The sequence below is a fragment of the Streptomyces sp. NPDC053542 genome (genome assembly GCF_044544685.1).
Taxonomy (GTDB): Bacteria; Actinomycetota; Actinomycetes; order Streptomycetales; family Streptomycetaceae; genus Streptomyces.
Map to the genome: position 1 here is coordinate 113,972 of NZ_JBITXL010000007.1, position 55,505 is coordinate 169,476.

Sequence of the window (55,505 nt, forward strand, 5' to 3'; positions counted from 1 at the left end):
CCGGTACATCCGCAGCAGCGCCGTGGTGGTGTCGGCGCGCAGCGCGTGCAGCCCGAGCCAGGCGTCCGCCATCGAGGGGTCGATCCGCACCGCGGCCCGGAACTCCTCCTCGGCCTGCGCGTACGCGCCCATGGTGTACGCGTCGACCGCGCGCAGCCAGGCGAGTTCGGCCGGGGCCGCCGTGCCCTGCGCGCCACAATCCATCCTGTCCCCCACAAATGATCCCCCGCGCCGTGCCCGCATCGTACCTGCGGTCGCGAGGCGGCCGAAGAGGGGCGCAGGGGGGAAGCGGGGACTCGGCGGCGCGAAGGGGCCGGTGACCGAGGGTGAGGGGGATGCGGCGCGAAGCGCGGAAAATTGCGAGTTGAGGGCAGAACGAAGCCCCCGATCACGGGGGAACAACCGGGGGCTTCGCGACTGCGGGCGGTCCGTCAGAACCGCACATTGAGAACGTAAGTCCTGTACGGCCCCCAGGTCAAGCCGAGTTGAGGCACTCGGCGGGAGCCCGTCGGCCGTCCTCGGTGCACCGGCCGCCGTCCGTCACCGAGCGTGAAGGAATGGGGGAGTCAACGCGCGTCCACCGGTCCCTTGTGCCACGTGTACCCCACCTGTCCCTGTGTCACCAGAAAGTCCGCGTACGGCCGGGACGGATCCGCCGCGAAGTGCGCGCGCTCCGCCGGAATCCAGCCATCCCAGAAGGTCGCGAGACCCGGCCCGTCCCGCCGCCGCCCGCGTGCCCAGGCGGTTTCGCCGGGCAGTTCCATCCACAGCAGGCACGCCAGATACGGGCGGAGTGCGGCGCGGCCCGCTCCGACGCCTTCCAGAAGCACGACCGGAGCGGGCGCCAGCGTGCGCTCCCGCGTGAAGCTCCGGCGCACCCAGTCGTACACGCCGTACCGCGCGCTCCTCCCCTCGGAGAGCGGCCCGATCACCTGTTCCCGCAGCCGGTCGGTCCACGCGAAGAGCTCGTCGTGCGTCGCGAGGTCGTCGAGGTGGAGTACGGGGGCGGCGGGCCCGGTGTCATCGAAGGGGCCGCCGCCCGTCGCGGGCTCGCCGGCCGTCGGGGTCGTCCCGCCGCCCAGCGCCGCCGCCAGCCGCCCCGCGAACGTGCTCTTGCCCGACCCCGCGTGCCCGTCCACCGCGATCAGCCGCACCGGTCCGCACGACGGCGGCAGCCCGCGCAGACGCGCGGCGAGCGCGGCCAGGTCCTGATCCATGGCGCCTTCCATCACGCCAGCGTACGACAGTGGTCCACACCAATAATTCGGCGTGCGACGCGCGTCGAACCGCTGGCCGAATGGCGTCCCGTGCGGAGATAGTTGAGCCACGACTGCCGTGACGCTCATCCCGCACCCGACTGGGGGACATGAAGCCCATGACCAGATACGCGCCCCGCCGCACCGTGCTGGCTGCCGCCCTCGCCGTCGCCGCCGGCGCCGCGACCCCCCTGCCCGCGTACGCCGCGAGCCGCTCCGGGACCCCTGACCCGGACGACTCCACGGCCGGCCACCCCGCCGCCGCCTCGCTCGTGGACTACCGCGGCTGGACCTCCACCGCCGACTGGCTCGCGGGCTCGGGGCACGGCACCCGCATCGAGCCCAGCACGCGCCCCGGAGTGCAGATCGCGGTCCCGATCGGCACCATCGACTACCGCGACCCGCACCTCAACAAGACCTCCACCTGGGAGTACGCGACCTGGACCTCGCCCGTCCACCAGCTGAAGGTCCCCGCGACGGAGCTCATCGCGTCCTGGAACGCGCACACCCCGGCCGGCACCTGGATCGCCATCGAGCTGCGCGGCATGTACTCCGACAAATCCCGCACGCCCTGGTACGTCATGGGCCGCTGGGCCGCGGGCGACAACGACATCCGCCGTACGTCCGTCGACGACCAGACCGACAACAAGAGCACGGTCTACACCGACACGCTCTCCGTCGACAGCCCGGCGTCCGGCCTGCGCATCGTCTCGTACGAGCTCCGCCTCACCCTGTACCGCAAGCCCGGTACGGACCTCACCCCCACGGTGTGGCGGGTGGGCGCCATGGGCTCCGACATCCCCGACCGCTTCACGGTCCCGGCCTCCAAGCCGGGCATCGCCAGGGGCCGGGAGCTCGCGGTGCCGCGCTACTCCCAGGAGATCCACAAGGGCCAGTACCCCGAGTACGACAACGGGGGAGAGGCGTGGTGCAGCCCCACCTCCTCCCAGATGATCATCGAGTCCTGGGGCCGCAAGCCCACCCCCGAGGACCTGGCCTGGGTCAACCCCGCCTACTCCGACCCCCAGGTCTGCCACGCGGCCCGCTACACGTTCGACTACCAGTACGAAGGCTGCGGCAACTGGCCCTTCAACGCCGCCTATGCCGCGACGTACCACGACCTCCAGGGCGTCGTGACGCGCCTGAACTCCCTCACCGACGTCGAGAAGCTCATCCACGTCGGCATCCCCGTCATCACCTCCCAGTCCTTCATCGCCTCGGAACTGGACGGCGCGGGCTACGGCACCTCGGGCCACCTGATGACGGTCATCGGCTTCACCCAGTCCGGCGACATCATCGCCAACGAGCCCAACTCCCCCACCAACGTCGCCGTCCGCCACGTCTACAACCGCCGCCAGTGGGAAGTGATCTGGCTCCGCACCAAGCGCAAGGACGCCAGCGGCGCCGTGAAGTCGGGGACCGGCGGCGTGTGTTACCTCTACTTCCCCGCCAAGCCCACCCCGACCCAGCGCCGCGTGCTGAGTGAGCTGGGGATCTGTCCGTAGGCGGGCCGGCAGTCAGTCATTGGATCCAGCCTCCGCAGGGCAGCGGCCGGCGTCGGGCGGGTGACCGCCGGGCGCCGGCCGTTATCGTTTTCGTGGCCTGGGAGGGCAGCGACTCGTTGGTGATGGCGGCCGCCGCCTCGGCATCGTGCGCGGCCACGGCCTCGACCAGCCGCTCCCGGTAGCGCCACAGCGACTCGTCGCCGCCGGGTGTGTCGAGGCCGGCCCGGGCGCTCACCACGCCTCGGCGTCCTCCGCGGATCGGGGTGCGGACTCCGCTCGGCCGCGGAGTCTCATGGCCAGGAGGGGCAGGAGGAGAACGGAGAGCATCGCGGCGCCGACCATCGCGGCGGCCCGGTCCGTTCCCAGTACCTTCTGGTCCACTCCGATGGTGGTGATCGCGACGACGAGCGGCAGGCACGTCGAGGCGAACAGCGACAGGGCGGTCCGGTCCCGGCGGCCGAGGTCGCGGGGCGCGAGGGCGTGGACCGGTCCACCGCGGACGAGCAGGAAGAGCAGCAGGAAGACCGGCACCAGGAGCAGGGCGCCCAGGTCGCTCAGCAGCGCGTGCAGGTCGAACTCGATGCCGGTGACCACGTAGAACAGCGGTACCAGGAAGCCGAATCCCATGGCCTCCACTTTGCCGAGCACCTCCGCGCTGCTCCCCGGGGCGGCGCCGTGCAGCACGAGACGGGTGAGGACACCGGCGGCGAAGGCGCCGAGCAGGACGTCGAGGCCGAACACCGCGGCGAGCCCCAGCATGCAGGCGAGCAGCAGCATGACGAACCGGACGGCGAACTGACCGCTGCTGTGCAGGGTCCGCTCGACCAGCCGGGAGAACCAGGGCGGCCGCGGACGCAGCGCCCAGAAGACGGCGGCGGCCGTGATCGCCCCGAACGCCGCGAGCAGGGCCGCGGACTCGCCCGGCCGGCGCCCGCTGAGCAGCAGCGCCACGGCGACCACCGGACCGAACTCACCCACCGCGCCGAACGCCGACATCACGGTGCCGAAGCGGCCCCGCAGCTCCCCGCGGTCGCGCAGGATCGGCAGGACCGTGCCGAGGGCCGTACTGGTCAGCGCGGTGCCGATGACGAAGCTCTGGAAGACCTCCCCGCCGCTGATCAGGAGGGCGAGCCCGATGCCGGCGGCGAGGGAGACCAGCCAGGCCCCCATGGCGCGGCGCAGGGTGTCGCCGCGGACCGCGGCGAAATCGATCTCGTACCCGGCGAGGAAGATCAGCATCGCCAGTCCGAGATCGGAGAGGGTGTCGATGACCTGGTCGGAGTGGGCCCAGCCGAGGACGTCCGGGCCGATGAGGATGCCGAGGGCGATCTCGAAGATGACCAGGGGAACGCGGACCCGGCGGGCCGCGCCGTGGGCGAGGAGCGGGGCCAGCACGGCGGCGGCCATGATGAGGACGAGGGTTTCCGGATGCTTCATGAGCCGCTGCCGCGTCGCCGCGCTACGGGGTGACGATGGCGAAATCGGGGTCCGGGGCGGCGAGATGGCCGAGCAGCTCGGTCACCTTGCCCAGGTCGCCGGTCACCTCGACGTCCGTCCGCGCGGTCAGTTCGGCGGGGCCGGTGACGCCCAGGAGTACGGCGCGCAGGGTGGCCTCGTCGAGGGTGATGCCGACGTCCGGCTCGGCCGCGGCGGGACCGCGGCCGGTGACATGGGTGAGGACACCGTTGCGCAGCCGGAGCGTGAGGGGCGGGCCGTCCGTGAGGTTCCAGCGCACGGTGATGTCCGCGTCCCAGCTGCGCGGCCCGTCCACGCGGATGGCGAGGGCGTCGCAGAGCTGAGGGAGGGTGAGGGCGCCGAGGAGGTCGGGGGACGAGGACGTAGTGGGTGTGCCGATCGGGCCCTCGCGCAGCTCCAGCGCGCCGGTGAGGTAGAAGTTGCGCCAGGTGCCGTTCTCGCTGCCGTATCCGAGCTGCTCCAGGGCGTCGGCCTGCAGGGCGCGGGCCGCCGCGTTGTCGGGCTCCGCGAACACCACGTGGTTGACGACCTGGGCCACCCAGCGGAAGTCGCCCGCCTCGTACGACCGGCGGGCCCGGCGCAGCACCTCCTCGGCGCCGCCCATGAACTCCACGTACCGGCGGGCCGCCTCGACCGGTGGGTGCTCCCACAGATGCGCCGGGTTGCCGTCGAACCAGCCCAGGTACCGCTGGTAGACGGCCTTGGTGTTGTGGCTGACGGAGCCGTAGTAGCCGTGGGTGTGCCAGGCCCGCTCCAGCGCCGGCGGCAGCTCGATCCGCTCGGCGATCTCCAGCGGTGTCAGCCCCTGGTTGAGCATGCGCAGCGTCTGGTCGTGGAGGTAGGCGTACAGGTCGCGCTGGACCGACAGGAACGTCAGCGCGCGTTCGCGGCCCCAGACGGGCCAGTGGTGGGAGGCGAAGGCGACGTCGGAGGAGTCGGCGAAGAGCTCGATGGCCTCGGTGAGGTACTGGGCCCAGACGCGCGGGTCACGGACCTGCGCGCCGCGCAGGGTGAGCAGATTGTGCAGGTTGTGGGTGGCGTTCTCCGCCATGCACAGCGCCGCGTGGTCCGGGAAGTGGATGTTGAGCTCTGCCGGGGCCTCGGTGCCGGGGGTGAGCTGGAAGACCATCCGGATGCCGTCGACGGTCTCCGTCTGCCCGGTGCGGGTGATGTCCAGGGTCGGCGGAATCAGGCCGACCGAGCCGGTCGAGGTGGTCTGGCCGAGCCCCGCGCCGATCTGTCCGCGTGCCCCCTTCGGCAGCGCGGCGCCGTACATGTAGGCCGCGCGGCGGGCCATGGCGGTACCGGCGTAGACGTTCTCGCTGACGGCGTGGGCGAGGAACCCCTGGGGCGCGATCACCGGGAGCCCCGCCGCGACCTCCTCGTCGCTCACGACGCCGTGCACACCGCCGAAGTGGTCGATGTGGCTGTGGGTGTACAGGACGCCCGTGACGGGCCGGTCTCCCCGGTGGCTCCGGTACAGGGCGAGGGCCGCGGCCGCGGTCTCGGCCGAGATCAGCGGGTCGATGACGAAGACGCCCCGCTCGCCCTCCACCAGCGTCATGTTCGACAGGTCGAAGCCGCGTACTTGGTAGATGCCCTCGACCACCTCGAACAGCCCGTGGTCCGAGACCAGCCGGCTCTGCCGCCACAGGCTCGGGTGGGCCGTGTCCGGGCAGTCCTGGCCGAGGAACCCGTACGCACCCAGATCCCACACCGAGCGGCCGTCCGCGCCACTGATCACGCTCTCCCGCGCCGTGCCCATGAAGCCGCGGCGCGCGTCTTCCAGGTCCTGGGTGTCGTCGAAGGGGAAGCGCTGCCGGACCGCCTGGTTTGCCCGTGCGATGACCGGCTCCGCGGGCTTGGGCTCCGTGTTCCGCACCATCCGGTCGTTCCGCGACGTCTGGTCGTTCCGCAGCATCTCGTCTCCCTCGAAGGCGGCCCGTACCACTCTCACCCGGGTGTTGCTTCCGGACTACCGGGTGTACACCGTCCGAGGGAAGTACGGCACCGGCCGGACATCCCACTGATCACCTCGCCGGTCATCGCACCGGTCATCTCACACCAGCGGTCCTCACCGGCTGGCCACGGAGACCTGTGCCGGTCCATGCTCGGGCCGTGACAATGCCGCAACGCACGCGTCTCCCGTACGGCGGCGGAGGGTGGGGTCGCGTCCGGGGTGTCCGCCGGCACGGGGTGGCACTGCTCCTGGTCGCCGCCGGAGCGCTGCTGGGGTGGGTGCTGCCGCGCTGGGAGGGGCACCTGCCGGTCGGGGGGCTTCGCTTCGACGCCTCCACGGCACAGGCGACACTCGCGGCGATCGCCGGCAGCATGATCACGCTTGCCGGCTTCGTCGTCACGGCCATCACCCTCGTCGTCCAGACCGTTCAGGCGATGTCGCCCCGGCTCGTCGCCGCCCTCGGCCACTTCAGCCGTTACCTCGTCCTGTTCGGTCTGCTGGTGGGCACCGCCCTGTACGCGCTGGTGGCACTGAGCCACGTCCGCGGGCCCGACGTGCCCCGGCTCAGCGTGACGGTCGCCGTCGGTCTCGTCCTCGTCGACGCCGTCGCCGTCCTCCACCTGCTGGCCTCGCTCCGCCACGCGGTCACCGGCGGCGGGCTGGCCCGCGCCATCGGAGCCCGGCTGCGCACCGTCATCGACCAGATGTATCCCGCTGCCGCACCACCGGCCGCGCCCGAGGACACCGGACGGTCGCACCGCGGCGAAACGGTCCCCCTCGTGTACCGGGGCCGGCCCGCGACCCTCTTCTCGGTCGACGAATCCGCCCTGACCCGCCTCGCCGCCCGGCACGACGTCCGCGTCCACTTCCTGTATTCCGTCGGCGACTTCATCAGGTCGGACACGACGGTCGCCCGGCTGCGGGTCCAGGGCCCGGTCACCGATCGGCACCGCAGGCTGGCCCGACGTGCCGCCAGGCATGTCCGCTACGGCCCCAGCCGCGGCGTGGAACAGGACGCGGCCTACGGCGTCCGCCTGCTGGCCGACATCTCCGTCAGAGCGCTGTCGCCCGCCGTCAACGACCCCACCACGGCGGCGCAGGCACTCGACCAGATCGAGGACGTGCTCCTGCGGCTGGCGGACCGCCCGCTCGGCCCCGCCTGGCTGCTCGACGGGACCGGCCGGCCGCGGGTCTCCTGCCCGGGCCCGCAGTGGCCGGACCTGGTCTCCCTGGCGCTCGACGAAACGCTCCTCTACGGCTCCGGCAACCCGCTCGTCGTCCGGCGTCTGCACGGTCTGCTCCACCGGCTGCACGTCGCCACGGCCGAGGACCGGAAGGCGACCGTCACCGAACGGCGGCAGGCGCTGGAGCGCCTGGCCGCCGCAGCACTGCCCGACCCACTGCTGAACCGCGTGGCGACCCGGCCGGAGCGGCACGGCCCCGGATGACCATCCCCCGTGGGTGGACCGGGCCAGTTCCCGGGCGGCCTCCCTCGATTCCGCCGCGGGGGCGGAGCCGGGGAGCGGACGGCCCGCGGATTCTGCCGCGAACCAGCAGGGGCCCTCGGATTCCTCCGGACCACCGCCGCCGAGCTGCTCCCGGCCGGGCACCCGTAGCTGCTTCGGCTACCTGCTTCAGCCCTGGGGCTTTCGCAGGCCGAGGCGCTTCTGTACCTCGTTGTTCTCCGACGCCGCCCAGGAACACACCTTGTTGAAGCCGCCGACGCTGTGCTCCCGGGCCGCGTTCAGCAGCCAGAACGCCTGGCGGAGCTGGGCGTCCCGCTCGTGGGGGAGCGGCCGCGAGATCGGATTCGGGTCGTGCAGATACTTCGCGGCCAGCGTGATGGCCCGCCCGCGCTCGAACTTCGTCACGATGGATTCGTTGCCGTGCGCTTCCTGCAGCACGCGGCAGGCGTCGAAGCAGTCGTAGGCCCGCCGGGCATGGCCCGCCGCCTCGCGCGCGGTGGCGGAGCCCGCTTCCGGCTCGCTGCCGTGCGTCTCCTGATGACCGGCGATCAGGTCGTCGGCGCGGTGGAGATAGAGCTTCCCGAGCCCGCTCAGCAGCTTCACGCTGGTGAACTCCGTCAGCAGCAGCTCACCGAGCAGCTCGGAGGCGAACTGCCCCAGGTCCTCACCGCCGACGAGCGCCGCGGCCGCACCGGAAGCGGCCGCACCCGACGCCGCCGCACCGGACGCCGACCGGCCCTCCTGCCCGCTGTTCTGGTGGGGCACCGCCGCACCCTGCCGGTCACCGGCCGGGCCGGTGCGCTCGATGAGCTCGCCGTGGCCGCCGAACAGCTCGCTGAGCCGGTGCTGTTCCGACGATCCCGCGCCGTCCTTGACGGTGATGCGGACCCGGGCGCCGAGCCGGTCGGAGTCGCGGTACCGGCCGTACCGGCGGCGGTCCAGGAAGCGTCCGACCGTACCCGCGTAGTCGCCGCCGACGACGGCCTCGAAGGCTTCGTCGACGGGCTCCCAGCGCACCGGCCGGCCCAGCCGGATCGCGACCCGCTCCCGCAGCACCATGGCCAGCCCGCCGCGGACGTTGGGGCTGAACACGGCGTCGAGGTGGTCCTGCGCGGCGAGCAGCCGGTCCTGCCCGTCGCGCCGGTGGGCGACGGGCGCGTACTCCAGGTCGGCGAGGAGCGCCTCGGCGGCGGACAGGTGCGCGCCCCGCCGGATCTCGCCGTTCGGCGCGGTCCGGGCGAGGTACTCGTACAGTTCGACCGCCCGGTCGTAGTTCCACACGTAACGGTGCAGGGCGGCCTCGGCGGCGATCAGCCGGGCGTCGCCGGGCCAGCGGGCCGCGGCGTCGCGGTAGATCGCGAACAGCGGCTCGTTGTCGACCTGCGGGGTCTTGGTCACGGGGCGCGGACCGAGGCCGTCCTTCCAGTCCTGCTTGGCCTGCTTGAAGTCCAGGACGCCCGTCCAGCGGCGGTACTCGCGCTCCAGCCGGGACTCCAGCGCGCACAGTTCGATCGAGGGGCCGTACCGGTGGTGGTGCGCCTTCAGCTTCTGCCGGCGCTCGCGGTGGAGGGCGTCGATGGGCACCCGCTGCCGACGGGCCTTGAGCTGGAGGAAGTCCTCGCCGGGCACCCGCTTCTGGGCGGCGCCCCGCAGACTGCCCTCCTCCGCCCAGTCGGAGTCGAGGCAGGTGAGGTCGAGCACGGCATGGGCGTGCGAGTGGCTGTCCTGCTGGGCCAGCCAGCCGCGTACCTCCTTCACACAGGCCCGCCGGCGCTTCGCCGCGGCGTCGCCGGCCGCGCCGGTGCGCGGAGTCATCCGCCGGATGTCGAGCACCTGCCGGAGCCAGACCGAGTACGAGAACGTGCTCGGGGCGAGCTCCACCGCGGCGTGGGCGCACTCCGCCGCCCGCTCCAGCCGGGAGCGCGCCACGCCGATCCGGTCGTTCTCCCGGAGCGTGTAGGAGTGGAAGCCGTACGCCTGGGCCAGGGCGCTGAGGACCTTCGCGGCCTCCTTGCCGTCCGCGGGCGGCGTGCCGTCGGACTCCGCGCGCCGCGCCTCCGGCAGCCGTTCCAGCAGGTCCACGGCCTCCTTGGCGCCGTTCTGCCGCAGCGCGGCATCGACGCAGCGGACGTAGAGCTTCCGCAGGAAGCGCGCCGCGGGGACGCAGACGCCCGGCGGCCACGACGACCGGTCGCCCCAGCACTCCTCCAGGGCGTCCATGACCAGCGACCGGGCCTCGGCCAGCTCCTCGTCGGTCCGGCTCTGCTGGATGACCAGCAGCGTCGCGTCGAACAGCCGCGAGGTCCACAGCGACAGCGGCTCGCCCTCCGCGTGCGCGAGCCGCAGACCGGCGGCGACGCTGCGCGCGCCGTCCAGCAGCACCCGGCGGCTCTCCCCGGTGTCGCTCAGGAGGCGGCCGCGCACCCGGGCGATACGGCTGCTGAGCTGGAGCCGCGCGGAGACGCTGCGGGGCGCGTCGTCCTGCGGGAGCAGGTCCGTCACCAGGCCGCCGACCTGGTCGACGAGCGCCTCCGCCTCCTCCAGCCGGTCCGCGTCGATCAGCGCGTCGGCCGTGTTGAGCAGCCAGGACACCGCCAGGGTGATGCGCCCGGCCTGTCCGGGGCCGCGCCGGTGCGCCCCGAGCAGCAGTACGTCGACCGCGGCCAGCCGGACGTCGAGGAGCCGTGCCCGCAGGCGGAGCCGGTTGCCGGTGAACGCCAGCGACGCGTCCGCCGAGCGCAGCAGGGTGTGCGGTACCTGCTCGGCGTCGCAGCCGGCGAGGGCCGCGGAGACCTCCTCGGCGGCGGTGATGAACCGTACGCGCGTCCGCTCGGCCGGGCCCTCGGCACGGGCGGCGAGGGTCAGCGACGCCACGGCGTGGTACAGGCGGTAGAGCGCCGCCAGCGACGTGACGCCCTCCTCGGCTTCCGTCGGCCGCTCCGCCGGAAGCGGCTCGGGCCCGGTCACGACCGGCTCGTCCGCTTCGGCCGGGGGCGCCAGCGGCTCGTCCGACGTCGGGCGGTAGCTGGCGTCGCCGGAGGGCGCCAGGACGAGCGGGCGGATGGCCTCGTGCAGCGCCGGCAGCCGCCGGTCGCCCTCGTCCTCGATCCAGCCGAGCGCCGAGCGCAGCCGGATCCGGTACACCGCGTCCGCCTCGTCGTCCTTCGGCGCACCGGCCGTGAACAGCGGGAGCGCGGCCGCGGCCAGGCGCCGGTCCAGCTCGGGGAGGTCCAGCTCCTCGGGGACGACGGTCTGGAGGAGCGCGGGTTTGACGAGCGGCCGGCCGGGCGGGTTCTCCTCGGCGCGGCTCAGCACCGCGGACAGCACATTGCGCAGCGCCTGTTCGCTGGCCTGCCCCAGCAGGAGCGCTCCCGTGTCGGTCCGGGAGAGGACGCGCGCGTCCACCAGCCGGTCCAGGGTGTCGCGCGGAAAGCCGACGGCCGGGTCCTCCAGTACCTGCGCGGAGAGCGGCAGTTGGTCGGCGAGGGCCCAGACCGCGAGGACCGCGAACGGCTCCGGACCGGCGGGCGCGCCGGGCTCCGCGGCGAGGCAGCAGCCGAGCTCCCGCAGGGTCCTGATCATGCTGGGGGTGGTGCCCTCGACCAGGGCCGCGGCCACGGCCGCCGGATCGGGCGCGCCCGTACCGCGGTCCGCGCGGCGGAGGTACCCCTTCGCGCTCTGGTTCAGCACGCCGGGGAGGCGCAGCCGGCGGTCCTGGACGCAGCGCAGGACGTCCGTGCCGTCGACCGTCACGCGCTCGTGGGCCATGAGGGCGGTGAGCAGGTCGGCCGCCTCCTCCTGCCCCAGCTCCGCCAGCAGGACGGGGATCTGGTGGTCGAGCTGTTCCTCGCTGTGCACCGGTTCGTCGAGCTCCACGCGGGAGATGACGATGTTGGCCGTGTCCCGGAAGTACGGATGCGCGAGCAGTTCGTCGAGCTCGGCGCTGATGCGGTGGGAGTCGTACCCGAGGCGCCCGCAGTCGACGACGAGCAGCAGGGTGCGTCCCCGCGCGTGCTCACGGAGCCGCTCGATGACCAGGTCACGGCGGGAGTCGCCGTCGGCCTCGGCGTGCTGGGCGACGTCCTGGAGGCCGACCTCCAGCGCGGAGGCCAGCGCCTCCATGACCGGGGACTCGGCGCTGGCGTTGATGATCGTCAGCTCCAGCAGCAGCCAGGGCTGCTCCGCCGGCTCGGCCTCCTTCACCCCGGGGGTGGCCAGCAGCTGCCGGACGAACGCGGACTTGCCGGCGTAGCGCGGCCCGTAGACCGGGAGGACCGTGCGCTGCCGGAAACGGCCGAGCGCCGCCGCCAGCTCCGCGTCGCGCCCGGTGAAGAGGGAATCGAGGACCGGCCAGGCGGAGAAGCCGTACGGGAGTGCCTGTGGGCCGCCGGCCGGCCGGGGGGAGGAGACCGGGGGAAAGGCGTACGGAGTGGGGGCCGGTCTGACGTGTTTCCGGTTGCACAGCCAGGGGCGGTTCGCCCAGGCAGCCGGGGCGTGCTGCGGAAGGAGCGCGGTGCCGTCCACGCCCGGCGTACGGCTGATGATGTCGCTCACGGCCTCGAAGACCCACTGCACGGAGAGGCTGGGCCGGGTCTCCTGGACGCCCTCGAACGATTCGAGCAGCGCCCCGGTGAAGAAGGTGGTCTCGCGGTCGGAGTCGGCGCGGGCGAACTCCTCCTCCGCGCACGCGGTGATGACGTGCCAGCCGTTCTCGTCGGCGATCGTCGACGCCTCCGCCGGCATGGCCTTGATGGCACCGCCGGAGAAACAGCAGTCGAGGATGAGCAGCTTGCGTCTGGCGTGCAGCTCTTCCTGCTCGGCCACCGCCCGGAAGATGTCGGCGACCGACACCATGGAGTCCTGCGGGGAGAGCGGGTTTCCGGCGTCGTGCGGCGCGAGGTAGAGCATGCCGGACCTGTCGTCCTGCTGCGCGTGCCCCACGAAGTAGAGGACGAACAGGCCGTCCGGGTCGGACGTCCGGTAGATCTTGCCGATCGTCGACAGCATCCGGCGGCGCGTCAGATTCAGGTGCTGGTACAGCGTTTCGACGCCCCACAGCTCAGGGTCCTCGAACGCCTCCGCGAGCTTGTCCAGGTTGGCCGCGGCGGCGGGCACGGGCGCCAGCTGGGTGCCCGGATACTCGGTACCGCCGATCAGCAGGACGGTGGAGCGGGACGGATCGACCCGCTCCACGTCCGGGTTCGGCGGGACGCTCACTGCAGTTCCTTGAGAGCCGCAGCTACGTCCTTCGCCTTCCCCTCAAAGACGATCTCGGTACGGCGCGTACCGTCGGGGAGGTCGGTCCGGGTGGCGTGGACCTTGAGGTCCGCGCGCTTCGGCTGCCCGAGGCGCTGCGACACGTACTCGTACATGGCCTGGAGGAAGACGGGGAGCAGCACGTTCTCCCCCAGGAACTGGAGTACCTCGACGGCGCCGAGCGCGCCCTGCTCCGGCTCGCTGACGGTGCGCACCGTCCGGACGCCCCGCGCCCGCAGCTTGTTCTTCACCGCGCGCTCGAGACTTCCGAGCTCGTCCGCCCGGCCGCCCTCGATGGTCACCACGATGTCCATATGTCCCCCCGAAAACCCGTGCCCGACGGACACCAGCCGTCAAGGGAACCTACTTTAACGCCGGTTCAGCGAAAAGAGATCGGCTGCTCAGTGCTCCTCGATTTTCGCCAGCCGGAAGGGGCCGGCCGCGCCGGGGCCGTACATCACCGGCAGGTCGTGGCCCTGCGGCACGACGACGAGCGGTTCGTCGCGGTACTCCTTCAGGAACCGTTCCAGCGGCTCCCAGATGAGGCTCTGGTAACCGGACTCGCTCCGCTGGTGTTCGAAGGACAGGGTCAGTGCAGAGTCCATGACGGTGACGCTCACGCAGTTCACCTCCAGCCATGCACCCCCGATCCAGGCTTCAAGCCGCACGTAGGACATGGCGCACAGCCTGCCTGGTCGGCCCGGCGCTCGCAATCAGCCACGGCCGGTTCCCGACGCGTGTGCGAAGGGTGATGGCCTCCTGGTGCGTGCATCCATCCCTGCGGCTCGTGCGTCTCTTGAGTGAGCGGCACTCTCATGTGACCGCACGGCAGGTATGGAGTACTCGATTTGAAAAACGGCATCAACGGCATGCGTCGCGTGTCCGCGGTCCTCGTGACCGCGGGAGCCGTCCTGAGCGCCGGAGCGTTCGCCGCTCCGGCGCAGGCCGCCACGCTCAAGACGCCCACGATCACCGCCAAGGGCGGTTTCGTGATGAACAACGGCACGGGCAAGAGCCTGTTCACCAAGGCAGCGGACTCCCGGCTCGCCACCGGGTCCACTACGAAGATCATGACCGCCCGGGTGGTGCTCGCGCAGCCGAACCTCAACCTGGATTCCAAGGTCACGATCCAGAAGGCGTACAGCGACTACATCGTCGACAACAACTGGGCCTCCTCGGCCCGGCTGATCGTCGGTGACAAGGTCACGGTCCGTCAGCTGCTGTACGGGATGATGCTGCCGTCGGGCTGCGACGCCGCGTACGCGCTGGCCGACAAGTTCGGCTCCGGCTCCACGCGGGCCGCGCGCGTGAAGTCCTTCATCGGCAAGATGAACTCGACGGCGCAGAGCCTCGGGCTGAAGAACACCCACTTCGACTCGTTCGACGGCATCGGCAAGGGCGCGAACTACTCCACGCCGCGCGATCTGACCAAGATCGCCAGCAGTGCGATGAAGTACTCGACGTTCCGCACCGTCGTGAAGACCAAGTCCACCAAGCAGAAGGTCACGACCAAGAGCGGTGGCTACCGCTACATGAACTGGTCGAACACCAACAACCTGCTCGGCAGTTACTCGGGCACCATCGGCGTCAAGACCGGCTCCGGCCCGGAGGCCAAGTACTGCCTGGTCTTCGCCGCCACCCGCAGCGGCAAGACGGTCATCGGCACCGTCCTCGCCTCTTCCTCGGTGGCCAACCGCACCGCGGACGCGAAGAAGCTGATGGATTACGGGTTCAAGAAGTAGCACGCACGGCAAGTGCGGTACGGGCGCAGTCAGCGTGCGGCCCGGTCGGGCCGGCGTCGGGGAGTCCCCGGCGCCGGCCCGGCGCTTGTGCGGGGGCCGCTGTACGAGGCCGTCGCTGTACGGGACCTCGCGTCAGGCCGCGGCCGCGCCGGTGCGGACCGGGACGTGGCCGAGGGCGCGGGAGCGCAGCCGGGCGTAGCCGGGGCGGATGACCTCGTTGATGAGCGCCGCGCGCTCGTCGAAGGGCAGGAAGGCCGCCTTGGCCGCGTTGACCGTGAACTCCTCCAGCTCGGCCGGGCCGTAGCCGAACGCGGTGGCCAGGTGCTGGAATTCCTGCGTCATCGTGGTGCCGCTGACCAGCCGGTTGTCCGTGTTGAGGCAGACGCGGAAGCCGAGCCGGCGGAGCAGGTCGATGGGGTGCCCCGGGTAGCTCGTCGCGGCGCCGGTCTGCAGGTTGGAGGTCGGGCAGACCTCCAGGGCGATGCGCATGTCGCGAACGTAGGAGGCGAGACGGCCGAGGCGGACCGAGCCGTCGGCGGCGATCTCGATGTCGTCGGTGATGCGGACGCCGTGGCCGATGCGGTGGGCGCCGCAGCGCAGGACGGCCTCCCGGATGGACTCCATGCCGACGGCTTCACCGGCGTGCACGGTCACCCGCATGCCCTCGCTGCGGAGGTGGTCGAACGCCGCGGCGTGACGGCTCGCCGGGTTGCCGATCTCGCCGCCCGCGATGTCGAAGCCGGCCACGCCGCGGTCGCGGTGGGCGACGGCCAGCTCGGCGATCTCCAGCGCGCGGTCGGCGTGCCGCATGGCGCAGAGCAGCGTGCCGACGCGGATGCGGTGGCCGGCGGCCGCGGCCCGGCGCTCGCCCTCACGGAAGCCCGCGGTGACCGCGTCGACGACCTCGTCCAGGGTGAGCCCGGCATTGAGGTGCTGCTCGGGGGCGAAGCGGACCTCGGCGTAGACCACGCCGTCGGCGGCCAGGTCCTCGGCGCACTCCGCGGCGATGCGGAAGAGCGCGGGCGCGGTCTGCATCACGGCGCAGGTGTGCGCGAACGTCTCCAGGTAGCGCTCCAGCGAGCCGGAGTCCGCGGCGTCCCGGAACCACTCGCCCAGTGCGGCGGGGTCGGTGGTGGGCAGCGCGTCGTAACCGGCCTCCGCGGCCAGCTCCACGACGGTCTGCGGGCGCAGGCCGCCGTCGAGGTGGTCGTGCAGCAGGATCTTCGGCGCCCGGCGGACCAGGTCCTCGTCGAGGGGGTGCGTGGGGACGTGCGGAAGCGCGTCGGTGTGCTGGGTGTACTTGTCAGACAACGTCATGGGGTCGGAGTATGACATGGCTTCCGGAGTGGGGGCGACCGCGTCTCATGGACGGCCGCCCCCAGGGCGCCTCGGCGCCTCAGCGGGCCTGCCACACCGGGAGGGCCGGTGCGCCCGGCGGCAGCATGTGCTTGGCCGCGAGCAGCGGGGTGCGGTCCAGCCGTACGACCTGGATCACCAGGACGGCGGGGGAGTCGGCGGGGCGGCCGAGCTGCTCGCCGCGCTGGCGGCCGAGCGTGGTGGCCACGATCGTGCTGCTGCCCGTCAGCGGCAGCGCGCGCCCGGCCTCCAGCAGCAGCCGCAGCATGGAGGAGTTCCGCGCGGCGGGCCCGTCGAACGCCTCCGCCGCCTCCGGCAGCAGCTCGGCCAGGGTCTCGTCCCGGGCCGCCCACTCCTGGGTGAGGCAGGCCGGCAGGCCGCCGACCTCGATCAGGCTCTCCCAGAAGCGCACCCGGCTGGTGCCCGGCAGCAGCAGGTGCTGGGTGGAGAAGTCGGTCGGCTCCTCGTAGGCGCGGGCCAGGGCCGTGGTCACCGCGTGCCCGCCGTCGCTGAGCAGCTGTTCCACCGGTTTGAGGTACTCGAAGCCGCGCGGCGGGAGGTGCGGGCTGACCGTGCGGCCCACCCCGCGCCGTACGGTGATCGCGCCGTCCTCCTGCAGCAGGATCAGCGCCTCGCGCAGGGCCGGGCGGCTCACTCCGAGCTCGGCGGCGAGCCGCGGTTCGGTCGGCAGCGTGGAGCCCGGGGGGTAGGTGCCGTCCCGTATGGCCTCGATCATCCGCTCGTAGAGCGCGACGACCGGCCGCCGTCGTGGCGGCGTGGGTTGTCTGCCGGCCATGTTCATCTCCCTGGGGCCGTGGTCCGACATTGTCACCGTCATGGGTGGCGGTCCGCGCGCCCGCGTGGCCGCGCGGACCCCAGTTTCGCACCGCGGGATGACGCCCTTACGCAGGCGAAGCAATCGTCCTGCGCGGCGCGAAGCAATCGACCTTGATCTCTTGACACCCCTGGAACCGCGCGATAGACCAGAGCGCACGACGCGTTCCTGTCTGACAAGTGACTGACAAGTGACGCAGAACGAGCGTCGACCACGCCGGTCCCTCCCGTGACGGGCGCCCACCCCGCAGCGCGCCGTGATCCGGCCGCGCCCGTGTCCCGGCGCCCGCACGCCATCCCCGCCCCCAGCCCCAGGAGCCGTCATGTCTCTCAGCTTCCGCGAGCGCACGCGCCCATCGTCGCGCGCCACCCCGCGCTTCCTGCTGCCCTCACTGGTGCTGGCCGTACTCGGCTACCAGATCAACGCGACGATGCTCAGCCCGGCGCTGCCCGACATCGCCCGCCGGCTGGACACCACCAGCAGCCTGGTCGGCCTGTCCCAGACGCTGTTCTTCCTGCTCGCGGCCGTCGGCCAGGTCACCATGGCGCGGCTCAGCGACTACCGCGGCCGCAAGCCGGTGATGCTGCTGTGCGGCGCGCTGCTCATCCTCGGCAACCTCGCGTGCGCCCTGGCGCCCGACATCTCCGTCTACCTCGCCGGGCGGATCCTCCAGGGCGTCTCGGCCGCGATGTTCTCGCTCGCCTTCCTGACCCTCAACGACCTGCTCCCGCCCGCCGCCTTCGGCCGCGCCGCCGGCATCATCAGCGCCGTCAACGGCGGCTTCGCGGGGGTGGACGCCATCCTCGGCGGCCGGCTCGCCGACACGGTCGGCTTCCGCGCCATCTTCGTCGGCGGCCTGGTGCTGTCGGTGGTGGGCACCCTGGCGGTGGCCCGGTACGTACCGGCCGTGCCGCCGAAGGCCGCGGGCAGCATGGACTGGCTGGGCGCGGGGCTCCTCGCCCTCGGCCTGTCCGGCGTCCTCATCGGCCTGGCGCAGGGCGCCGGCTGGGGCTGGACCTCGCCGGCCACGCTCGGCTGCGTAGTGGGCGGACTGGCCGCGCTGGTGGCGTTCGTCCTCGTCCAGCGGTCCCGCTCGGCGGGCAGTGACCCGGCGGGCGGCGGCTCGACCACCGGTACCGGCGCGGACTCCCGTACGGGCGCCACCGGCAGCACCGCGCGCCCCCGCACCACCCCCGTCATCGACATCCGGCTGCTCGCCTCGCGCCGCGCCTGGCCGCTGCTGCTGACCGTGACCCTCACCCTCGCCGGTGCCTTCGGCGCGCTCGCGCTGACGATCCCGCTCTTCACCCAGGACCCGCACGCCGGTTACGGCCTCTCCGCCACCCGCTCCGCGCTGCTGTACGCGACGCCCGCCTCGGCGATCGGTGTGATCGGCGCCCCGCTCGCGGGGTACTTCGGGCCGCGCGTCGGCTGGCGCCGCACCGCCCTGGTCGGCTCGGCCGGCTCGCTGCTCGCCTTCGCCGTCGCCGTGGCGTTCCGGAGCGAGCCCTGGGCGCTCTTCGCCGCGCTCGCCGTGCTGGGCCTGACGTACAACGGCATCAGCATCACCGCGCTCAACGGACTCGCCGTCGTCTCCGCGCCCAAGGACCAGCAGGGCGGCCTGACCGGTCTGACCGGTGCCTGCTTCGGCGTCGGCGCCTCCCTCGGCACCGCCCTGGCCTCCGGGCTGATCACCTCGGCCGGCACCGACGGCGCCACCGGGGCCGCCGCCTACACCGGTGCCTTCGTCGCCGCGCTCGCCCTGCTGGCCCTCGCCATGGCGACCGCCCTGGCCATCAGGCCGGTACCGGCGGGGGAGGGGAACGGCAGCACGGAGCCCGCACCCGCCGTGCACCTCTGAAGTCCCCGGACGCGGTCCCGCCGGGCGGTCTGCGAATGTGTGCCCATGGCACTCCACGCAGTCATCGGTGTCGACATCGGCACCTCCAGCAGCAAGGGCGTCCTGGTCGCCCTGGACGGCACACTGCTGCGCTCGGCGGTCCGTGAACACACCGTCGGCCGGCCGGCACCCGGACACGTAGAGATGGCCGCCGACGTCTGGTGGACGGAGTTCGTCTCGCTTGTCCGCGAACTGACCGCGGACGGCGCGGCGGACGTGCGCGCCGTCGGCGTCAGCGGCATGGGCCCGTGCGTCCTGCTCACCGACGCCGACGACGTACCGCTGCGCCCCGCGATCCTCTACGGCGTCGACACCCGCGCCACCGAGCAGATCACCCGGCTCGAACAGCGCCTCGGCGCCGAGGAGATCCGGGCCCGCTGCGGCTCCGGCCTCAGCAGCCAGGCGGCCGGCGCGAAGATCGCCTGGGTCGCGGACGAGGAACCGGAGCTCTTCGCCCGCGCCCGCCGCCTCTACATGCCCAGCTCCTGGCTGGTCCGCAGGCTCACCGGTGCCTACGTCCTGGACCACCACTCCGCGAGCCAGACCACGCCGCTGTACGACACGGTCGCCCGCTCCTGGTACGCCCCGTGGGCCGGGCTGATCTGCCCGGACCTCGAACTGCCGTCGCTGCGCTGGTCCGGCGAGGCCGCCGGCACCGTCACCGCCCAGGCCGCCCGGCTGACCGGACTGCCCGCCGGCATCCCCGTCGTCACCGGCACGGTCGACGCCTGGGCCGAGGCCCTCAGCGTCGGCGCGCACACCGTAGGCGACCTGATGCTCATGTACGGCACGACGATGTTCCTCGTCCACACCGTGCCCGACCTGCTGACCGCGCCCGCGCTGTGGAGCACGGTCGGCGCCCTGCCCGGCACCCGCAACCTCGCCGGCGGCATGGCCACTTCGGGCGCCGTCACCGCCTGGCTGCGCGAGCTGACCGGCGCACCCGACTACGCGGACCTGCTGCGGGAGGCCGAGACGTCCGGTACCGGCGCCAACGGCCTGCTGATGCTGCCGTACTTCGCGGGCGAGCGGACCCCCGTCATGGACCCGCAGGCCCGCGGCGTCATCGCCGGCCTCACCCTCTCCCACACCCGCGGCGACCTCTACCGTGCCGCGCTGGAGGCCACCGCGTACGGCGTCCGGCACAACATCGAGGCCATCGAGGCCGTCGGCGGTGACATCCGGCGGGTCGTCGCGGTCGGCGGCGGCACCCAGGGCCGGCTGTGGACGCAGATCGTCTCCGACGTCACCGGCCGGCCGCAGGAGGTGCGCGCCACCTCCATCGGCGCCAGTTACGGCGGCGCGCTGCTCGCCGCCCAGCTCCTCGGCGACGCCTCCGTCGACGACTGGAACCCGGTACGGGAAACCGTCGTACCGCAGGCCGGGGCCGCGGCCCGGTACGAGGAGCTGTACCGCCTGTACCGCGACCTCTACCCGGCCTCGGCGGACATCGTGCACGCCCTCGCGGCGCACCAGACCCGCTGACCGGCCGCGCTCAGCGGACGCACCGGAAGCCCTCGGCCCGGTCGGGGGCGCCGCCCGTGTACCGCGGCCACGCCGGGTAGGCGCACAGCGGACGCGTCCGGCCGTGGCCCGCCGGGCCGTTGTCGGTGACCACCGGGTGCGCGGGCGCGGTGCCCTGCTCCACCCAGGCGTCGAGGGCGCCGAGCGAGTCCCAGCCCGCGGCGAACGCGGCGTCGACGTTGGCGTGGTTCGCGCCCGGTACGAGGTAGAAGCGCGCGAACGCGTCGTACGCGCGCTTCCCCATGACCTCCCGCACCCGCTCCGCGTACTCCACCGTCGACCGGTGGCTGACCAGCTCGTCCGCCGTACCGTGCAGAAGCAGCAGCCGGCCCCCGGCGGCGGCGAACGGCCGCAGGTCCGGGTCGTTGACGTCCTGAAGGGCGGAGAGCTCGCTGATGCGGTCCCGCCAGGGGCCCGGCCGGCGCGGGTCGACCGCCAGCGCGGCGTGCTCCGGGTCCCGCGTCACGAAGTGCTTCACCCACTGGTCCCAGAAGCGCACGCCGTACCCGCTGTTCACCGGCATCGGGTCGGCCGGTGCCGCCGTCCCCATGCCCAGCCGCGGGGTCGTCATGTCGGCACCGGAGAGGAAGGGGAAGCCCGGGTAGCCCGTCTCGCCGCTCGCGATGCGGTACGGCCAGGTGAACCGCGCGGAGAGGGCGCGGACGGCACGGATCTGGCGGTCGGAGAGGCAGGTGTCACCGCGGTCGGCGCCGCCGCGGCAGCGCAGGACGCGCGGGTCGAACCGGCAGCCCGCCTCGTGCGAGATCACGCCGTCCCGGAGCCCGTCGCCGCCGTCGCAGGCCGCCAGCACCCGGTCGTACAGCAGGCGTTGCTCCGCCTGGTTCAGGAACGCGCCCGGACGCGCGAGCACTTGGGCCTCGTACCCGAAGAACAGGTCCAGGCTCGCCGCGTTCCACGCCGGATAGGCGGAGATCACGCCGTCGAAGTCGCGCGGCCAGCGCTGCGCGACGGCCAGCGCCTCCCGGCCGCCGGTCGACCCGCCCGCGAAGTAGCTCCGCGCGGGCGGCCCTTCGCCGTACCGCTCGCCGATGACGTACAGCGCCGCGTCGCGCGTCTTCTTCAGCGCGTCGCCCGCGAAGTTGCGCAGCGCCTCGTCGTTGCGGGCGAAGGAGCCGTCGAGCGAGGGATCGGGCGCCGGGGAGCGGTGCCCCGAGTCGCTCGCGAAGGTGGCGTACCCGCGCGCCAGCGGCCTCGCTCCCGCGTCCGCCGGGCCGAACGGCACATTGCCCGCGACGTCGGGCACGGCACCGTCGTAGCCCCCGCCGCCGAACATCACCGCTTTGCGGTTCCAGTCGTCCGGCAGGGCGATCCGTACGGAGATGTCCGGCGCGGCCGGGTCCACCGGGTGCACGGCGAGCTCGACGCGGCAGTACGCGCCGAGGGCACCGGTACCGGGTACCTGCTGAGCCGCCGTCACCTCGCCGCCGCCGGTCGGCAGCCCGATCGCGGCGGCGGGCACCGCCGTGCCCCGGAGAGCGGCGCAGTCCACCGGAGGCGCGGCGCCGTGTGCCGCGGGCGCCGGGGCGGCCGCGCCGAGCAGCAGCAGCGCCCCGGCCACCGCCCCGAAAGCCGTCCACGAAGCCGCCCGCCGGGCCCGCCACGAAGCCGTCCGGGACAAGGGGTGTTCCATGTGCACCTCCGGGTTCCGACACCGACCGCCGCACCGGATCCTGCGCGCGTGGGGCGGCAGCGGCAATGTGAAGGAGCACCATCCGGGCATGAGGAGGCATGTGCCGGGTAGCCAGGGGGTGACGAACGGTACGACCGCGACTGTGCTCCCCCAGCGGGAGGGAAGGAGTCCGCCATGCTGATGGCCCACTCCGCGATGCTGCGCAATCTCATCGACCAGTACGAGGCGCTGGCGGTGCTGAATGCGGAACACGGCAGCGACGAGGTGCGCCAGCGGATGGACGACCTCGCGTACCTGCTGTGCATCAGCACCGGCACGGCCGACGTGGACAGCGCGCTGGTCGCCGCGCGGCACCGGCTGCCCGGCGCCCGTATGGAGGACGACTCCCTGCTCACCGCGTGACCCCGGCGGGGCGGCGCCCCGCGGGCGCGGTACGGCCGTGGTAGATGTTGCGTGCCCCGCGCCGTGGACAGGAGAGGCGTATGACCGAGCAGAATCCGGACCCGGACCCGCGGCGGACCCCGGGCCTGGAGCCCGGCGGCGGTGTGCCGCCGGGCGAGACGCCGCCCGCCGAGGGCAGCACGCCCTGGGCCGGCCCGCAGGAGACGTACAACCCCCCGAAGGGCTGGTCCAAGGGCCCGCTGATCGCCATCGGCATCGTGGTGCTGCTCTGCGTGGTCTTCTTCCTGGCCTTCGCGTTCCTGGTGTGAGCCCGCGCGCGACCGCTCAGGGAGGTCAGGGGTAGGCGACCACCGTCGACGGCACCGTGTCGGTGCCCGACGTGCCGGCCCCCGTGTCATTGATGACGTGCTCGAACTGGCCGTGGCCGCTCAGCGAGACGACGAGCAGGTCGTGGAACTTGACGCCGGGCGTGCGCGGGGCCGCGAAGGCGTGGTCCTGCCGGATGGTGGGGTCCACGTTGTAGTAGCAGTAGCTGCCCAGGCCCCAGCCCTCGTGCGTGGTGACCGAGCCGACGACCTTGTAGGCGGCGTAGCCCTTGGTGCTGCCGTCCTGCACGGCCGCCTGGTTCGGCGCGTCGTACGCCTTCTCGTTCTGGAAGAAGATCGTGCGGCCGCGCTCGCCCCGCCACTCCACGTCGTACTTGTTGAAGTGTTCGACGAAGAGGCCGGTGGCGAGGACGTCGGCGCCGTTGACGCGGACGCCGTAGTCGGCGCGGTTGGTCTCCCAGCCGACGCCGTCGCCGTGGTCGGCGCGCCAGACCCAGGTGTGGTCCACGATCGTGTGGTTGCTGTTGATCACCATGCTGGTGGTGGCCTTGCCGGGGCCCGCGCCGCCGATCCGGAGGAAGACGTCCTGGACGGTCGTCGGGTTGGCGGCGTGGTCGGCCGAGGCGCCCTCGGGGCCGATCTCCAGCAGGGTGGCGGAGTTGACCGGGCCGGCGTCGATGAGGAAGCCGGCCAGCCGTACGCCGTCGACGTCGGCGACCTTCAGGGCCGTCACGCCGCCGTCCGGGACGAGGGTCGCGTACCCCAGGCCGAGGACGACCGTGTTCGCCCGCTTGACCTCGACCGCTCTGTCCAGGTGGTGGATGCCGGGCGTGAGCAGCAGGTGGAGGCCCTGGTCCAGTGCCTGGTTCATGGTCGCCGCGCTGGTCCCGGGCTTGACCACGTAGAACTGGCTCAGCGGCAGGGACGTGCCGCGCGGCGTGCCGCTGCCCCAGGTGGTGCCGCGCGCGTTCGTGCGCTTCTCGGGGAGGAAGACCCGGTACGCGTCGCCGTCCAGGTAGAGGAAGGGCTTCTCGCGGGAGACCGGGGTGGTGTCCAGGGTGGTGTACGGCGGGTTCGGGAAGCTCTGCGCGGGGGCGCCCTCGACGCCGGAGAAGACCATGTTCCAGACCGCGTTGGTCCAGCCGCCCACCGAGCTGTCGCGGGTGTACCACTGCTGCTGCGAGTACGGTCCCACGGTGCCGTCGATGCGGCTGTCCGCGATGTAGCCGCCGCTGGCCCAGCCGTAGCCGTCGGGCGCGAGGTTCAGTCCGCCGCGGATGTGCATCCGGCGGAACGGCGCGGCCTGCGCGACCGCCCACCGGTTGGTGCCGCTGACCGGGGTGAGGGCGAGGTTCTCCGCCGAGCGCCAGAAGTTCTGCGTCGCGTTGCCGTCGAACCAGCCCGCGTCCACGGTCACATCGCCGTTGATGGAGGTGTCGTCGGGGGAGAGGCCGAGGCCGGCGATGGAGGTGTAGAAGCCGAGCTGTGCGTTCAGGCCGTGGTACGTGCCCGGCTTGAAGAGCAGGGCGTACCGGCCGGTGCCGAACTGCGCGCGCTCCTGCTTCCGGAAGATCTCGTCCAGCTTGCCCTGGATGTCGGGCGTGGACGGATCGAAGACGAGGACGTTCGGGCCGAGGTCGCCGCCGCCGGCGAGCGGGCGGGCAGCGGGCGCGGCCGGGGCGGCGGAGGCGGTGGTGGTGAGGGCCGGGAGGCCGGCCGCGGGGAGCGCGGCGGCCATGGCGGCCAGGACGGAGCGGCGTGCGGGCATGGCGACTCTCCTGCTTCAGGAACTGAACGGTGGGGTTTCCTGGGAGCGCTCTCTTGCCCGACGAATGTTCAGTACATGAGGACACACCGTCAAGAGGTCCGGACCAACTCTGTGGTGATTGCCCGCTGTTGAAGGCGCGGCACGCGAAGGAGCCGGCCGCTGCGCGCGACCGGCTCCTCGCGTGTTCCGTGCCCGGGGTTACTCCTTGCCCACCTCCCTGTTCACGGCGGCGGGCGAGTCGTAGTCGGACTCGGGCAGCTTCTTCAGGGCGCCCATGATGTCCTTGCTCGCGCCGTGCTGCTCGGCCTGGCGCATGATCTCGTCCTTGGAGGCCGGATAGCTGACGCCGCCGAGGCACTTCTGCATTTCGATGGGGTTCACGTTGTTCTCCATGTGCCCGAGGTACCCCGGCGGCCCGGCCGCACCGCGCGCGGCGGCCCCGTACCGCCCCGATGGAGCACAGATCCGTCCGCCGATCAGCTCCGCGGGGGAAGCCGGTGCAGCCGCACGTCGCTCAGCCGGCCGTCCGCCGCGGTCAGCGTCATGTACGTGCAGTACGGCTGGCGGCGGCGGTCCGTCGGGGAGCCGGGGTTGAGCAGCCGCAGGCCGCCCGGCGCGACGGTGTCCCAGGGGATGTGGCTGTGGCCGAAGACCAGCACGTCGAGGTCGGGGTAGCGGTCGGCGCACCGGCGCTCGCGGCCCTCCGCGGCGCCCGTCTCGTGCACGACACCGAAGCGCAGCCCGCCCAGCTCGGCGCGCGCCACTTCCGGCAGCCGGGCCCGCAGCTCCGGCCCGTCGTTGTTGCCGAACACGCCGATCACCCGGCGGGCCCGCGCCTCCAGCAGGTCCAGCGTGGCCGTGTCCACCCAGTCGCCCGCGTGCAGCACGGCGTCGGCGCGCTCGATCTCCGCGAGGAGCTGGTCCGGCAGGACCTTGGCGCGCTTGGGCAGATGGGTGTCGGAGGTCAGCAGCAGGTGCATGGGGCGGCCTCCCTGTGCGGCGGGCTCGTCACGGTACACCCGGTCCGCTCCGCGGCACGGTCGCATAGGCTCACCGGGCGATGAAGAACACTCAGGTGCCGCCGGCTGCCAAGGCGGACAGGTCGACCGTGCGGCGGCACAACCTCAGCCTGGTGCTGCGGGTGGTGCACGACGAGGGCGAGGTCACCCGCGCCGCGGTGGCCGCGCGGGTGGGGCTCACCCGTGCGGCGGTGTCCTCGCTGGTGGAACAGCTGCTGGCGGGCGGGTTCCTGGTCGAGTCGGGCAAGACGTTCAGCGGCCAGGCGGGCCGCCCCGGCACCGTGCTGAAGGTGGCGGGCACCGGCCCGGCGGGGCTCGGCGTCGAGATCAACATCGACTACGTCTCGGTGTGCGTCGTGGACCTCGCGGGCACCGACCGGGTACGGCTGACCACCCACCTCGACAACCGGGGCGCGTCCCCCGAGGAGGTACTGGACCGGGCGGCCCGGATCGCCGCGCGCACGCTGGAGTCGGCCGCCGAGCAGGAGCTGCGCCCGGCCGGGGTGCGGCTCGCGGTGCCCGGCCTGCTCTCCGGCGGCACCGTGCGGCAGGCCCCGAACCTCGGCTGGCACGGCGTGGCGGTGGAGGAGATGTTCGGCCGGGCGCTGGCCCGGCTGCGGCCCGCCGACCGCCCGCTGCCGGTCGGCTCGGACAACGAGGCGAACAGCGCGGCCCTCGCCGAGCTGTGGTTCGGCGGCCTGGACCGGGTGCGCAGCTTCCTGTACCTGACGGGCGAGACCGGCGTCGGCGGCGCGCTCGTCCTGGACGGCGAACTGCTGCGCGGCGCGCACGGCTTCGCGGGCGAGATCGGGCATGTGGTGGTGGACCCCGAAGGGCCCGAGTGCCGCTGCGGGGCGCGCGGCTGCCTGGAGCAGTACGCGGGCCAGGCGGCCCTGCTGCGCAACGCCGGGCTGGAGCCGGGGCAGGGCGGGGCGCCGGCCGTGACGGAGCTGGAGCGGCGGGCCCGGCAGGGCGAGCCGCGCGCGCTGGCGGCCATCGAGCAGGCCGGGCGGCAGCTGGGGCTGGTGCTCTCCGGCGCGGTGAACCTCTTCGACCCGGACGCCGTGGTGCTCGGCGGCAGCTACCGGCTGCTCATGCCGTGGCTGGCGCCCGCCGCCCACGCGGAGCTGGCCCGGCGGGTGGTGTCGGGCCTGTGGAGCGCGGACGGCGGGCGGCTGCGCGCCTCGTCCTCCTCGGGCGACGCCGCGCGGGGCGCCGCCGCCCAGGTCGTACGGGAGGTACTGGCCGACCCTCTGGCGTACACGGAGGCCCAGCCGGGCTGACGAGTGCCTCGTCAGCGCACCGCGAGCAGGTGCTCCATCGCGAGCTGGTCGAGGCGTTCGAAGGCCATCGAGCGGCCGGCGGCCGCGGCCACGTCGAACTCCTCGTACGCGGTGCGGTCGGCCCGCAGCGCGGCGAGGCCGTCGGCGGCGGTGGGCCGCGCGAGCTCGTCCAGGCGGGAGTCGCGCAGCGCCTGCTGGACCTCGGGGTCGGCGCGGAAGGCGGCGGCCCGCTCGCGCAGGATCAGGTAGTTGCGCATGCAGTTCTTCGCGGACTCCCACACGCCGTCGTAGCCGTCGGTGCGCACGGGCTTGAAGTCGAAGTGGCGGGGGCCCGCGTACCCGGCCGTCTCCAGCAGGTCCACCAGCCAGAACGCCTGGCGCAGGTCCCCCGCGCCGAAGCGCAGGTCCTGGTCGTACTTGATGCCGCTCTGGCCGTTCAGGTCGAGGTGGAAGAGCTTGCCCGCCCAGAGGGCCTGCGCGATGCCGTGCGGGAAGTTCAGCCCGGCCATCTGCTCGTGGCCGACCTCCGGGTTCACGCCGAACAGCTCGGGCTTCTCCAGCCGCTCGATGAAGGCCAGCGCGTGGCCGACGGTGGGCAGCAGGATGTCGCCGCGCGGCTCGTTGGGCTTCGGCTCGATGGCGAAGCGCAGCCCGTAGCCCTGCTCGGTGACGTACTCGGCGAGCAGGTCGAAGGCTTCCTTCATACGGTCCAGCGCGTGCCGGACGTCCTTGGCGCCGCCGGACTCCGCGCCCTCCCGGCCGCCCCACGCCACGTACGTCTCGGCGCCCAGCTCGGCCGCGAGGTCGATGTTGCGCATGGTCTTGCGCAGTGCGTAGCGGCGTACGTCGCGGTCGTTGGCGGTGAAGCCGCCGTCCTTGAAGACCGGCTGCGTGAAGAGGTTGGTGGTCGCCATCGGGACCTTCATGCCGGTGGCGTCCAGCGCGGCGCGGAACCGCTTGATGATCGCGTCGCGCTCGGCGTCCGCGGTCCCGAAGGGGATCAGGTCGTCGTCGTGGAAGGTGACGCCGTACGCGCCGAGCTCCGCCAGCCGCTCGACCGACTCCACCGGGTCCAGCGCGGGCCGGGTGGCCACGCCGAACGGGTCGACGCCGGTCCAGCCGACGGTCCACAGGCCGAAGGTGAACCGGTCCTCGGGGGTGGGGGTGTAGCTCATGGGGGCACCTCTCTTGCGTCGCCTATTAGGCTGCCGACCTATTAGTAAGGGCAGAAAACAAATTAGTATGCGGCACAGTCGCGGGGAAGCCCCCACGGCGGACCGACCGGAAAACGCGTGAGGGAGGAAACGTGCGCGGACAGCAGCGCGTGGTCATCGGGGTGGACAGCTCGACCCAGGCCACCAAGGCCGTCGTCGTCGACGTCGGGACCGGCCGCATACGGGGGCAGGGGCGCGCCCCGCACACCGTGACCGGCAGCGACGGGGCCCGGGAGAGCGACCCGGAGGCGTGGTGGAGCGCGCTCGGCGAGGCCGTCGCCGCCGGGCTGAAGGAGTCCGGCGCCGAGCCGTCCGCCGTGGCTGGTGTCGCCGTCGCGGGCCAGCAGCACGGCCTCGTCGTCCTGGACGCGGCCGGGCGGCCGCTGCGGCCCGCGCTGCTGTGGAACGACACCCGCTCGGCGCCGCAGGCGGCGGCCCTCACCGAGGCGCTCGGCGGCCCGGCGGCCTGGCTCGCCCGTACCGGATCGGAGCCGGTCGCCTCCATGACCGCCACCAAGTGGCAGTGGCTGCGAGAGCACGAACCGGCCACCGCCGAGGCCGCTGCCGCCGTCCGGCTGCCGCACGACTTCCTCACCGAACGCCTCGCCGGTACGGCCGTGACCGACCCCGGCGACGCCTCGGGCACCCTCTGGTACGCCACCACGACCGGCGCCTACGACCCCGAACTCCTCGACCTCGTCGGCATGGACGCGCGGCTGCTGCCCGAGGTCGCGCCGACCGGTGCCACCCGCGTCGGAGTGCTGACCCCGGCGGCCGCCGACGCGCTCGGGCTGCCCGCCGGCATTGCCGTCGCCGCGGGCACCGGTGACAACATGGCCGCCGCCGTGGGCCTCGGCCTCGGCGGCGCGGGCCTGCTCGACCACCCCGTCGTCAGCCTCGGCACCTCCGGCACGGTCTTCGCCGCCAGCCGCACCCGGCCCGCAGCCCCCGGTATCGCCGGGTTCGCGGCAGCCGACGGCACGTATCTCCCGCTCGGCTGCACCCTGAACTGCACGCTCGCCGTCGACAAGGTCGCCGCCCTGCTGGGGCTGGACCGCGAGGACGCCGAGCCGGGCGGCGCGGCCGTCCTGCTGCCGTACCTCGACGGCGAACGCACCCCCGACCTGCCGCACGCCTCCGGGCTGCTCACCGGCGTCCGCCACGACACCACCCCGCGGCAGCTGCTCGGCGCGGCCTACGAAGGCGCCGCCTTCACCGTGCTGCGCGCCCTGGACGAACTGCTGCGCGCCTGCGGCCTGGACCCCGCGGCACCCGAGGTACGGAGCCGTCCGCTGCGGCTGACCGGCGGCGGGGCACAGGGCCGGGTCTGGCGGGACACCGTACGGCGGCTCTCCGGCCGCCCGCTGATCGTGCCGCACCACACCGAACTGGTCGCGCTGGGCGCCGCCGCGCTGGCCGCGGGCGCGGCGACCGGCACCGATCCCGTGGAGATCGCGGCCGGCTGGGGCACGGGCGAGGGGGAGCCGCTGCCGGCCCTGCCGCGCGACCGGGCGGCGTGGGAACGCATCGAAGGCGTACTGGACCGGGCGACGCCGTCGCTGCTGAGCTGAGCCGGGGGCGGTGCGGGACCGGCGAGGGCCGTCAGGCCACCGCGTCCCCGAACTCCCGTACCGCCTCGTCCACGATGGTCTGCAACTGGGCGTGGTGCGCGCCGCGCCAGTACACCCGGCCGCAGGAAGTGCACTGCGCGAACACGTCGTACGTGCGCCGCGTGCCGTGCTCCAGCCGCTCGCGCACCGACTCCTTGTCCGCGTCCTTCAGCTCGCCGTTGCAGGCCGTGCAGCGCGTCCACGGGGCCAGCCGGGGCGCGAACCTGCTCAGTACGTCCCGGAGTTGCTCGTCCGGCCGGTCGCTGTAGACGAAGCCGCCGGCCCAGAGCTCCCGGCGGCGCAGCAGCCCGCGGTCCCGGGAGAGCAGCACGCGGCGCTGCGCGGCGGAGCGGGCGGCGAGCTCCGGGTCGCCGATGTCCTCGCTCTCGTACGCCGCGTCCACGCCCAGCAGCCGCAGCCGCCGCGCGAGCGTGCCGAGATGGACGTCGAGCAGGAAGCGCAGCGGCGCGCCGGGCACCGACTGCGGCCGGCGGACCGGCAGTACCTCGACGTTCTCCCGCTCGCGCGGCACGTGCGAGACCGGCTGCTCACGGCCGTCGACGAGCAGCGCGCCGACCTCCGTGAGCGGCACGCCGAGCGATTCGACGATGTGGCCGAGCGTGGACGACCCGTCGGTGACAAAGGCGGTGGCGCCCCCTCGCCGGGCGGGCGCGGCGAGAACGTGCAGCTCAGGGGCGAAGCTGAGGGTGATCTCCGGACCGTTCACCCCCACAGCATGCCATCACCGCGACGCGTCGGACCGGGGATTTTCCGCCGTGCCGACGACGCGTGCGTACTGGGCCGCCAGGCCCTCCAGCAGCGCCTGCAGGCCGGTCTCGAAGGCACCCTCGTCGACCGACCGCTGGTGCTGGGCCAGCAGATGGGCCTGATCGAGGTGGGGGTACGTACCGGCGTAGAGCTCCGCGTCGGTGGGGAAGCCGGCGGCGAACGAGCCGAGGGCCGAGCCGGTGATGAAGTACCGCATCGAGGCGCCGATGTGCGTGGCGTGCGCGCGCGGCCAGCCCGCCGCGACCAGGCCGCCGAAGACGGCGTCGGCCAGCCGCAGGGAGTTCGGGCGGTGGGCGGAGGGGCGCATGAGGGCCGGGACGAGGTTCGGGTGGCCGGCGAGGGCCGCGCGGTAGGAGCGGGCCCAGTCGCGCAGCGCCTCTTGCCAGTCCAGGCGGCCGAACATCGACAGGTCGACCTGGCCGACGACCTGGTCCACGAGCGCGTCGACCAGCTCGTCCATGGTCCGGAAGTGGTTGTAGAGCGAGGGGCCCGTGACGCCGAGGACGGCCGCGAGCCGCCGCGTGGACAGGGCCTGGAGCCCCTCGTCGTCGACGATGCGCAGGGCCGCTTCCATGATGCGGTCGCGGCTGAGCAGTGGTTGGCGCGGGCGGGCCACGGCACGTCTCCTCGGCAGGTCGGCGAGGTGTGGACCCTACACGGTGGGTGTCCGGACGGTCGCGGAGCACCCCTTTTCAGCTGCGTTACGGCGGAGTAGGGTGCGAAAAACTTGCACCGCTAGTTTACGGGTAGCGGGCGCGTCGTACACAGCGTCGTACACGGCGAACAGGAGCATCCGCACATGACCACCCTGTCCCTGGCCACCATCCTCGCCGAGGCCGCCCGGCGCCGCCCCGACCACCTCGCGCTCGTCGAGGGCGAGCGGCGGATCACCTTCGCGGAGCTGTGGCGGCAGGCCAGGACGCAGGCGGCGGCGCTCGGCGCGCTCGGCGTACGGCCCGGTGACAAGGTCGCCCTGATGGCGCCGAACACCGCCGAATTCCCCCGCGCGTACTACGCGATCCTCGCCGCGGGCGCCGTCGTGGTCCCCGTCCACCTGCTGCTCTCCGCGGGCGAGGTGGCGCACGTCCTCCGGGACAGCGGCGCGAAGCTGCTGCTCTGCCACGCCGGCCGGGCCGCGACCGGCGGCGAGGCCGCGGCCGCCACGGGCGCGCGGATGGTCACGATCGGGCCCGAGGTCCGGGTGCCGGGCGCGGACGGCCGCCTGGAGGACCTCGCCGAGACCGTCGAGCCGCTGCCGGCCTACGTCACCCGCGAGGCCGAGGACCCGGCCGTGGTCTTCTACACCAGCGGCACGACGGGCGTCCCGAAGGGCGCCGTGCTCACCCACCTCAGCCTGGTCATGAACGCGACCACCAACGCCTTTGACTCGCACGAGGTGCGCCCTGACGACATCACCCTGGGCGCGCTGCCGCTGTACCACACCTTCGGGCAGACGGCGAGCATGAACTCCATGTGGCGGCGCGGCGCGACGCTCGTCCTGCAGCCGCGCTTCGACGCCGCCGCGGCCCTGGAGCTGATGGTGCGCGAGGGCGTCACCACCTTCCAGGGCGTCCCGACGATGTACGTACGGCTGCTGGAGGCCGCGGGCACGGCGGCCGAACTGCCCAGACTGCGGCGGTGCGTCTCGGGCGGCGCCTCGCTCCCGGTACCGGTGCTGGAGAAGTTCACCGAGGTCTTCGACGCACCGGTCTACGAGGGCTACGGGCTCTCCGAGACCTCGCCGACCGCGGCCGTCAACCAGCGGGTCTTCGGCACCCGTGCGGGCACGGTGGGCCACGCGGTCTGGGGCGTCGACGTGGAGATCGCCGCGCCCGAGCCCGCCGACCGCATCGACCTGCTGCCCGCCGGCGAGCTCGGCGAGGTCGTGGTGCGCGGCCACAACGTCTTCGCGGGCTACCTCGGCCGCCCGGAGGAGACCGCGGCGGCGCTTGTCGACGGCTGGTTCCGCACCGGGGACCTCGGCACCAAGGACGCCGACGGGTTCCTCCGTATCGTCGACCGCAAGAAGGACCTGATCATCCGGGGCGGCTTCAACGTCTACCCGCGCGAGGTCGAAGAGGTGCTGCTGCGCCACCCCGGCATCGCCGAGGCCGCGGTCATCGGCCTGCCGCACCCCACGCACGGCGAGGAGGTCTGCGCCGTGATCATCCGCGACGAGCACGCGGACCCGGCCCCCACCGCCGAGGAGATCATCGGCTGGTCGAAGGAGCGGCTGGCCAAGTACAAGTACCCGCGCCGCGTCGAGTTCGTCGACGCCTACCCGCTCGGGCCCAGCCACAAGGTCCTCAAGCGCGAGCTGCGTAAGCAGTTCACGGATGCGCCCTAGCCCCAGAGGTTCTCAGTCCGGCGCCGGCTGCCGCAGGGCCCTGGTGCGCAGGGCCAGCAGGGCCTCGAAGCGGAAGGCCGGGTCCGCGAGGCGGTCGCCGAAGAGGGTGTCCAGGCGGCGCAGCCGCTTGCGGGCCGTCTGCGGGTGGATGCCCAGCGCCCCGGCCACCTCGGGAGCCGTGCGGCCCCAGGACATCAGCAGCGCGTCCAGCGTCTCCGCCAGCCGAGCGGCGGTGCCGGCCGGCAGACCGGCGAGCGCGCCGAGCAGCCGGTCGCCCAGCAGCCGCCCGACGGGCGCCGACCCGAGGAGATGCACGTCGGCGAGCGGGATCAGCTCACCGACCGCCTGGAACTCCGGCTCCGCCGCCGCGGCGTACCGGGGGTGCCCCATCGCGAGCCGGACGCAGTGGTGGGAGACCCAGGCGTCGGCCGGCGGGACGGCCGGTCCGAGCACGGTCCGGCGCCCGCGCAGCGCGTTCCGCACGGGGCCGAGCAGCCCGCCGTCCTCCGGCTCGGGCACGACGAGCACCAGGTCGCCGCCGCGCGGCAGGACCAGCACGTCCTCGTGCAGGCCGCGGGGGGCCGGCTGGGCGGCACCGGGGGTGGGCCGGGCGATCAGTACGGCGACGCTCTTGGGCAGCGGCCACCGGGCGCGCGCCGCGAGCGCCCGCAGCCGTTCGGGCGCCGGGCCCCGCGCGCCTTCCAGCAGCGCCTCGGCCAGCGCGCGCCGGCCGCGCTGCACCTCGCCCTCGGTCCGCGACTGGGCCGCGCCGAAGCCGCGGACCGCCTCGTTGGACAGCGCGTTGATGTGCGTCAGTACGGCCTCGTGCAGCGGCAGGACGACGTCGGGCGGCAGCGCGGCGGTGCGGGCGAGCTCCGCGTAGCGCCGGCTGCCGACCCGGGCGCCGACCCGGAAGGCGGCCTGCAGCCCGTCCGTCGTCCGGCCGTTGAGGAACTCCACCCGCCCCAGGTGCCGGAAGTGCGCGACGTGGTGGTCCTGGCGGCTGTCCGGGTGCTCCGTCAGCTCGGCGAACTGGCGCAGCGCGCGGCGCACCGCGCCGAACAGGTCCCGGCCGAGCGGGGAGTCCAGCGGCCGCCGGTAAGCGGGCACCTCCTCGCGGATCACGTCGACCATGTCGCCGGCGATCTCCCCGATCCGCGGGCGGATCAATGTGCCCAGCACCGGCGGGAGTTCGTGCCACGGACGGCGGCTGAAGGTCTGCTCCGGTGCCTGCATCGATGGTCTCCCTGGGTGAGGTCCGCCCGCGCGGGCGGTGGTCCGAAGGGCTGTGCACGGTGAGCCGCGACGCCGCCGGAGTGTCAGGGGGGTGACACCTTTGCGCGCCGGACGCGGTGTTCCTCTGGTGCGTCCCGGGCCGCGAGGACAGCGTGGTGACGACGTTACGCGTCGGTAGCTTCCGAGTGACTCGGCCGAAACGAGTTGTGACGGAAATCCCGCGCGCCGCGTCCGCACCTCCTTGTCCTGCCCACCGTCCCTGCCGGCTCCGACCGGCAAGAGGGGAACGATCCATGCGCAGAAACGGGACCATGCGCGCACCGCGCCGGCGCCGGCTGACGGCCGTTGCCGTGGGCCTCGCCGTGGCGGGCGGCCTCGGCCTGTCCGGCGCGACGGCCGACCGGTCGTCGGCGGCACCCACGACCGCCTCCGCGCCCGACCTCACGACCGCCGCCCCTGAGGTCGGAACAGCGACGGCCGGAACCGCGGCGGCCGAGCCCGAAGGCCCGCCGCAGAGCGACTTCCTGTCCGCCTTCTTCTACTCGGCGGCACACCCGGCGGCCGTCCCCGCCGGCGCCAACGACTGGGCCTGCAAGCCGGACCAGGCGCACCCCCGCCCGGTCGTCCTCGTCCACGGCACCTTCGAGAACCGCTACGACAACTGGGCGGCCCTGGCCCCGAAGCTGAAGGACGCGGGGTACTGCGTCTACGCCCTCAACCACGGAGGCGACGAAGGGCAGCCGGTCCTGGGCACCGGCGACATCCCCGCGTCCGCCGGGCAGCTCGCCGCCTTCGTCGACAAGGTGCGCGCCGCGACCGGCGCCGACCGGGTCGATCTGGTCGGCCACTCGCAGGGCGGCCTGCTGCCCCGCTACTACCTCGGCCGGCTCGGCGGCGCGGCGAAGGTCGACAAGCTGGTGGCGCTGGTGCCCTCCAATCACGGCACCTCGCTGGCCGGCCTCGCGCTGCTCGCCCGCGCGATCCCCGGCGCCGAGGACGCGCTGGGCGCGGGCTGCCCCGCCTGCCGCCAGCAGCTGACCGGCTCGGACTTCCTCAAGGAGCTCAACGCCGGCGGCGAGACGCAGCCGGGCGTCACGTACACGGTCATCACCACCCGGTACGACGAGGTGGTCACCCCCTACACCTCGGCCTTCCTCGAGCCGGGGCCGAACGTCACCAAGGCAACCCTCCAGGACGTCTGTCCGGCGAACGCCACCGAGCACATCGGCATCAGCTACGACAGGGCCGCGACCCGGCTCGTCCTCAACGCCCTCGACCCGGCACACGCACAGCGGCCCGTCTGCTGACGCCCGTACGGCCGGCCGCGCGCACCCCGCGCGGTCGGCCGGCCACCGTCCCGCACCCCCGCTCTCCTGCTGGGTCTTCTCACGAGACGGTCCGCGTCTTCCGTATCCTGGCCGCATGAGGCGGACATCCTTTGCCCACTGGCCCTGCTCGATCGCGCGCACGATGGATCTGCTGGGCGACTGGTGGACGCCGCTGGTGCTGCGCGAGGCGTTCTACGGAATCCGGCGGTTCGACGCGTTCCAGGAGTCGCTGGGGATCGCCCGCAACACGCTGACGGACCGGCTGCGCCGACTGGTGGACGAGGGGCTGCTGGAGAAGCGGCCGTACCAGACCGAGCCCGTGCGGTACGACTACGTCCTCACCGAGAAGGGGCGCGACTTCTACACCGTGCTGCTGGCCATGAACCGGTGGGGCGACCGCTGGCTGGCCGGTGAGCAGGGCCCGCCGGTCGTCTTCCGGCACGACCCGTGCGGGCACGACAGCCACGCCGAGGTGGTCTGCGCCGACTGCGGCGAGCCGATGACGGCCGGGAACACCCACGCCCGGATGGGCCCCGGCTATCCGCCGAAGCTGGCCGAACGGCCGGACGTACGGGAGCGGTTCGGGCACTGAGCCGGCACTGAGCCACCACGCCGCATCGGCGGTGCTTGCCCTTGACAGGTAAGTCTATCTACGCAACTTTGGAGGTCAAAGCCCCGGCAAGGGGTGGTGCTGAGGAGGCTTGCCAGGCATGGAGTGGACGGGTGCGCGGTATGCGGACGGGCCGACGGTCGAAGCGGCCACCTGGATCGGAGCCCCGCCGGAACGGGTGTGGGAGCTGGTGTCCGACATCGGGCTGATGCCGGAGCTGAGCGCCGAACTGCGGTCGGCGCAGTGGCTGGACGGCGCGTCGGGGCCGGCCCTCGGGGCCCGTTTCACCGGTCACAGCGCCCATGAGGCGCTGGGGGAGTGGCAGACCACCTCGTACGTCGTGGAGTGCGACCCGCCACGCGCCTTCGCCTGGGCCGTCGAGGACCCCCAACACCCCTCCGCCACCTGGCGGTTCACCCTCGTCCCCGAGGACGGCGGCACCCGGCTGCGGCAGTGGGTCCGGCTGGGGCCCGGCCGGTCGGGGCTCTCGCGGGCCATCGAGCGGATGCCGGAGAAGGAGCAGAAGATCGTCTTCGTACGGCTGCGGGAGTTCGAGCGGAACATCACCGCCACGCTCGACGCGCTCAGGGAACGGGCCGAGCGCAGCGCTTCCGGACAGGCGGCCGGCTGATGCGTACCGCGACGACGATCGAGGCGTCCGGCGGCCCCTGGCCGGAGCTGGTGGACTACGTCACCGAGGCCGAGAAGCTGGGCATGGACATCTGCTGGGTGGCCGAGGCATGGGGCGCGGAGGCCCCCTCCCCGCTGGGCTACCTCGCCGCGCGCACCGAGCGCATGCTGCTCGGCTCGGGCATCATCCAGCTCGGTACGCGCACCCCGATGGCCATCGCCCGCGCCGCGATCACCCTCTCGCAGATCTCGGAGGGGCGTTTCCTGCTGGGGCTCGGTCCGTCCGGGCCGCAGGTGATCGAGGGGCTGCACGGCGTGCCGTTCGCCCGGCCGCTCCGCCGCATGCGGGAGACCGTCGAGATCGTGCGGCAGGCCGCGTCCGGCGAGAAGATCAGCTACTCCGGGCGGGAGTTCACCATCCCGCTGCCGGGCGGCGAGGGCCGCCCGATGCGCCTGTCGATGCGCGCCGAGCACGACATCCCGGTCTACCTCGCCACCCTCTCGCCGAAGACGCTGCGGCTGACCGGCGAGATCGCCGACGGCTGGCTGGGCACCTCCTTCGTGCCCGAGGGAGCCGAGGAGGCGTACTTTGACCACCTGGACGCGGGGCTGGCCGCAGCGGGCCGCACCCGCGCGGAGCTGGACGTCTGCCAGGGCGCCGAGGTGGCGTTCGCCGAGGACGAGGGCGCGCTGCGCGCGATGGTGGCCGGGCGCAAGAAGGAACTGGCCTTCAGCCTCGGCGGCATGGGCTCGGCGAGTACGAACTTCTACAACCGCGCCTACAGCCGCCAGGGCTGGGCCGAGGCCGCGGCCGAGGTACGGGAGCGCTGGCAGGCCGGCGACCGGGAGGGCGCGGCCGCGCTGGTCACCGACGAGATGGTGCTCGGCACGACGCTCATCGGGACGGTGGACATGGTCCGCGCCCGGCTGCGGGTCTGGCAGGCCGCGGGTGTCGACACCGTACGGCTGTACCCCGCAGGCGACACCCTCGACGCCCGGCTGGCCACCCTCGGCCGCGCCCTGGACCTCGTACGGGAGGCGACGGCCGAGGCCGGGTAACCCCTGACCAGAAGCGTCAGAAGCCCACCGTCCCGTCGATGCCCTCGCGCAGGAAGTCGGCGTGGCCGTTGTGACGGGCGTACTCGTGGATGACGTGCAGCATGACGAAGCGGAGCGACACGTCCGCGTCCCGGCGCGCCCAGTGGCCGGTCACCTCGAGCGAGGGCGCCGCCGCTTCGATCCGCCGGGCATGCGCGACCTCGGCCTCCCAGGCCGCGAACGCCTCGGAACGGGTGGCGCCGCTCGCGTCGTACGCGGCCTGGCGGTCCTCGGGAGACCAGAGGAGAGGGATGTCCTCGGCGTTGATCACCTGGCGGAACCAGGTGCGTTCCACCTCCGCCAGGTGCCGCACCAGGCCGAGCAGGGTCAGCGTGGACGGCGGCATGGAGCGGCGGCGCAGTTCCTCGTCGGTCAACCCCGCGCACTTCCTCGCGAGCGTGGCGCGATGGAAGTCGAGGAAGCCGCGGAGCATCTCCCGCTCCCCGCCCCGCAGCGGCGGGAAGGCGCGGTCGTCCATGATCGGCGGCTGTCCGGTGGTCGCCGGCTGTTCGCTGGTCACTGGCGGTCTCTCCTCCCCATGCCGCGCCCCTGTGGCGGCGGCTCCGGCGTGAGGTTAGCCCGCCTCCGTCTTCGCCGCCGGAACTTCCTCGGCCCGCTTGCCCAGCGCGCTGTGCCGCCGGCCGTAACCGAAGTACAGCGCGAGGCCCGCCGCGAGCCAGACCAGGAAGCCGATCCAGGTGATGACCTGGAGGTTGAGCATCAGGTAGAGGCAGCAGAGGAGCGAGACGAGGGGGATGAAAGGCACCCAGGGCGTACGGAACGCGCGGGGCAGGTCGGGGGCCGTGCGCCGGAGGATCAGCACGCTCGCGGAGACCGCGGCGAACGCGAACAGCGTCCCGATGTTGACCATCTCGGCGAGCAGGTCGAACTTCAGGAACGCGGCCAGGCAGGCCATGATGACGCCCAGCACCCACAGGTTGATCTTCGGCGTGCCGTGCTTGGGGTCGACCTTGCACAGCGCCTTCGGCAGCAGGCCGTCGCGGGCCATCGCGAAGACGACCCGGCTCTGGGAGCGGAAGCAGATCAGGCTCACGGCGGTCAGGCCGACCACCGCGCCCACGCTGATGACCGTGGCGAAGCCCGGGTGCCCCTTGGCCGTGAAGGCGTCCGCGAGCGGTGCCTGCACCGACAGCTCCGAGTAGTGCTGCATACCGGTGACCACCAGGCACACCGCGACGTAGAGCACGGTGACGATGACCAGCGAGGCGATGATGCCGATCGGCAGGTCGCGCTGCGGCTTGCGGGTCTCCTCGGCGGTGGTGGCGACCATGTCGAAGCCGATGTACGCGAAGAAGACCATGGCGGCGGCGCTCAGGATGCCGGCCACGCCGAACGCGGTCGGGGTGATGCCGGTGAGCACCTGCAGCAGCGGGGCCTGGAGGCCGGAGACCTTGCCGGTCGGCTGGGCGTCGGGCACGAAGGGGTGGTAGTTCGCGGTGTCGATCAGGAACGCGCCCGCGATGATCACCAGCAGCACGATGGCGAGCTTGATCGCGACGAGCACGTTCGTGACGCCCTTGGACAGCTTGCCGCCCGCGATGAGCACACCGGTCAGTACGAGGATGAGCAGCGCGGCCGGCAGGTTCATCACCGAGCCGTCGCCGCCGCTCAGCGCCGCCGGCAGATGCACGCCGATGCCGTTGAGCATGGAGCTCAGATAGCCGGACCAGCCGACCGCGACCACCGAGGTGGCCAGCGTCAGTTCCAGGCTCAGCGCCCAGCCGATGATCCAGGCGGGCAGCTCGCCGAGCGAGGTGTAGGAGTAGGAGTACGCGGACCCGGCGACCGGCACCGAGGACGCGAATTCCGCGTAACACAGCGCGGCGCAGGCGCAGACCGCGGCGGCGACGACGAAGGAGAGCGCCACGGCGGGGCCGGCCATGTTCCGGGCCACCGTGCCGGTCAGTACGAAGATTCCGGTGCCGAGAATGACACCCACCCCGAGGATCGTGAGATCCAGCGCGGAAAGATCACGGCGAAGGCGTTGTTCGCCTTCTCCGCGAGCCTCCTTCAGCGCGCGTTCCAGGGGCTTTTTTCGCAGCAGACTCACGGTGTTTATCCGAACTCTCTGGGTTACCCGGGAACAAAGGGTGGTGTTCCCGACGAGGGAGTGTCGGACAGCCGCGCAGCTCACCGCAACGCGACTCCCTGCTGTCTCACATCGTGATACGTCTTGTCCGTGCCGGTATTTCCCCGGTCACCGCACCGTGGTCACATTCCTGATGATCACATGACCGTGCCGATGTGCCACGGCACGAATTCCTCCTCGCCGTATTCCATCGATTCGCTCTTCGTGGGCTCACCCGAGGCGACCGCGAGGACGCGTTCGAAAATAGCCCGCCCCGTTTCCTCGACGGTGTTGGTGCCGTCGATGATGCCGCCGGTATTGATGTCCATGTCGTCGGTCATGTGCGCGTACAACGGGGAGTTGGTGGCGAGTTTCAGGCTCGGTACGGGAGCGCAGCCGAAGGCCGAGCCGCGGCCTGTCGTGAAGCACACGACATTCGCGCCGCCGGCGACGATGCCGGTCACCGAGACCGGGTCGTAGCCGGGGGTGTCCATGAAGACGAAGCCCTTGGACGTGACCGGTGCCGCGTAGTCGACCACGTCGGCGAGGGCCGTCGTGCCGCCCTTGGCGACCGCGCCGAGCGACTTCTCCAGGATGGTGGTGAGGCCGCCCGCCTTGTTGCCGGGGGAGGGGTTGTTGTCCATCGACCCGCCGTTCTTCGCGGTGTACTCGCGCCACCACGCGATCCGCTCCAGCAGCTTCTCGCCGACCTCCTTCGTGACGGCGCGGCGCACGAGCAGGTGCTCCGTGCCGTAGATCTCCGGCGTCTCGCCGACGATGCCGGTGCCGCCGTGCCGGACCAGCCGGTCGACCGCGTTGCCGAGCGCGGGGTTGGCGGTGATGCCGGAATACGAGTCGGAGCCGCCGCAGTTGGTGCCGAGGATCAGCTCGCCTGCCGGCACGGTCGTGCGGCGGGCGCGGTCGGCGGCCGGCAGCATGGCGGTCAGCCGCTCGACGCCGGCCGCCACGGTCTTCTTCGTACCGCCGAGCTCCTGGATCGTGCTCGCGGAGACCTGTAGATCCGCACGGAGCGGCAGCCCGTCGGTCAGTGCCGCGATCTGGTTGTCCTCGCAGCCCAGCCCGAGGAGCAGGAAGCCGGCGAAGTTCGGGTGCGTCAGGTAGCCGCGCAGGACGCGCCGCAGTACCTCGATGCCCTCGCCGTCCGCGGCGAGCCCGCAGCCCTGGCCGTGGGTGAGCGCCACGACGCCGTCGATGTGGTCGTAGTCGTCCAGGACGCCGGAGTACCGCAGCCGTGCGGCGATCTGTTTCGCGGCGGTGGCCGAGCAGTTGACGCTGGTGAGGATCCCCAGGTAGTTCCGGGTGCCGACCGAGCCGTCGGCGCGCGCATAGCCCTGGAAGGTGGCGCGTTCGGACTCCGGCAGCAGCTCCGTCGGCCGGGCGTCCACGGCGAACTCGTAGCCGCGCTCGAACTCCCGGTACTCCAGGTTGTGCAGATGGACATGGTCGCCGGGCGCGATGTCCGCCGCCGCGAAGCCGATGACCTGGCCGTACCGCAGCACGGGCGCGCCCCGACGGACGGCGCGCAGCGCGATCTTGTGTCCGCGTGCCACGTCGTCCCGCAGCAGTACGGTCTCGCCGCCCGCGTCGACGGTGCTGCCCGCCGGGGTGTCGGCCGTCGCGACCGCGACGTCGTCCTGGGGCTGGAGGCGGAGGGCGCGGGCGGCTGCGGGCGGGACCATGAGCACCTCGTTACGTGGGCGGGGCGGCCGGCGGGCCGGGTCTGCTGATGCGCTCTCAGGTATGCCCGTACACCCGCTCATTGACGCCGCTCAGAAGGCGGCTTTACGCTCCCGCTCAGTAGGTCGGACAACGTTCGATATTTCGAATGCGAACGCGATCAGAGAGGCTCCCATGCTGACGACGCCCCTGAGCGGTGTGATCCCCGTCGTCCCGACGGTCTTCGACGACGAGGAGGAGCTGGACCTCGCCGGGCTGGCCCGGGTCGTCGACTACCTCATCGACGGCGGCGCCGACGCGCTGTGCGTCCTCGCCAACTACTCCGAGCAGTTCTCGCTGACGGACGAGGAACGCGACCAGGTGTGCCGTACCGTCCTCGAACGCGCCGCGGGCCGCGTCCCGACGGTCGTGACGACCAGCCACTACAGCGCCCGCGTCGCGGCCCGCCGCAGCCGCGAGGCGCAGGCGATGGGCGCCGACATGATCATGCTGATGCCGCCGTTCTTCGGCGCCACGATGGCCGTTCCCGAGGCGGCGCTGACCGATTACTTCACCACCGTGGCCGCCGCCACCGACCTCCCGCTCATGGTCCAGGACGCCCCCATGTCCACCACGCCGCTGCCCGTCGGCGTCCTCGTCCACCTGATCAAGGAGGTGCCGCAGCTGCGGTACGCCAAGATCGAGACGCCGGGCGCCGCCGACAAGCTCCGTACCCTCATCGCCGCGGTCGGCGACCGGCTGGAGGGCCCGTTCGACGGCGAGGAGGCCGTCACGCTCATACCGGACCTGGACGCCGGCGCGGTCGGCACGATGTCCAGCTCGACCGTGCCCGACCGGCTCGGCCGGATCGTGCGGCAGTACCACGCGGGCGACCGGGCCGGGGCGGTCGCGGACTGGGAGGAGCTGCTGCCGCTGATCCACTACGAGAACCGGCAGTGCGGACTGCGCGCGCAGAAGATCCTCATGGCCGAGGGCGGCATCATCGCCTCGGACCGCACCCGCGCGCCCTTCGGCCCGGTACCGCCCGCGACCCGCGCCGGCCTCCTCGAACTGGCCCGCCGCCACGACCCGTTGGTACTGCGCTGGGCGCGGTGAGCGGCCGCGCGCGGGAGCCCGTACTCAGCCGGTCGCGGTGCCGCCGGCCGTGGGGCCGGGGGACCGCAGCGGCCGTACCGGGAGGTCGGCGACCAGCCGGCCGTCCTGGTCCTCCACCAGCAGCGACTTGATGGCGTCCCGGGCCATCGCGGTCATCATGCGGGTCCGGGCGCCGGGACCGGGCGCGGTGAGGCTGCCGGCGGGTACGCGATTCCCGTCGGCGTCGGCCGTCATCATCCGGTACGTCCGGCCGGGCGTGAGCCCGGACAGCGACACCGGTACCTCGGTGCCCCACGGGTGCGGGATCATCAGCCCCTCGCGGGCCACCGTGACGACGTCCACCGGGCCGCTGTCCCGGTCGTGCACGGCCACCGGCACCAGGAACGCGATGGCGGCCAGCACGGCGGCGGCCGCCAGGAGGGCGGCCCGGCGCGCACGCCGGGGGCGGGGCCGGGACGCGGGGACCGGCAGGGACGAGGGCGGCGGTTCCGGCGAGGGGAGCGGTTCCGGCGAGGGAAACGGGAGGAGCGCGGACGCGGGCAGCCGTGACGGCGCACCCTCCGCGCGCTCGAACGTCCGCACCACCCGGCGCACGCCTTCGCACTCGGCCGCGCACTCCTCGCACCCGGCCAGATGCCGGGTCAGGGCCGCCGGCAGCGGGCGTCCCAGCAGCAGGAGTTCGGTCGCCTGCGAACGGACCGCCTGGCACAGGGCACTCATGGGGCCAGCCATCCGTTCTCCTCCAGGATGCTCCGTAGCGCGCGGACACCGTAGTACAGCCTGCTGCGCATGGTGGCCGCCGGGATGCCGAGCTCGGCGGCGAGGGCCGCGCAGGTCCGGCCGAGGAAGTAGACCTCCACGACGGCCTGCCGCTGATCGTCGGAGAGCCGCAGCAGCGCCTCGTCCAGCTCGATGCGGGTCAGCAGGTGGTCGAAGACGTCGGTGCGGACCGGCTCCGGCTCCCGCTGCTCGCGGCGGTCCGCGCGGTCGCGCACGGACCGGCGGCGCACGGCGTCCACCACCGCGTTGCGGGCGATGGCGAAGAGCCAGGTGCGCAGCGTCGCGCGGGCCGCGTCGAAGCCGTCCGCCGCGCGCCAGGCGCGGATGAAGGTCTCCTGGACCACGTCCTCGGCGAGCTGGTGATCGCCCAGCGCGTTGAACGCGAAGCCGTACAGTTCACCGCCGTACCGCTGGTAGGCGGTCCGTACGTCCGCCTCCCCGTCCAGCGTCTCCCCGTCCAGCGTCTCCCCGGCAGCCGCGGGCCCGTTCCCGGCCGGCGGCTTGGCGCCGGGTGCGTCGGCCGTCCTGCCGGGTGCGTCGGCCGTCCCGCGGCGGCGCACGCGCCGGAGCAGCCCGCCCACTACCGGCTCCGCCCCGGAAGTCCCGCCCACCGCACACGCATGCGCCCGTCCTCCTCCAACGCCGAGAGTCGATCACCGTCCCAGGGAGTACGCGGCACGGACGCTCCGCGTTGAAGCCACCGAGGAAAATCTTCAGGAATCCTCTACCAGGACGACGTGGCTGAGGTACCGGCTCCCGAGGCCGACGAGCAGGGTGGCCTTGCCGTGGTCCAGGCGTACTTCGATACGGCCGTGGCGGTGCGCGTCGGTGGCGAGGTTCAGCAGGTCCGAGGCGCAGCCGACGCTGAGGAAGTGCAGCCGGGAGAGGTCCACGACCAGCCGGCCGTCGTGCGCCGAGCGCTTGAACGCCTCGCGCAGCGCGGAGATCCACTCGATCTGGGTGGCCATGTCGGCCTCCCCGACCAGCCGGACGAGGCCCGCCGCGTGCAGCGCGCGCAGCGACCCCGGCCCGTCGAGCAGGTCGTGCGGATGGGCCGCGTGCATGGCGTCGAGCACCGCCGGCTCGAAAGCGCTCGTGTCGTACGCGCAGACCTCGCTGTAGACGCGGGTGGCGAAGAGCTGCGCCGCGTTCTCCTCGCGGGCCATCACCTCCTCCACGTCCGCGCCGAGGTCGGCGATCCAGCGCATGTCGATGTACGCGCGCAGCCCGGCGAAGCGCTTGGCGAGCGCGCCGGTGATCTCCTCCTGGATGCGCTGCCGCTGGCGGGCGGCGGAGAAGCGGTCGTCGGGGAGGAGCAGCGTGCGCATGCTGGCGAACACCAACTGGCCGCGGGCGCAGACGTGGTCGAGCGAGGGACCGTGCTCCTCCAGCCGCTCCCGCACCGTGTCGCGGTCGGCCTGCGGCGCGGGGCAGATGATGACCTTCTCGCCGCGTGCCAGCCCCGTCCACGTGTACGCGGCGACCAGGTCCCACCTGGGCCGGTCGGTGTACCGGCAGAATGCGTGGTCCCCGGCCCGCAGCCGCTGTACGGGCAGTGTGCCGCGCCGCGTCGCCTCCCCGGCCATCGTCCGCCGCCCTCCGACCGCACCACCGTCCGGACTGTGCCGTACGCCAACCTCAGCAGAACGTAGACGACCGCGTGCGTCCCGCGGCGAGTCGTGCGCCAACTGCGCGACTGTGCGCGGCTGTGCAAGAAAACCGCTGCCCTGGGCCCGCCACCCGAACGAAACCGGTGCCGAACCCGAACTAAAGCCGTCAGCTCGTGTCCACCGTCCCGCGGCATTGACCGCGGCCCTCCAGCCCCTTACGTTCACCGTCCGGCGCGCCGCACGGAACGCGCGCCGCCGGCTTTCCGAAGGAGGCCCAGGTGTCCGTCACCATCTGTTCGTTGCTGTGGGACGCGAAACGGCACGGCGCACGCACCCAGAAGATCTCCTACGACTCCGACGGCTACCACCTCGTCCGCTTCCCGTACGGCGCGTCGGACGAGAGCTACGACCCGTGGCGGATGCACGACCCGGCCAACGGCGGCGGCGAGCCCTCGGTCTTCCCCGACGCCCGCTCCGGACTGATATGGCCCAGCCACGAGGGCTGGGGCGTGCTCTCCGCGATGGTCTTCTGGGCCGCCGACTCCCGCCCCAACGAGTACCGCGCCCGCTTCGTCCGCGACCCCCTGAACAGCGCCGGCGGCTATGACTCCACGGCCACGACGGACACCTGGAAGACGGGCGGCGGCCAGTACAAGACCTACATGTGGCAGATCTTCGTCCACCCCGGCACCCCGATCGGCCTCAAGATCTCCGCCCGCGGCAGCGGCGACACCAAGGTCCCGGCCCCGATCACCCACGCCCAGTTCAAACTGGCCATCCACACGGACGTGAAGCGGCCCTGAAAGACGGGCTGAACTGGCCTGATGCCCTGTGCCTGGCGGGGCCGAACGTGCCGACTCGGAAGGGGGAGGCGTAGTCCTTCGATGGCGCCTTCCCTGCCGGGCTACCGGCGCATCTCCGTTCCGCCGGAACGCGTCGGAGGCTGGACAAGCGAACCCGAAGAGCGTTCCTGGTCCGGGCCGCGGTGGCTAGTCGGGGAGGGCCAGGCCCTCGTGGACGACCGCATGGGCGAGGTCGCTGAGATCGATGCCACGGCTGTGGGCGTGGGCGCGCAGCCGGTCGAGCGCGTGGTCGGCGGAGAGGTGGTGGCGCTGCATGATCACACCGACTGCCTGGTGGACGGCTGCCTGGCGCGGTGTGAAGCGGAGGAAGGGGGGATCGTCCTCGGGCGCGGAGGTACAGGCGGCTTGGAGGAGGAGTTGGGCGGCTTCCAGGTGGATGTGGGCGGTGTGTTGGTCGGCTGGTGACAGCGGGCCGGACCGGTCGCGGTACAGGGACAGGACGATGCCCGCCCGGTCTGCGAAGCGGGGGTGGGATGCGGCGGGCAGGGCGAATGCCGCATGGATTCCCCGGTCCTGGGCCTGACTGGCGAAGATGGGCCACAGCCGCACGGTGCCGGGGTCGGTCAGATCAGCCGCGAGTACCGTGGCCCGCTGCTGCAGCGCCTGCACGCACGGCCCCTCGCCCAGGTTGATCTGCAGCGTCTCACCCGCGTCGGCCAGCGGGCCGTCGCCGCACAGCGAGATCCGGCGGGCCAGCGCGGCATCCGCAGCCAGCGTCAGCCCTACCGAGCAGGGAGGCTGCAGCGCCGCCCGGCACGCGGCGGCGATGGAGCCCGGCCCGTCGTGGTGGCGGGCAAGGTAGTGGGCCAACCTCGCGGCCTCCGGCCGCGGGGGCCTCACGGGAAGCTCAGAACACAGTTGTTGAGGCCGCCAGCGGCCCAGAGTGTGTCCATCGGTACGGTTCCGGTCTCCGGCACTCACCGCCGAACTGCCCGATCGGAAGCCAATGTCAGGGTAGCCAAGCAGAGCAACAGCATCATGTGCGGGCAGCAGTGCCAGCCTACGCCCAACCCCACCGCAATGGCCGTGCGGAGGCGCGGGCTCAAGGCTTCCGTGCGAGGCACCTCGTGGCGAGGCGGACGCAGGCATTCGGCCAGGCTGAAAGGGCCGCGCCCGGGGCGTAGTCTGGCCGCAGGACAGCGCTGGTATTCCGGGTGGTCGCCACCCAGACCCCGTGTATGACGCTTCCGGTCCGGTCGCTGACATCGACTACCGGAGGCTGCTGTGCCCATTCCGCCGTTACCGGCAACAGGCCCGCCCGCACCGGACGGGCCCGCGCCTCCGTCCCGTGAGATGCGGGTGACCGCCGCGCTGATCGACGTGGCCGACACCCTGGTCGCCGACTTCGACCCCGCCGACTTCCTGTACCGCGTCGCCGAACACTGCATGGATCTCCTGGACATCGGCGACGCCGGGGTGATGCTGGCCGCCCGCGGCGGCCCGCTGCGCCTGGTCGCCACCACCTCCGAACAGGTCCGTCTCGTAGAGCTCTTCGAACTCGACGCCCGCGAGGGCCCCTGCTTCAGCGCCTACCGCGACGGCGCCGCCGTCGACCACTTGGACCTGACCGCCCCGTCCCGCTGGCCGGACTTCAGCGCTCGCGCGCACCGCGCCGGCTACCGCTCCGTGCATGCCAGTCCGATCCGGCTGAGAGCGGAGATCATCGGCGTGCTGAACCTCTTCCGCCGGGCCACCGGCCCCCTGCCCGAGGCCGACCGCCACCTCGCCCGGGCCCTGGCCGATTCCACCGCGATCTCCCTGCTCCAGCAGACCGCTCTGGACCATCACCGCACACTGAGCACACAGCTCCAAGGCGCCCTGAATACCCGCACGGTCATCGAGCAGGCGAAGGGCTATCTCTCCTCCCATCACGCCATCGATCCCGCCGCTGCCTTCCAGCGCCTGCGCGCCCACGCCCGCCATCACCGGATCCGCATCGTCGACCTGTCCCGCGACATCATCGACGGCACCGGTGCCCTTCCCCTTCCGCCCGACGAGGAGAGCCCCCGGCGGGACGGGAGAGCACCCTGAGCCGAAGGCCCGTTACTCGGTCCCGGGGCCGGGGAGGGTGGCGACGAGGATCTGTGCGGCCGGGGTGATGTTGTCGGCGCGCACGGCGCGGGCCATCGCTTCGCGGGCGGCGTCGGCGGTGGCGTCCGGAGGAACCACCAGCAGGGCGAAGTGGTCCTTGTCGCCGCGGGTGACGAGGACGGTGTCGTCGCCGACCGGGTCGGAGTCGAGGTGTACGACGCGGTCGTCGATGACCAGGCGGGTGGGGAGGCTCTCCCAGGCGGAAGCGTCGAGACCGACCCGGGTGATCGGCCCGAGGTGCTCGGTCAGCGCATTGATCAGTTGGGGCAGTTCCGTTTCGATGTTCCTTGTGCGCGGCCACCACGCGCCGTCCAGGACTCCCTGCCGGGACCGTGTGGTCTCCAACCGCAGCAGCGCGATACCGGGCTTCACCGCCCGGTGGATCGCGTCCGGCAGGAGCAGAGGCGTCTTGGGGGTGTCGAAGTCAGCCATGATGCATACCGACCCTCCAGGGGCACGGCCGTCACCTCGTCGCAGGACTGGCTCCGATGCAGGTGTCCGGTCGTCCGAGGTGTACGAGTACGCCCTGTTCATACGTTACTCCCGTCGCTCCGCCCCGCCGCCCGCCAGAGCGAACCCGCCCTGCCACGCATCCCGAAAACGCCTGGTCGCATCGGTTAAAGGCGGCTTAACGGGCGTACACTGAAAAAACCGGGAGTATTTCGCACACCGGCTTCCACGCGGGTGTCATTTCCGGCGACCACAAGAAGCCGGGTTGCCGTCAGGGCCGCCCGGGGGCAGGTCGGCAGCCATGACCACCACCCTCGACCGGACCACGCCCCGCGACGTCGCCACTGCGCTCCCGGCGCGCCTGTCGCTCACTCCGACGACCACGCTCGCCGGCCAGCTCGACGGGGCCTGGTGGCCCCGCTCACGCGACCTCGAAGCCGAACTTCCGCCGCTCGCCGCCGCGCTCGACGAAGCCTGGGGCCGCATCACACGCGTCACCGTGAACCCCACCCGTTGGCCCGTCGTCCCGCGCAGGGTTCCGGTGGCCGGGCACACACTGCACGTGGGCTGGTTCACCGAACAGCACCCCGACAAGCTGATCCTGCTCTCCTACACCATCGGCCGCTGGGACCTGCTGGTGATCCCGCCCGAGACCGAGCCCTCGGCCGCGGCCCGGTTGATGACCGCCGCCGCGATCCCCGGCAGTGTCCGGACCGCAGGCGCGCTGATGGCCGACGAGGCCGTCATCGGGCAAGGCATCCGGGACGCCCGACGCCGGGAAGCCACCTGGGAAACCGAGGGCGGGGCCTGCATGTCCCCCCTCGGGATCCCGATGGGCTAGCACGCCCTGCCCCTGCCGAACCTCCCGGCCAGGCCAATGACACGAGGCGTCGAGCCCCTCGCACAGACACCGTTCGGTGAGCACGTGCCCCTCCCGGCCGGGGCGCGAGGGCGAGGCGCCGCAGCGCATGCTCGCCGGCCTCTCGCCCACTCCGTCGGTACGTCGTCGAGCGGGCTCCCTCTGACGGCAGCATGTGCAGAGCGTTCAGGTACCGCGGTTCCGGCCAAAGGCTCGGCCGGCGCCCCCGTCCGCGGACCAGGCGGTCCGTGGGTCGAGTGGTGCCTCCGGCAGGGGCGCCGTCCGATGTCAGGGGATCGCTGCAGCCCGGCAGTGCCTCGCCAAGGCCCGGCCGCAGCGCGCTGCGGCGGATTACCGCCCTGCTGCTTTGCCTCCTGCCCCCGATCTCGTAAGAGTGGACGACGGTCTCTGCGCGCCGTACTGCGCGCTGCCGCAGCCCAGTGATCGAATCTCTCGTCGTCGAGGAGAGGACATCCGGAGCATGGCCCGTCTCTTGCCTCGCAGTGCGCTGTCCGAGGGGGTCGTCCGCCTGGTGCTGGGAGCGGCGGGGCGGCTGACCACGCCCCTGCTCCCGGACGACTACCTGGCGATGGCCGATCCGCTGCTGTCGCGGCGGTGGCCGGCCGGGCGGGTCGAGGAGGTACGGCCGGAGACCGCGGACGCGACGACTTTGGTGATCCGTCCCGGCCACGGCTGGCGGCCCGCGCGCCGGGCCGGGCAGTACGTTCCCGTGGGCGTGCGGATCGACGGGGTGCTGCACTGGCGTACTTACTCGCTCACCTCTCCGCCCGGCAGGCCCGGCGACCCGTTCACCCTCACCGTCAGGGCCCTGCCGGACGGCCACGTCTCCCGGTACCTGGCCCACCGCCTCCACCCCGGTGAGGTACTGCGTCTCGGCCCGGCCCAGGGCGACTTCCAGCTGCCCGACCCGCCTCCCCGGCGACTGTTGCTGCTCACCGCAGGGATCGGCATCACTCCGGTCATGGCCATGCTGCGCGACCTGGCCGACAACGGCCGCCTCGCGGAGGGCACCGACGTACTGCTGGTGCATTCCGCTCCCGATCCCGCCCGCACGGTCTTCGGCCCCGAACTGCGGTCGATGGCCGAGGACGTGCCGTGGTTCCGGCTGCACGAGCACCACACCCGCGCCGGCGCCCGCCCGGCCGGCCACCTCGCCCCGGAGCAACTGCCCGCCCTCTGCCCGGACTGGCGCGAGCGCGACACCTGGGCCTGCGGTCCCGCCGCGCTGCTGGAGTCCGCCGAACGGCTCTGGGGTGAGGAGGGACTCGCCGAGCGGCTGCACACCGAGCGGTTCCGGCCCGTACCACTGTTGCCGTCCGGTGCCGCTGACAGCGCCGCCCCGGGCGCACCCGTGCGCTTCGCAGCGAGCGGCGTGGAGACCGCCGCCGGCACCGGTACGCCGCTGCTCCACGTCGGGGAGGCCGCCGGGGTGGCCATGCCGAGCGGCTGCCGGATGGGCATCTGCTTCGGCTGCGTCAGCCCGCTGCTGCACGGCCGGGTTCGCGACCTGCGTACCGGCGAAGTGCACGGCGAGCCGGGCGACTTGATCCAGACCTGCGTCTTGGCCGCCTGCGGCCCCGTCGCCCTCGACCTCTGAAACCCCCGCGCACCGTCCTGAGCACCCCCGTACGCCCACCGGAGGAGCCACCCACCATGAGCACAGCCGTGCCGACCCATTCGACCGCTCCGGCCCTGCTCGCACCGTCCGACCGGCCCGACCCGTCCGCCGCGCCTCCGCACGGTACGGACACCGAGGCCCTGGGCCGTGCGCTCGACCGTATCCGCGCCGACGTCCTCGCCCGCCGCGGCGCCGAGGACGCCCGCTACATCCACACCGTCGTGGCCGTCCACCGCCGCCTGGAGATCGCCGGGCGGGCCGCTCTGGCGGTGTCCCTGCTGCCCCCGGCCTGGCTCGCCGGCACGGCCGCCCTCAGCACCGCCAAGATCCTGGAGAACCTCGAACTCGGGCACAACATCATGCACGGCCAGTGGGACTGGATGCGCGACCCGGCGATCCACTCCACCACCTGGGAATGGGACAACCCCACCCCGGCCTACGCCTGGAAGCACACCCACAACCACCTCCACCACACCTGGACCAATGTCGTCGGCCGCGACCGCGACCTCGGCTTCACCGTCCTGCGGATGAGCGAGGACCAGCCCTGGCACCCCGTCCACCTCTTCCAGCCTCTTCTCGCGGCCCTGGGCGCGCCCTTCTTCGAGTGGATGGCCGCCCTGTACGACCTGGAGGCCGACGGCGTACTCCAACGCCGCAAAAGCCTGCGAGCCTTCCTCCGCGACACCGCCAACACCGCACGAAAAGGCGCCCGCCAGGCCGCCAAGGACTACCTGCTCTTCCCGCTGCTCGCCGGCCCGTCCGCCGTGCCCTGCCTGCTCGGCAACTTCACCGCCAACACCGCGCGCAGCCTGTGGGCCCACACCGTCATCTTCTGCGGCCATTTCCCCGACGGCGTCCGCTCCTTCACCGAGGAAGAGATCGAGGACGAGACCCGGGGGCAGTGGTACCTGCGTCAGGCCCTCGGCTCGGCCAACATCGAGGGCGGCACCGTCTTCCACGTCCTCACCGGCAACCTCAGCCACCAGATCGAACACCACCTCTTCCCGGACCTGCCCAGCAACCGCTACGCCGAGATCGCCCCTCGCGTCCGCGAGATCCTCACCGCCCACGGCATCCCGTACACCACCGGTCCTCTCCTCAAGCAGTACGCCTCCACCTGGGCGCGCATCTGCCGCATGGCCCTGCCGAATCTCCACCGGGCAACACAGAGTCGGCCGCAAGGCGAAAGGGCTGCCTGAGGGGCCCAAAAGCTCTCCGGGGTGTTGGGCGACCTGCTCGTTGTGCGTCACCCAGCGAGGGCGAGGCTGTGTGCATGCCGGGCGATGCCGTTTCGCAGCGGTGTGCGATGCCTCTGACCCCAAGATCCCCGCCCCGGTCACCCACGCCCAGTTCAAACTGGCCATCCACACGGAGGTGAGGCGGCCCTGAGGGCCGGGCCTGCCCGGCCCGGATGGCCGGATCCATGCCGAGTGGTCATGCCTCCCCGGGACACCCGCACCGCGACGGATTACTGGCCGCGCCCGGCCGCGCTCGCTGCCTCGGCGGAGACATCCGCGGCCTGGCCAGAGGCATGAGGAGTAGCGATGAATCTTCCGGTGCGGCGTGCCGGCGGTGGTCTGGAGCAGCGGCAAGGAACAGGGCTTTCCGCCTGGGACCCGTTCGCCGAGTTCGAGACTCTGTGGAACCAGATGGGTCAGCTCTTCGGGCGGACCGTGAGCCCCGGCGGGCGCGAGGGTACCTGGATGCCGACCGTCGAGGAGGAAGAGCTCGACGACGCCTACCTGGTGCGAGCCGAACTGCCGGGCATACCTCAGCAGAACGTGAACGTGGAGGTGGACGACAACGAGCTGCGGATCACCGGAGAGGTCTCCGAAGAGCAGCAGGGGAACGTACTGTCGCGCCGCACCGGCCGGTTCTTCTACCGCACCGGCTTGCCCAGTGGTGTCGACAGCGAGCGGACCGAGGCCGAGCTGACCGATGGCATTCTGCGGGTCCGCCTGCCGAAATCGGGTTCGTCCAAGCGGCGCCGTATCGCTCTCGGCGGCAAGGAGTAGAAAGATCCGGATGACTGAGCAACGTTCCTCCTCCGCCGGGGTCGACAGGCCGGTCGTCGGCTCGTACCCGACGTATGAAGGTGCCCAGCGCGCGGTCGATTTCCTCGCCGACAACAAGTTCCCGGTGGAACACACCGCGATCATCGGTTCGGACCTGCGCATGGTCGAAACGGTGCTGGGCCGGCTCACCCTGGGCCGGGCCGCGTTGGCCGGGGCCGGTACGGGTGCCTGGTTCGGCCTGCTGATCGGACTGCTGCTGTCGGTGTTCGCCGCCGGCCGCCATGGCGTTCTGACGCTGGTGCTGAGCGGTGTGGCCTACGGCGCGGTCTTCGGCACGCTGTTCGGGCTCGCGAGCCACGCCATGACCGGTGGACGCCGGGACTTCGCTTCCCGGAGCCAGATCGTCGCGGCCCGCTATGACGTCGTCGCCGACCACGAAGTCGCCGAAGACGCCAAGAACCGACTCATCAAGCTCGCCTGGCGAGAGGACTGACCCGACGCGTCGAGGCCGGCCCCACCCGGGCGCCGGCCCCGCCCGGCAGCCCGGTCAGTTCGTCTTGCCCGTACCGTCGAGGATGACCCGGGCGACCAGTCCGGGCGCCCTGCGGAAGGGCACGTGTCCGCAGCCGGGGAGCACGACCTGCCGGGCGTGGGGGATCAACGCCCGCACCCGATTGCTCTGCCACCTCGGCAGCAGCCCGTCCCGGCTGCCCCAGGCAATGGTCACCGGTACGTCGGGGATGTCACCGGTGAACAGCCCGCCGAGCCGCCCGGCCTCCAGCACCGCCTCGAACCCGGTCGCATCCCGCATCGCGCGGAGGTCCGCGAGCAGCTCGGGCGAGAGGTACCGGGACCGGAGCGCCTGCGCGCGCCGGCCGCCGGCTGCCGCCTCCGCGCCGGACTCGACAGAGGGCTGCAGCACGGCATCCGGCAGGACCCGGGACCCCCGCCGGACGGCATTCAGCACGGCGTAGGCATAACGGCGCTCGGCTTCGCTCCAGAATCCGGCCGGCGCCAGCGCGGTCACGCTGCGCGCCAGCCCCGCCTGCCCCAACCGCAGCGCGATCAGACCGCCCAGAGAATGCCCCACCACATGCGGCCGCCGCAGACCCAAGGCCGGGAACACCGAACCCAGCAGTGCCGCAGCCGTCGGCAGGTCGCGGGGTATGGCGGGGTCCAGGTCGGGGGACTCGCCGAAACCCGGCAGGTCGAGAGCGATGATCTCGCGCCCGTCGGTGAGATGGGGCAGCACCGGGTCCCAGGCCCGCCGGCTGTTCCCGAGACCGTGCAGGAGTACGACCGGCTCGCCGGCCCCATGCCGCTCGTAGGCCAGCACCACCGGAGGGAACCCGGCCGGTCGTCCTTCGGCCAGTGAGCCGTTCGGAGGCCGTGCGGGGTCCTCGCTCCCGGTACCGCTGAGCGACTCCGCAGAACGAAGGAAAGGAACCCGACCCCACATCGGCTACCTCCCGCACATGCTCCGGACCGTCCTTTTCTCTTACCTCCTATGGAAGCAACCTCTAAGCTGGCTTGCAGGTTTTTGGCGGTGAGAGGGGCTGGACGTGGCCAACTTGCCCATCGACGACGAGCGCGCGGCCCTCTACACCATCGGGCAGGTCGCCGACATGCTCGATGTGCAGGTCGCCTTTCTCCGGCGCCTTGATGATCAAGGCGTGGTCGTTCCCGGGCGCTCCGCCGCGGGCCAGCGGCGTTACTCCCGCAGGGAGATCCACCGGGTGGCCGAGGTGCTCGAGCTCATCGAGGAAGGCGTCACGCTGGCCGGCGTACGCCATGTCCTCGCACTCCGGGGCAGGGTTGCCGAGCTGGAGGCCGACCTGACCCGGCTGCGGACGGGACGGCAGGCGGAAGAGGGCCGCTCCGCGCCGTAGCGGAGAAGCAACCTTGACAAGGGTCGGCTCAGGTTCTATGTAGGTGCGTAGGGAACTTCTCGGCAGCCGCTGACGCGGGCGGATGAGGAGGCGGAGCCCCATGGCGCGTACGGTGGGAATTGATCTCGGTACGACCAACTCGGTGGTCTCGGTCCTGGAAGCGGGCGAGCCCACGGTCATCACGAACACGGAGGGCGCGCGGACCACGCCGTCGGTCGTGGCGTTCGCGAAGCGCGGCGAGGTGCTGGTCGGCGAGGTCGCGAAGCGGCAGGCGGTCACCAACGTGGACCGCACCGCGCGCTCGGTCAAGCGGTACATGGGCGACAAGGACTGGCGCTTCCCGCACGAGGGCAGCATCGACGGCAAGCGGTACACCGCCCAGGAGATCTCCGCTCGCGTGCTGCAGAAGCTGAAGCGGGACGCCGAGGCGTACCTCGGCGAGGACGTGACGGACGCGGTGATCACGGTTCCCGCGTACTTCGACGACACCCAGCGGCAGGCGACCAAGGAGGCCGGTGAGATCGCGGGGCTGCACGTCCTGCGCATCATCAACGAGCCCACCGCCGCCGCCCTGGCCTACGGGCTCGACAAGGAGAACGACCAGACGGTCCTCGTCTTCGACCTCGGCGGCGGCACCTTCGACGTCTCGCTGCTGGAGATGGGCGAGGGCGTCATCGAGGTGAAGGCGACCAACGGCGATACGCATCTGGGCGGTGACGACTGGGACCAGCGGATCGTCGACCATCTGGCCAAGCAGTTCAAGAACGCGTACGGCGTCGACCTGACCAAGGACAAGATGGCTCTCCAGCGCCTGCGCGAGGCCGCGGAGAAGGCCAAGGT

Annotated in this window: 51 protein-coding genes (2 of these 51 running past the window's edge); 24 read left to right on the plus strand and 27 right to left on the minus strand. The window is 72.6% G+C overall.

Annotated features, from left to right (window positions below):
• Together ACIGXO_RS21010 and ACIGXO_RS21015 are read right to left on the minus strand one after the other, a co-directional pair.
• Positions 1–204, minus strand: the 5' end (the start) of a protein-coding gene (locus ACIGXO_RS21010) for an AAA family ATPase (protein ID WP_399788791.1). The gene continues 1,680 nt to the left of window position 1, outside the view; 204 of the gene's 1,884 nt are visible here — the first part of the coding sequence; it begins with the start codon at positions 202–204; its stop codon lies off the left edge, out of view.
• 362 nt (positions 205–566) lie between these two features.
• Positions 567–1,229, minus strand: coding sequence for a uridine kinase (locus tag ACIGXO_RS21015; protein WP_399788794.1), 663 nt, complete (start codon positions 1,227–1,229; stop codon positions 567–569).
• 146 nt (positions 1,230–1,375) lie between these two features.
• On the opposite strand from ACIGXO_RS21015, the gene ACIGXO_RS21020 reads away from it, so the two are divergent.
• Positions 1,376–2,761 (plus strand): peptidase C39 family protein, encoded by a 1,386-nt coding sequence (locus tag ACIGXO_RS21020; protein ID WP_399788797.1) that lies wholly within the window; start codon positions 1,376–1,378, stop codon positions 2,759–2,761.
• A 16-nt stretch (positions 2,762–2,777) separates the two neighbouring features.
• Here ACIGXO_RS21020 and ACIGXO_RS21025 read toward each other — a convergent pair whose 3' ends face one another.
• The 3 genes from ACIGXO_RS21025 to ACIGXO_RS21035 are packed head-to-tail and all read right to left on the minus strand — an operon-like array spanning position 2,778 to position 6,158.
• Entirely contained in the window at positions 2,778–2,999 is a 222-nt protein-coding gene (locus tag ACIGXO_RS21025; protein ID WP_399788800.1) for a hypothetical protein, read from the minus strand.
• Complete coding sequence (locus tag ACIGXO_RS21030) at positions 2,993–4,198, minus strand: cation:proton antiporter (RefSeq protein ID WP_399788803.1); 1,206 nt, start codon at positions 4,196–4,198, stop codon at positions 2,993–2,995. The genes ACIGXO_RS21025 and ACIGXO_RS21030 overlap by 7 nt, the downstream gene beginning before the upstream one ends.
• A 22-nt stretch (positions 4,199–4,220) precedes the next feature.
• Positions 4,221–6,158, minus strand: a complete 1,938-nt coding sequence (locus tag ACIGXO_RS21035; protein ID WP_399788806.1) for an alkyl/aryl-sulfatase — start codon at positions 6,156–6,158, stop codon at positions 4,221–4,223.
• 275 nt (positions 6,159–6,433) lie between these two features.
• On the opposite strand from ACIGXO_RS21035, the gene ACIGXO_RS21040 reads away from it, so the two are divergent.
• Positions 6,434–7,645: a DUF2254 family protein gene (locus ACIGXO_RS21040; RefSeq protein WP_399788808.1), complete on the plus strand. Its 1,212-nt coding sequence runs from the start codon at positions 6,434–6,436 to the stop codon at positions 7,643–7,645.
• A gap of 186 nt (positions 7,646–7,831) precedes the next feature.
• Here ACIGXO_RS21040 and ACIGXO_RS21045 read toward each other — a convergent pair whose 3' ends face one another.
• The 3 genes from ACIGXO_RS21045 to ACIGXO_RS21055 all read right to left on the minus strand — a co-directional run bounded on the left by ACIGXO_RS21045 (position 7,832) and on the right by ACIGXO_RS21055 (position 13,524).
• The gene (locus ACIGXO_RS21045; protein WP_399788810.1) at positions 7,832–12,880 is read right to left on the minus strand and encodes a caspase domain-containing protein; all 5,049 of its coding nucleotides are present in this window, start codon (positions 12,878–12,880) and stop codon (positions 7,832–7,834) included.
• On the minus strand, positions 12,877–13,233 hold the full coding sequence (locus tag ACIGXO_RS21050; protein ID WP_399788812.1) for a hypothetical protein: 357 nt from the start codon (positions 13,231–13,233) through the stop codon (positions 12,877–12,879). The genes ACIGXO_RS21045 and ACIGXO_RS21050 overlap by 4 nt, the downstream gene beginning before the upstream one ends.
• A gap of 87 nt (positions 13,234–13,320) precedes the next feature.
• The gene (locus tag ACIGXO_RS21055) at positions 13,321–13,524 is read right to left on the minus strand and encodes a hypothetical protein (protein ID WP_399788815.1); all 204 of its coding nucleotides are present in this window, start codon (positions 13,522–13,524) and stop codon (positions 13,321–13,323) included.
• Positions 13,525–13,788: 264 nt separating this feature from the next.
• Between ACIGXO_RS21055 and ACIGXO_RS21060 the strand changes: the two genes are divergently transcribed.
• Positions 13,789–14,661, plus strand: coding sequence for a D-alanyl-D-alanine carboxypeptidase family protein (locus ACIGXO_RS21060; RefSeq protein WP_399788818.1), 873 nt, complete (start codon positions 13,789–13,791; stop codon positions 14,659–14,661).
• A gap of 132 nt (positions 14,662–14,793) precedes the next feature.
• Here ACIGXO_RS21060 and ACIGXO_RS21065 read toward each other — a convergent pair whose 3' ends face one another.
• Together ACIGXO_RS21065 and ACIGXO_RS21070 are read right to left on the minus strand one after the other, a co-directional pair.
• Positions 14,794–15,978 (minus strand): adenosine deaminase, encoded by a 1,185-nt coding sequence (locus ACIGXO_RS21065; protein WP_399788821.1) that lies wholly within the window; start codon positions 15,976–15,978, stop codon positions 14,794–14,796.
• 79 nt (positions 15,979–16,057) lie between these two features.
• Entirely contained in the window at positions 16,058–16,819 is a 762-nt protein-coding gene (locus ACIGXO_RS21070; RefSeq protein ID WP_399789669.1) for a GntR family transcriptional regulator, read from the minus strand.
• 355 nt (positions 16,820–17,174) lie between these two features.
• On the opposite strand from ACIGXO_RS21070, the gene ACIGXO_RS21075 reads away from it, so the two are divergent.
• Together ACIGXO_RS21075 and ACIGXO_RS21080 are read left to right on the plus strand one after the other, a co-directional pair.
• On the plus strand, positions 17,175–18,713 hold the full coding sequence (locus ACIGXO_RS21075; RefSeq protein WP_399788824.1) for an MFS transporter: 1,539 nt from the start codon (positions 17,175–17,177) through the stop codon (positions 18,711–18,713).
• Between the two features lie 45 nt (positions 18,714–18,758).
• A complete protein-coding gene (locus ACIGXO_RS21080; protein WP_399788827.1) occupies positions 18,759–20,237 on the plus strand; it encodes an FGGY-family carbohydrate kinase in 1,479 nt (492 codons plus the stop codon).
• Positions 20,238–20,247: 10 nt separating this feature from the next.
• Here the strand turns inward: ACIGXO_RS21080 and ACIGXO_RS21085 are convergent, their stop codons facing one another.
• Entirely contained in the window at positions 20,248–21,927 is a 1,680-nt protein-coding gene (locus ACIGXO_RS21085) for a tannase/feruloyl esterase family alpha/beta hydrolase (protein WP_399788830.1), read from the minus strand.
• A 174-nt stretch (positions 21,928–22,101) separates the two neighbouring features.
• Between ACIGXO_RS21085 and ACIGXO_RS21090 the strand changes: the two genes are divergently transcribed.
• Both ACIGXO_RS21090 and ACIGXO_RS21095 read left to right on the plus strand, forming a co-directional pair.
• On the plus strand, positions 22,102–22,329 hold the full coding sequence (locus ACIGXO_RS21090; RefSeq protein ID WP_399788833.1) for a DUF5133 domain-containing protein: 228 nt from the start codon (positions 22,102–22,104) through the stop codon (positions 22,327–22,329).
• Positions 22,330–22,409: 80 nt separating this feature from the next.
• Complete coding sequence (locus ACIGXO_RS21095; RefSeq protein WP_031059244.1) at positions 22,410–22,637, plus strand: DUF6480 family protein; 228 nt, start codon at positions 22,410–22,412, stop codon at positions 22,635–22,637.
• 25 nt (positions 22,638–22,662) lie between these two features.
• Here the strand turns inward: ACIGXO_RS21095 and ACIGXO_RS21100 are convergent, their stop codons facing one another.
• The 3 genes from ACIGXO_RS21100 to ACIGXO_RS21110 form a co-directional block, all read right to left on the minus strand.
• Positions 22,663–24,423 (minus strand): coagulation factor 5/8 type domain-containing protein, encoded by a 1,761-nt coding sequence (locus ACIGXO_RS21100; protein ID WP_399788836.1) that lies wholly within the window; start codon positions 24,421–24,423, stop codon positions 22,663–22,665.
• Positions 24,424–24,621: 198 nt separating this feature from the next.
• Positions 24,622–24,816, minus strand: coding sequence for a DUF2795 domain-containing protein (locus ACIGXO_RS21105; RefSeq protein ID WP_399788839.1), 195 nt, complete (start codon positions 24,814–24,816; stop codon positions 24,622–24,624).
• A gap of 83 nt (positions 24,817–24,899) precedes the next feature.
• Positions 24,900–25,403 carry a metallophosphoesterase family protein gene (locus ACIGXO_RS21110; RefSeq protein ID WP_399788842.1) on the minus strand — a complete coding sequence of 168 codons (504 nt, stop codon included), beginning with the start codon at positions 25,401–25,403 and terminating at the stop codon, positions 24,900–24,902.
• An 80-nt stretch (positions 25,404–25,483) separates the two neighbouring features.
• On the opposite strand from ACIGXO_RS21110, the gene ACIGXO_RS21115 reads away from it, so the two are divergent.
• Entirely contained in the window at positions 25,484–26,725 is a 1,242-nt protein-coding gene (locus ACIGXO_RS21115; protein WP_399788845.1) for an ROK family protein, read from the plus strand.
• Between the two features lie 11 nt (positions 26,726–26,736).
• Here the strand turns inward: ACIGXO_RS21115 and xylA are convergent, their stop codons facing one another.
• Entirely contained in the window at positions 26,737–27,900 is a 1,164-nt protein-coding gene (gene xylA / locus ACIGXO_RS21120) for a xylose isomerase (protein ID WP_399788848.1), read from the minus strand.
• Between the two features lie 131 nt (positions 27,901–28,031).
• Between xylA and xylB the strand changes: the two genes are divergently transcribed.
• Positions 28,032–29,510 carry a xylulokinase gene (xylB, locus tag ACIGXO_RS21125; protein ID WP_399788851.1) on the plus strand — a complete coding sequence of 493 codons (1,479 nt, stop codon included), beginning with the start codon at positions 28,032–28,034 and terminating at the stop codon, positions 29,508–29,510.
• Between the two features lie 31 nt (positions 29,511–29,541).
• Here xylB and ACIGXO_RS21130 read toward each other — a convergent pair whose 3' ends face one another.
• Together ACIGXO_RS21130 and ACIGXO_RS21135 are read right to left on the minus strand one after the other, a co-directional pair.
• A complete protein-coding gene (locus ACIGXO_RS21130; RefSeq protein WP_399788854.1) occupies positions 29,542–30,276 on the minus strand; it encodes a Mut7-C RNAse domain-containing protein in 735 nt (244 codons plus the stop codon).
• A gap of 15 nt (positions 30,277–30,291) precedes the next feature.
• Entirely contained in the window at positions 30,292–30,954 is a 663-nt protein-coding gene (locus tag ACIGXO_RS21135; protein ID WP_399788857.1) for a TetR/AcrR family transcriptional regulator, read from the minus strand.
• 183 nt (positions 30,955–31,137) lie between these two features.
• Between ACIGXO_RS21135 and ACIGXO_RS21140 the strand changes: the two genes are divergently transcribed.
• A complete protein-coding gene (locus ACIGXO_RS21140) occupies positions 31,138–32,685 on the plus strand; it encodes a long-chain fatty acid--CoA ligase (RefSeq protein WP_399788860.1) in 1,548 nt (515 codons plus the stop codon).
• 12 nt (positions 32,686–32,697) lie between these two features.
• Here the strand turns inward: ACIGXO_RS21140 and ACIGXO_RS21145 are convergent, their stop codons facing one another.
• Positions 32,698–33,921 carry a helix-turn-helix domain-containing protein gene (locus ACIGXO_RS21145; protein ID WP_399788862.1) on the minus strand — a complete coding sequence of 408 codons (1,224 nt, stop codon included), beginning with the start codon at positions 33,919–33,921 and terminating at the stop codon, positions 32,698–32,700.
• A 311-nt stretch (positions 33,922–34,232) separates the two neighbouring features.
• Between ACIGXO_RS21145 and ACIGXO_RS21150 the strand changes: the two genes are divergently transcribed.
• From ACIGXO_RS21150 to ACIGXO_RS21165, 4 genes are all read left to right on the plus strand, one after another.
• Positions 34,233–35,228 carry an esterase/lipase family protein gene (locus ACIGXO_RS21150; RefSeq protein ID WP_399788865.1) on the plus strand — a complete coding sequence of 332 codons (996 nt, stop codon included), beginning with the start codon at positions 34,233–34,235 and terminating at the stop codon, positions 35,226–35,228.
• A 115-nt stretch (positions 35,229–35,343) separates the two neighbouring features.
• Positions 35,344–35,841: a winged helix-turn-helix transcriptional regulator gene (locus tag ACIGXO_RS21155; RefSeq protein WP_399788868.1), complete on the plus strand. Its 498-nt coding sequence runs from the start codon at positions 35,344–35,346 to the stop codon at positions 35,839–35,841.
• A gap of 118 nt (positions 35,842–35,959) precedes the next feature.
• A complete protein-coding gene (locus ACIGXO_RS21160) occupies positions 35,960–36,490 on the plus strand; it encodes an SRPBCC family protein (protein ID WP_399788870.1) in 531 nt (176 codons plus the stop codon).
• A complete protein-coding gene (locus ACIGXO_RS21165; RefSeq protein ID WP_399788874.1) occupies positions 36,490–37,548 on the plus strand; it encodes an LLM class flavin-dependent oxidoreductase in 1,059 nt (352 codons plus the stop codon). The genes ACIGXO_RS21160 and ACIGXO_RS21165 overlap by 1 nt, the downstream gene beginning before the upstream one ends.
• A 16-nt stretch (positions 37,549–37,564) precedes the next feature.
• Here ACIGXO_RS21165 and ACIGXO_RS21170 read toward each other — a convergent pair whose 3' ends face one another.
• The 3 genes from ACIGXO_RS21170 to ACIGXO_RS21180 all read right to left on the minus strand — a co-directional run bounded on the left by ACIGXO_RS21170 (position 37,565) and on the right by ACIGXO_RS21180 (position 41,376).
• Positions 37,565–38,065, minus strand: coding sequence for a DinB family protein (locus ACIGXO_RS21170; RefSeq protein WP_399789672.1), 501 nt, complete (start codon positions 38,063–38,065; stop codon positions 37,565–37,567).
• A 96-nt stretch (positions 38,066–38,161) separates the two neighbouring features.
• Entirely contained in the window at positions 38,162–39,634 is a 1,473-nt protein-coding gene (locus ACIGXO_RS21175) for an amino acid permease (protein ID WP_399789674.1), read from the minus strand.
• Between the two features lie 200 nt (positions 39,635–39,834).
• Entirely contained in the window at positions 39,835–41,376 is a 1,542-nt protein-coding gene (locus tag ACIGXO_RS21180; RefSeq protein WP_399788877.1) for a UxaA family hydrolase, read from the minus strand.
• Positions 41,377–41,548: 172 nt separating this feature from the next.
• Here ACIGXO_RS21180 and ACIGXO_RS21185 point away from each other — a divergent pair, with 172 nt between their 5' ends.
• Complete coding sequence (locus ACIGXO_RS21185) at positions 41,549–42,469, plus strand: dihydrodipicolinate synthase family protein (RefSeq protein WP_399788880.1); 921 nt, start codon at positions 41,549–41,551, stop codon at positions 42,467–42,469.
• A gap of 24 nt (positions 42,470–42,493) precedes the next feature.
• On the opposite strand, the gene ACIGXO_RS21190 is transcribed toward ACIGXO_RS21185, so the two are convergent.
• The 3 genes from ACIGXO_RS21190 to ACIGXO_RS21200 all read right to left on the minus strand — a co-directional run bounded on the left by ACIGXO_RS21190 (position 42,494) and on the right by ACIGXO_RS21200 (position 44,835).
• On the minus strand, positions 42,494–43,201 hold the full coding sequence (locus ACIGXO_RS21190) for a hypothetical protein (RefSeq protein WP_399788883.1): 708 nt from the start codon (positions 43,199–43,201) through the stop codon (positions 42,494–42,496).
• On the minus strand, positions 43,186–43,860 hold the full coding sequence (locus ACIGXO_RS21195) for a sigma-70 family RNA polymerase sigma factor (RefSeq protein ID WP_399788886.1): 675 nt from the start codon (positions 43,858–43,860) through the stop codon (positions 43,186–43,188). The genes ACIGXO_RS21190 and ACIGXO_RS21195 overlap by 16 nt, the downstream gene beginning before the upstream one ends.
• A 102-nt stretch (positions 43,861–43,962) precedes the next feature.
• The gene (locus ACIGXO_RS21200) at positions 43,963–44,835 is read right to left on the minus strand and encodes an MEDS domain-containing protein (protein WP_399788888.1); all 873 of its coding nucleotides are present in this window, start codon (positions 44,833–44,835) and stop codon (positions 43,963–43,965) included.
• 302 nt (positions 44,836–45,137) lie between these two features.
• Here ACIGXO_RS21200 and ACIGXO_RS21205 point away from each other — a divergent pair, with 302 nt between their 5' ends.
• Positions 45,138–45,662, plus strand: a complete 525-nt coding sequence (locus tag ACIGXO_RS21205) for a hypothetical protein (protein WP_399788891.1) — start codon at positions 45,138–45,140, stop codon at positions 45,660–45,662.
• A 186-nt stretch (positions 45,663–45,848) separates the two neighbouring features.
• Here ACIGXO_RS21205 and ACIGXO_RS21210 read toward each other — a convergent pair whose 3' ends face one another.
• On the minus strand, positions 45,849–46,532 hold the full coding sequence (locus ACIGXO_RS21210; RefSeq protein ID WP_399788893.1) for an ANTAR domain-containing protein: 684 nt from the start codon (positions 46,530–46,532) through the stop codon (positions 45,849–45,851).
• 483 nt (positions 46,533–47,015) lie between these two features.
• Between ACIGXO_RS21210 and ACIGXO_RS21215 the strand changes: the two genes are divergently transcribed.
• Positions 47,016–47,753, plus strand: coding sequence for a GAF and ANTAR domain-containing protein (locus tag ACIGXO_RS21215; RefSeq protein ID WP_399788896.1), 738 nt, complete (start codon positions 47,016–47,018; stop codon positions 47,751–47,753).
• 12 nt (positions 47,754–47,765) lie between these two features.
• Here the strand turns inward: ACIGXO_RS21215 and ACIGXO_RS21220 are convergent, their stop codons facing one another.
• Positions 47,766–48,245: a DUF5994 family protein gene (locus ACIGXO_RS21220; protein WP_399788898.1), complete on the minus strand. Its 480-nt coding sequence runs from the start codon at positions 48,243–48,245 to the stop codon at positions 47,766–47,768.
• 319 nt (positions 48,246–48,564) lie between these two features.
• Here ACIGXO_RS21220 and ACIGXO_RS21225 point away from each other — a divergent pair, with 319 nt between their 5' ends.
• The 5 genes from ACIGXO_RS21225 to ACIGXO_RS21245 all read left to right on the plus strand — a co-directional run bounded on the left by ACIGXO_RS21225 (position 48,565) and on the right by ACIGXO_RS21245 (position 53,269).
• Positions 48,565–49,104 (plus strand): DUF5994 family protein, encoded by a 540-nt coding sequence (locus ACIGXO_RS21225; protein ID WP_399788901.1) that lies wholly within the window; start codon positions 48,565–48,567, stop codon positions 49,102–49,104.
• A 607-nt stretch (positions 49,105–49,711) separates the two neighbouring features.
• Positions 49,712–50,740, plus strand: coding sequence for a ferredoxin reductase (locus ACIGXO_RS21230; protein ID WP_399789676.1), 1,029 nt, complete (start codon positions 49,712–49,714; stop codon positions 50,738–50,740).
• A 56-nt stretch (positions 50,741–50,796) separates the two neighbouring features.
• The gene (locus tag ACIGXO_RS21235) at positions 50,797–51,960 is read left to right on the plus strand and encodes a fatty acid desaturase family protein (RefSeq protein WP_399788904.1); all 1,164 of its coding nucleotides are present in this window, start codon (positions 50,797–50,799) and stop codon (positions 51,958–51,960) included.
• Between the two features lie 345 nt (positions 51,961–52,305).
• Entirely contained in the window at positions 52,306–52,776 is a 471-nt protein-coding gene (locus ACIGXO_RS21240; RefSeq protein WP_399788907.1) for an Hsp20/alpha crystallin family protein, read from the plus strand.
• Positions 52,777–52,786: 10 nt separating this feature from the next.
• The gene (locus ACIGXO_RS21245; protein WP_399788909.1) at positions 52,787–53,269 is read left to right on the plus strand and encodes a general stress protein; all 483 of its coding nucleotides are present in this window, start codon (positions 52,787–52,789) and stop codon (positions 53,267–53,269) included.
• Positions 53,270–53,323: 54 nt separating this feature from the next.
• Here the strand turns inward: ACIGXO_RS21245 and ACIGXO_RS21250 are convergent, their stop codons facing one another.
• The gene (locus ACIGXO_RS21250) at positions 53,324–54,112 is read right to left on the minus strand and encodes an alpha/beta fold hydrolase (protein ID WP_399788912.1); all 789 of its coding nucleotides are present in this window, start codon (positions 54,110–54,112) and stop codon (positions 53,324–53,326) included.
• Positions 54,113–54,338: 226 nt separating this feature from the next.
• Here ACIGXO_RS21250 and ACIGXO_RS21255 point away from each other — a divergent pair, with 226 nt between their 5' ends.
• Both ACIGXO_RS21255 and dnaK read left to right on the plus strand, forming a co-directional pair.
• Positions 54,339–54,665, plus strand: coding sequence for a MerR family transcriptional regulator (locus ACIGXO_RS21255; protein ID WP_399788916.1), 327 nt, complete (start codon positions 54,339–54,341; stop codon positions 54,663–54,665).
• A 100-nt stretch (positions 54,666–54,765) separates the two neighbouring features.
• A protein-coding gene (dnaK, locus tag ACIGXO_RS21260; protein WP_399788918.1) for a molecular chaperone DnaK crosses the window boundary here: on the plus strand, positions 54,766–55,505 show its beginning. 1,123 nt of this gene lie beyond the right edge of the window; only the first 740 of its 1,863 coding nucleotides appear in the window; its start codon is at positions 54,766–54,768; its stop codon lies off the right edge, out of view.

Bases quoted from the DNA above. Each gene is read 5' to 3' on its own strand.
- ACIGXO_RS21020 (WP_399788797.1), top strand. From the start codon at position 1,376: ATGACCAGATACGCGCCCCGCCGCACCGTGCTGGCTGCCGCCCTCGCC.
- ACIGXO_RS21030 (WP_399788803.1), bottom strand. From the start codon at position 4,198: ATGAAGCATCCGGAAACCCTCGTCCTCATCATGGCCGCCGCCGTGCTG.
- ACIGXO_RS21230 (WP_399789676.1), top strand. From the start codon at position 49,712: ATGGCCGATCCGCTGCTGTCGCGGCGGTGGCCGGCCGGGCGGGTCGAG.
- ACIGXO_RS21095 (WP_031059244.1), top strand. From the start codon at position 22,410: ATGACCGAGCAGAATCCGGACCCGGACCCGCGGCGGACCCCGGGCCTG.
- ACIGXO_RS21015 (WP_399788794.1), bottom strand. From the start codon at position 1,229: ATGGAAGGCGCCATGGATCAGGACCTGGCCGCGCTCGCCGCGCGTCTG.
- ACIGXO_RS21160 (WP_399788870.1), top strand. From the start codon at position 35,960: ATGGAGTGGACGGGTGCGCGGTATGCGGACGGGCCGACGGTCGAAGCG.
- ACIGXO_RS21060 (WP_399788818.1), top strand. From the start codon at position 13,789: ATGCGTCGCGTGTCCGCGGTCCTCGTGACCGCGGGAGCCGTCCTGAGC.
- xylA (WP_399788848.1), bottom strand. From the start codon at position 27,900: ATGAGCTACACCCCCACCCCCGAGGACCGGTTCACCTTCGGCCTGTGG.
- ACIGXO_RS21110 (WP_399788842.1), bottom strand. From the start codon at position 25,403: ATGCACCTGCTGCTGACCTCCGACACCCATCTGCCCAAGCGCGCCAAG.
- ACIGXO_RS21140 (WP_399788860.1), top strand. From the start codon at position 31,138: ATGACCACCCTGTCCCTGGCCACCATCCTCGCCGAGGCCGCCCGGCGC.
- ACIGXO_RS21165 (WP_399788874.1), top strand. From the start codon at position 36,490: ATGCGTACCGCGACGACGATCGAGGCGTCCGGCGGCCCCTGGCCGGAG.
- ACIGXO_RS21225 (WP_399788901.1), top strand. From the start codon at position 48,565: ATGACCACCACCCTCGACCGGACCACGCCCCGCGACGTCGCCACTGCG.
- ACIGXO_RS21245 (WP_399788909.1), top strand. From the start codon at position 52,787: ATGACTGAGCAACGTTCCTCCTCCGCCGGGGTCGACAGGCCGGTCGTC.
- ACIGXO_RS21065 (WP_399788821.1), bottom strand. From the start codon at position 15,978: ATGACGTTGTCTGACAAGTACACCCAGCACACCGACGCGCTTCCGCAC.
- ACIGXO_RS21085 (WP_399788830.1), bottom strand. From the start codon at position 21,927: ATGGAACACCCCTTGTCCCGGACGGCTTCGTGGCGGGCCCGGCGGGCG.
- ACIGXO_RS21115 (WP_399788845.1), top strand. From the start codon at position 25,484: ATGAAGAACACTCAGGTGCCGCCGGCTGCCAAGGCGGACAGGTCGACC.
- ACIGXO_RS21055 (WP_399788815.1), bottom strand. From the start codon at position 13,524: ATGGACTCTGCACTGACCCTGTCCTTCGAACACCAGCGGAGCGAGTCC.
- ACIGXO_RS21070 (WP_399789669.1), bottom strand. From the start codon at position 16,819: ATGAACATGGCCGGCAGACAACCCACGCCGCCACGACGGCGGCCGGTC.
- ACIGXO_RS21180 (WP_399788877.1), bottom strand. From the start codon at position 41,376: ATGGTCCCGCCCGCAGCCGCCCGCGCCCTCCGCCTCCAGCCCCAGGAC.
- ACIGXO_RS21035 (WP_399788806.1), bottom strand. From the start codon at position 6,158: ATGCTGCGGAACGACCAGACGTCGCGGAACGACCGGATGGTGCGGAAC.
- ACIGXO_RS21080 (WP_399788827.1), top strand. From the start codon at position 18,759: ATGGCACTCCACGCAGTCATCGGTGTCGACATCGGCACCTCCAGCAGC.
- ACIGXO_RS21100 (WP_399788836.1), bottom strand. From the start codon at position 24,423: ATGCCCGCACGCCGCTCCGTCCTGGCCGCCATGGCCGCCGCGCTCCCC.
- ACIGXO_RS21185 (WP_399788880.1), top strand. From the start codon at position 41,549: ATGCTGACGACGCCCCTGAGCGGTGTGATCCCCGTCGTCCCGACGGTC.
- ACIGXO_RS21105 (WP_399788839.1), bottom strand. From the start codon at position 24,816: ATGGAGAACAACGTGAACCCCATCGAAATGCAGAAGTGCCTCGGCGGC.
- ACIGXO_RS21190 (WP_399788883.1), bottom strand. From the start codon at position 43,201: ATGGCTGGCCCCATGAGTGCCCTGTGCCAGGCGGTCCGTTCGCAGGCG.
- ACIGXO_RS21240 (WP_399788907.1), top strand. From the start codon at position 52,306: ATGAATCTTCCGGTGCGGCGTGCCGGCGGTGGTCTGGAGCAGCGGCAA.
- ACIGXO_RS21235 (WP_399788904.1), top strand. From the start codon at position 50,797: ATGAGCACAGCCGTGCCGACCCATTCGACCGCTCCGGCCCTGCTCGCA.
- ACIGXO_RS21155 (WP_399788868.1), top strand. From the start codon at position 35,344: ATGAGGCGGACATCCTTTGCCCACTGGCCCTGCTCGATCGCGCGCACG.
- ACIGXO_RS21150 (WP_399788865.1), top strand. From the start codon at position 34,233: ATGCGCGCACCGCGCCGGCGCCGGCTGACGGCCGTTGCCGTGGGCCTC.
- ACIGXO_RS21220 (WP_399788898.1), bottom strand. From the start codon at position 48,245: ATGGCTGACTTCGACACCCCCAAGACGCCTCTGCTCCTGCCGGACGCG.
- ACIGXO_RS21050 (WP_399788812.1), bottom strand. From the start codon at position 13,233: ATGGACATCGTGGTGACCATCGAGGGCGGCCGGGCGGACGAGCTCGGA.
- ACIGXO_RS21075 (WP_399788824.1), top strand. From the start codon at position 17,175: ATGTCTCTCAGCTTCCGCGAGCGCACGCGCCCATCGTCGCGCGCCACC.
- ACIGXO_RS21200 (WP_399788888.1), bottom strand. From the start codon at position 44,835: ATGGCCGGGGAGGCGACGCGGCGCGGCACACTGCCCGTACAGCGGCTG.
- ACIGXO_RS21090 (WP_399788833.1), top strand. From the start codon at position 22,102: ATGCTGATGGCCCACTCCGCGATGCTGCGCAATCTCATCGACCAGTAC.
- ACIGXO_RS21170 (WP_399789672.1), bottom strand. From the start codon at position 38,065: ATGGACGACCGCGCCTTCCCGCCGCTGCGGGGCGGGGAGCGGGAGATG.
- ACIGXO_RS21145 (WP_399788862.1), bottom strand. From the start codon at position 33,921: ATGCAGGCACCGGAGCAGACCTTCAGCCGCCGTCCGTGGCACGAACTC.
- ACIGXO_RS21215 (WP_399788896.1), top strand. From the start codon at position 47,016: ATGCGGGTGACCGCCGCGCTGATCGACGTGGCCGACACCCTGGTCGCC.